The following is a 56,278-nucleotide window of genomic DNA, read 5'->3' as shown; positions in this document are numbered from 1 at the left end:
CCACAGGGGGAGCTGTGGCCACGGGGGGACGATTGGTGATGGTGGCGTTATGTTCAGCGGAATTTTCGTACAGGATCTGCCGGCTCTGGCTGACACTACGCATCATTTGTCCCAATTCCCCTTCCAAACGGCTCAACAGGCGATCGGCATAGGTGTCCACGTCCCTCTGCATCTCGGTGGCTTCCTGTTCTGTTTGTTTTTGCAGGGCTTCACATTCCTGCACCGTTTGCTGACGAAATTGTTGAATTTCCTGGTGGGTAACCTGTTTGATTTGATCTAGTTCCCCCATGGTCTGCCTTCGTAGGGTGTCGCACTCCTGTTGGGTTTGCCTTTGCAGAGCTTCACATTCCTGTTGCACCTGGCGCTGGAGGGCATCGCAATCCTGTTGTATTTGGGCTTTGTATTGGTCTGCTTCGTATTGGGCCTTTTGGATAATGCCTGATTCATCCTTAATGCGCTGGGCCTCCTGGTGGGCCACTTCGATCATCCGTTGGGCTTCTACCTCCGCCCCCTGTAAAATTTGCTGTTCCCTTTCCAAAATGGCGATCGCCCGATGCACTGCCCCCGGAATAAATTCAGCAATGACATCAATTTGGTCCAGAATTTTCTCCTCATCCACCACACTCCAGGCCGTTAGGGGGATATGGAAGCTGTCGTAGAGTAATTCCTGGAGCTCAGCTAGCTGTTGTTGAATATCGAAATCCACCGTCTGACCGGGCACAACGGCGCTATTCTCAGTTACTTCGGGATTGGCACTCTCTCGGCGGGTCATAGGGTTATCTAGGCGCTTGACGGGGCAAATAGAACGAAAGTTAAAACGGTTTTAACGCAATTGATCTAGGGGGATGGGTAGGAAGAACAAATATCGGCCAAAATCGAGGGGGGAACAAGATGATCCACACTACCACCGAACTTGGCAATTTCTTTGACAATACTACTACTTAAAAAGCTATATTCCTTGGCGGTGGCCAAAAATACAGTTTCCACTCCGTCCCAAAGGGTTTGATTAGTGTGGGCCATTTGTAACTCCTTCTCAAAGTCCGACAGGACCCTCAGACCCCGCAATAGGACCGTTGCTTGTTTTTGCTTGGCGTAGTCCACCGTCAGTCCATTGAAGCTATCCACGGTCACATTAGCGAGGTGTTGGGTGCAGTGGCGGATCTGCTCCAGTCGCTTTTCCACCGAAAATAGGGGTTGCTTGCTGGGATTACAGAGCACGGCGACAATGATTTGCTCAAACAAACCACTACCCCGCTCAATAATGTCCAAATGACCGAGGGTAATGGGGTCAAAACTACCAGGATAAATAGCGATCACAGCAAAGATTGTTGGAAAAAAAGTAAATTAAATCAAGAAAAATCGCCGATCAAGTAAGGGAAAAACCCTGGGCAAATTGGCTTCATTGTGGAGGGTGGCCGGCAAACATGCAACTCTTTCCCCGCAACAGCCACCAGAGCCACCATGGTTCCCTACCCAATTTTGTTAAGATATAGAGAAAATTCAATTTAGTTTTCCCTCCCTTTTATTGGCTTAAGTTTTGTTCTCCTTTCCTGGGTACTAAGGCTGGCAAGGATCTAATCGCCAAGGGCCGAGGGTAAACAGAAGCGGTTTAAACAATCAAGGTTTCTAGGGCGGATCTTTTTTTTTCGTGGGGGAAGACTACCTATGACTTTGGCTGGTTTTGCCGTTGATTGTTGCGACAATCTCCTTCCTCCGCCCAATCTTCGTTGTGTCAAAACATGGATTCTAATCACTCCCTGGAAAATTTTCTCCGCAATGTCATTAATAAATTTCATCGGGCTTTGACTTTGCGGGAAACCCTCCAAGTAATTGTGGAGGAAGCTCAGCTATTTTTGGGAGTGGACCGGGTAAAAGTTTATCGATTTGCGGCTGATGGTAGTGGAGAAGTACTGTCAGAGGCGGTGGACAGAGCCGTTTTGCCTTCCCTATTGGGGCTCCATTTCCCTGCGGACGACATTCCCCCCCACGCCAGGGAGGAGTTGGGTATGCAAAGAAAAATGATTGCAGTGGATGTGGCCCACCGCCGTAAAAGGTCCCATGATTTGTCTGGCCACATCAGCACCATGGACTACCTAAACAACCGTTATATGGAGGTGGATAGTTGCCATATTCAATATCTTTTGGCCATGGGGGTACTATCTTCCTTAACGGTGCCCATCATGCAGGATCAACAACTGTGGGGCATTATGGCCATACACCACAGCAAGCCCCGACGATTCACAGACCAGGAATGGGAAACCATGGCTCTCCTCAGTAAGGAAGTTTCCCTGGCCATTACCCAGTCCCAACTCAGTGAGCGGGTCCATCAGCAACAAATCCAAGAAGCCCTAGTCCAACGCCTGGAAAGCACCGTGGCCCAGTATGGCGATCGCCCAGAAACCTGGCAGTATGCGCTGCAGATGGTGGGGGAAGCAATGGAAGCGGACGGAGCAGTGCTCTACATTGCCCCGGATCTCACAGGGACTTCGGCCCGGTATTACCAATGGAATCTCAGTTTTAATTGGGGAGAATGGCTGGAAACTGACCTCTGGCAGGAGTTGATGCGGGGAAAACCAGCAGCGGCGGAGTCCTCCACTCCAGTGCAGTCCCTCTGGGAAAAACCAAAATTTTTGACCAGTGTGAAACCCTCCCATACCAACAATTGTGTCCCCCAGGGCTACACCCTCAGTGAATTGGGCAAAAAGGGCAATTGGACCGCTCCGGCGGAGGCATTGAATGCGGACAATTTTCAATCTTTTTTGGTGGTGCCCCTGACCGCGGATCAGCAATGGGTGGGGGGACTAATCTTTCTGCGCAAAGAACAATCTCTGGTGAAAAATTGGGCCGGGAAACGGATAGTCGATCGCCGCAATATGTTGCCCCGCCTTTCCTTTGAAGCCTGGCAGGAAACCCAAAAGCTAATGCCCATTTGGGAAGAAGCAGAGCAAAAATTGGCCCAGGTGGCCGGCACCCAGCTTTATATGGCCATAACCCAACAGTTTGTCACCAGATTAATTACCCAACAAACAGCCTACGATCCCCTTACCCAATTACCTAATTGGATCATTTTTAACCGGCAACTCACCCTGGCCCTGCTCGATGCTCTCTACGAAGGCAAAATGGTAGGGGTTTTGGTCATTGCCATGGACAGATTCAAACGCATTAATGAAAGCTTTGGCCATAAAATTGGCGACAGCCTGTTGCAGGAGGTGGCCGATCGCCTGAAGCAAAAATTGTCCCCCCTGGCCGCCTATGCCCCGTTATTATCCCGTTGGCATGGGGATGGTTTTACGGTTCTGCTGACCAAAATTAGTGATAAGCAAGAAATTATTCCCCTGTGCGAAACTCTGTTGGGTACTTTCCAGGAGCCGTTTTTTATTGAAGGACAACCCATTTACCTCACCGCTAGCACGGGCATCAGCATGGCTCCCTACGATGGTGAAACTGCTGAATCTTTGCTCAAGTTTGCTGAGATTGCCCTGACTAGAGCCAAATGCCAGGGGAAAAACACCTATCAGTTTTATCTGCCCCAGGATTCTTCGCCGACGCTTGATCGCCTGACTTTGGAATCAGACCTGCGACGGGCATTGGTGAACGGGGAATTTGTGCTCTATTTTCAGCCTCAGGTGGCCCTGGATACGGGCAAATTGATGGGCATGGAAGCGTTGGTGCGTTGGCAACATCCCCGTCTGGGCCAGGTGGCCCCCGATGTATTTATTCCGTTGGCGGAGGAGTTGGGCTTAATTCATAACCTTGGACAATGGGTGCTGGAAATGGCCTGTGCCACCCACCAGCATTTTTACCGAGAAACGGGAAGGCGGTTACGCATGGCGGTCAATATTTCGGCTCGCCAGTTCCAGGACGATAAATGGCTCAATTCAGTTTTGGATTGTTTGGAACGTACAGCCATGCCACCGGAGGATCTGGAGCTAGAAATTACCGAAAGTTTGATGATGGAGGACATTAAGGGTACAGTCAAACTACTCCATCGTCTGCGGGAAGAGGGAGTGCAAGTGGCGATCGATGATTTTGGCACCGGCTATTCTTCCTTGAGTATGCTCAAGCAACTGCCCATTCACCGTCTCAAAATCGATAAATCCTTTGTGGACGATTTACTTAATGAGGGGGCTGACACTGCCATTGTTCAATATGTAATCGATTTGGCTAAGGGTCTGAATTTAGAAATCGTTGCCGAAGGCATTGAATCGGAAGCCCAACTGCAACGTCTCCGCAAAATGGGCTGTCACCTGGGACAGGGTTATTTTCTCACCAGACCCCTACCGGCGGAAGCCATAATTACCTATTTGTTTTATCCGCAAATTCTTGATTTTGGCCCCACTCCCCCACTGCTCCACGATTCCTCATTGGAGGTAAAGCCGGAGCATCCTCCAGACGATGCTGGCGAAGCTTTTCCTCCCAATATCCTCAACCGAGAAAATCCTTGGACGGAAAAACTGCACGATTACGTTTCCCTCAAGGAACGCCTAGAACAGCGCAATACCAAGGAAAAATTGGTGCTGAAAATCTCTAATAAGATCCGTTCTTCCCTCAATATCAATGATATTTTGCATTCCACTGTCACTGAAGTGAGGCAATTTTTAAACACTGACCGAGTGCTGTTATTTAAATTTAATTCCCAGTGGTCGGGGCGGGTGGTGACGGAATCCCACAACGATTTTTGCCAATCGATCATTAATGAAGAAATTGACGACCCCTGTTTTAAGGGCCATTATCTGCGGCTTTACCGGGAAGGTAGGGTGCGGGCCGTGTCTGACATTGAAAAGGCTGACTTGGCAGAATGCCACAAGGAGTTACTGCGTCACTACCAGGTCAAGGCCAATTTGGTGGTGCCGGTGGTTTTTAATGAAAATCTTTGGGGTTTGCTCATTGCCCACGAATGTAAAGCCCCCCGTTATTGGCAAGAAGAGGATCTGCAACTGTTGATGGAGTTGGCCACCCAGGTGGCGATCGCCATTCATCAAGGGGAACTGTATGAACAACTGGAAACCGCCAACATTAGATTGCAACAAATTTCTTCCTTGGATGCCCTCACCCAGGTGGGGAACCGCTATCTATTTAATTCCACCCTGGAACGGGAATGGCAACGATTGCAACGGGTTACGGAGCCCCTAGCCCTGCTACTTTGTGACGTGGACTTTTTCAAAGGTTTTAATGATAATTACGGCCATCCCGCCGGCGATCGGTGCTTGAAAAAAATTGCTAGTGTTATGGCCAAAGTGGCCAAAAGACCAACGGATTTAGCGGCCCGTTACGGAGGGGAAGAATTTGCCATTATCCTGTCCCAAACCGAACTCCAGGGAGCTATTCATGTGGTGGAAGCCCTCCAGGCGGAAGTGGCTAACTTGGCCATTCCCCACACTGAATCCGACACCGGCTATGTCACCGTCAGCATTGGCATTGCTGTCTGTTTACCCGATCGCCATGGCAGTCCCCAGTCCCTAGTCAAAGCAGCGGATTTAGCCCTCTATGAAGCCAAGGCCCATGGTCGCAATCAATGGCGGACCTACGAGGAGGCCGAATTACCCCCGGTTGAAGCAGAAACGTAACCATAACTGAACCGTTCACTGACGCCATCAAACAATAAAATTAATCCCCTCCCCCTGGGCCGCTTGCCAACTGCGGGCATCGTAATAGAGGTCGGCCAAAGTGATCGAATAAAGAGCTTTGATAAATTTTTGGTGTAATTGTCGCCACACACTCAGGGTGACCCAATCCTCCGCCAAACTTTGGTCATCCCTATATTGGGGAAATGGTTCCAAACTTTCTTCCAGAGCTGCTAATATTTGCCCCAGGGAAATCTGGTCCGGAGCCTGGGCCAATTGATAACCTCCCCTCACCCCCCGATAGGCATTAACTATGCCTGCCCGTCGTAGGGTAATCAACAGTTTTTCCAAATAGGGCCCAGGAATATTTTGTCGCTCGGCGATCGCCTTCACCGAAGCAGGGCCGTAGTCTGGTTGTAGAGCTAAATCCAGCAGGGCTTTAACACTGTAATGGCTTTTTGTTGTCAACTTCATCTCTTTAGTATAGAAGCCATCCTTGCCCATCAACTATCCCATTAAATTAACTATTTATTTAAACAAATTAGATAATTATTGCTAGAAACGTGTAATATAAGCAGGGTAGCAAGGGGAAAAAGAGCCCATTATTCCCTCGACTAACCCCATCTTGCTTCCCAACCCTGATCAATCTCAATCACTGAAAACTTTAATGGCTAAATCAAACGCAACCAAGCCCTTAACCGGCGAAGCATTGCTCGAGAAAGTTAAAGAATTAGGAGACCTTCCCAAAGAAGAGAAAGCCAAAATCTGCGGTTATGTAACTTCCACCAAAAAAGGCCTGCCTCGGGTCAATATGATGAAGTTCTACAACGCCTTAATGGATGCCCAAGGCATTGATTTAGATAGTTCTTCCTCTGGCCAAGGTCGGGGAGGACGTTCCGCCAGTTACCGCATTAGCGTGCAATCCAATGGCAATCTTCTCATTGGCGCCGCCTACACAAAAAAAATGAGTCTCAACGTAGGAGATGAATTTGAAATTACCCTCGGCCGCAAACATATTCACCTCAAGCAGGTGGGGGCCGACGACGAGGAAGAGTAAGGCTAATTTCCTAGGGCTAATGGGGGGTAAAATTTAAGGAGGACATCTTCCTGTAATTCCCCATTAACTGGCGGGCATTTGCAGGGGCCAGGCAGAAAAATTATTGTCAGTGGCCCTTTGGTAATGGGAAGTTCATGCCCTTTTTGCTAAGTTAACCTCCCTTACCATGAAAATTACTTTTAAAGTGCAACGACAACAGGGCAACGGCGATCGCCATTGGCAAAATTATGCTTTGGAGGTTGATACCCAGGCCACCGTCCTAGACTGTTTGAATCAGATTAAATGGCAACAGGATGGCAGTCTCGCCTTCCGCAAAAACTGTCGCAATGCCATCTGTGGTAGCTGTGCTCTGCGGGTTAATGATCGCCCGGTATTGGCCTGTAAAGAAAGCATTAAAAATTTAGAACAGTGGCTCACCGATAGTAACCAGGAAAATACCGGCATTTTCACCATTAGTCCCCTGGGCAATTTACCCGTTATTAAGGATTTAGTGGTGGATATGGACAAATTTTTTGCCGGCTTGGATGCGGTTTATCCCTACCTAATGAATAAGCGCCAAAGGGAAAACGGATCGGAATTTCTCCAGTCACCGGCGCAACGGGCCGCCCTCAATGATGTGAGCAACTGTGTGCTTTGTGGAGTTTGCTATTCTGACTGCGATGCCAAAAAGAAAAATGACAATTTTGTCGGTCCCCATGCCCTCGCCAAGGCCCACCGTTTAATTTTGGATAATCGGGATATGGCCAGCAAGGCCCGCCTTGAAGCCCTAGGAAAAGATAAACAGGGGGTGTGGGGGTGTAACAACTGTCGGATGTGTAGTGATTCTTGCCCCACTGGAGTGGCCCCCCTCTCCCAAATTGAAGCTTTAAAAATTCGTTTATTCGACCTCATGGACCCTCTTTAAGGCCCGAAGGCCCGGTAATCTCTAGCCGCTATTCAGAAATTAGTTCGGGAGTTTCCGTTACAGGGGCATAGCCTTCACCATGGAGCACAAAGGGTAAACCCGCCCCAGCCAGGCCCTTTTGGATATGATTAGGAGTCTGCTCAAAAATAATGAATAGGGGACAGATTTCTTCCGCCGCTTCACTAAACATGTGTTTTTCCTGGGGGGGCATCAGCCATTCATAGTCCTGGTCTAGGTAAATTTGACTCCGACGCCAACGACCGAGCAGATCGGAAAAGTTTTCTTCTGGACGGTGGATGAAAACCAAGATTTCTGAGCCTAATTTCACCTGCCATTCTGGGTCACACATTAAAATCGCCAGGTCACAGGGAATTACCTTCGCTACGGGAGTGGTTTGTCGGCCCCCTTGGTCAGCATCGTTGAGGGGCAGATAACGTAAACGAACAATGGGCAGGGGAATGGTGATAATACTTTGTTCGGGTCGCCGTAAACTGGGCAATTTTTCCAGGTAGGGTCGGTATTGGCGCAACAGGGCGATCGCCCCTTCCCTATCAGTGAAATCTGCTAAGAGGGCATCGTAATCATTTTTTTTACCGGACACGGAATCAACACCTCCTGTTTAGAACCTCGGCTTACCCCATTTTAACGGTGGCTAGTTATTGCCTCAGGGGATGCCAAAGGAAGTCAACCTTTGGCCTAGCTTTGCAATGGTAGAAGTGGGAACGGCAACAAGGCAAAAGTTTCATTAAGCAAGGTTCTGTTTTTGGGTAGCTGGGTTACCATGGCGGAAACTGCATTGGAGCAACAAGACCGTGTCTGACCATACCGCCCAGATCAATGACCTCTGCCAAGCGTTGGAAACCCTAGACCAAGCGGAAACGGTACAAGGAGCAGAATACCGGGAGCAAGCCCAGGCTTTCTTGGCTAATTCCTCCGTCGCCCTACGGTTCAAAACGGCGATCGCCGACCTGTTGATGCAGGCCAATCAACGTTTAGTGCTCAAAACTGTCCAAGGGGAAGACAGCTACTAAAAACCCCGGGTTTTAGCCTAGGAACCCTAGGTTTACCCGCCAGAAAAAACCATCTGGTTATGGCAACCAAATGGCACAGAGGGGGCAGTGGTCAGGAAGACTTACCCCGTTTTCTGGGGGAGACAGTAAAAATATCTCTCCCCGGTGACAGCTTAGGTGAGGCTAAAGACAATCACAAAGCCCAACACCGCTCCGAACACAATGAGGGCGTAGAATTGGGCCCGGCCATTTTCCAGATACTTTAGGCCCTCCCCACTAACTAGGGTGACCAGACCAGTGAGGTTAACCGCTCCGTCAATCACTTTGTAATCCACCTCCATAATTTGGCGGGCTACCCGACGGGAACCTTGGACAAACAATTTGTCATAAAGGTCGTCAAAGTACCATTTGTTCAGGGATAGTTGGTACAAAGAGGGAAACTTTTCTGCCAACACTTTGGGGTCGAGTTTGTGTTGCCAATACATCAACGAAGCAATGGTAATGCCGATGAGGGCAATGCCAATGGAATTGCCGGCCATGATGTAAAATTCGCCCCATTCAAATTCAGCGGCGTGTTCCACCACTTCCCCCGGCGCATGGATGAACGCTTCAAATTGGTTGGCCCAGGGTCGTCCCAAGAGACCAATTAGCACCGAAGGAACCGCCAAGGCCATGAGGGGAAAAGTCATGGTCAAGGGGGATTCGTGGGGTTCACTGCTGTGGCCATGGTCGTCGTGCCCTGCTTCATGGTCCAATTCCTTCACGTTCATGGCTCCCGGACCAAAGTTAGGCATTAAGCCGTAGAACTTTAGAACGCCGTCTTTGGCTTCCTGGTCATTGCCCCGGAAACCCCCTTCAAAGGTCATGAAATACATGCGGAACATGTAAAAAGCGGTCATGCCGGCGGTGGCCCAACCCACAAACCAGAGTAGGGGATTGGCTTGGAAAGCGAGGCCGAGAATTTCGTCCTTAGACCAAAAGCCCGCAAAGGGAGGAATGCCACAAATAGCCAAAGTTCCGATCAAGAAACAGGTGGCCGTGATGGGCATATATTTACGTAACCCTCCCATAATGCGCATATCCTGGGCCAGAATTGGATCGTGGCCCACTACCCCTTCCATACCGTGGATCACGGAACCGGAACAGAGGAACAGCATTGCTTTGAAATAGGCGTGGGTCATCAGGTGAAATAACCCAGCGGAATAGGCTCCAATGCCCATGGCCATGACCATATAGCCCAACTGGGAAATGGTGGAGTAGGCTAAGCCTTTTTTAATGTCGTTCTGGGTTAGAGCAATGGTGGCCCCCAGAAAGGCAGTGAAACAACCGGTGAAAGCAATGGTATTCATCACCACTGGAATTGGTTCAAACACTGGATACATGCGGGCAACGAGAAATACCCCCGCCGCCACCATGGTGGCGGCATGGATCAAGGCAGAAATGGGAGTGGGACCTTCCATGGCATCCGGTAACCAGACATGGAGAGGAAATTGGGCCGATTTGGCCACAGGGCCGAGGAAAACCAAAATGGCCAGAATGGCGGCGATCGCCCCGCTGAGCACACCGGAGGAAACCAAACCTTCTAGGCGTTCCCCAATGGTGCCAAAGTCAAAACTGCCGGTGGCCCAATAGAGCCCGAGGATACCCAGCAATAGGCCAAAATCCCCCACCCGGTTGGTGACAAAAGCTTTTTGGCAAGCGTCAGCGGCGGCCTTGCGGTCATACCAAAAACCGATCAGCAGGTAGGAACACATCCCCACCAGCTCCCAAAAAATATAAACCTGCACCAAATTGGGACTAATTACCAACCCCAGCATGGAGGAAGCAAACAGACTGAGATAGGCATAGAAACGCACATAACCCGGATCGTGGGCCATGTAACCATCGGTGTAGATCATCACCAATAGGGCCACGGAGGTGACAATGACCAACATCAGGGCGCTGAGGTGATCGATCACATAACCCATTTCCAAATGGAAACTCCCCGCCGATGCCCATTCGATCATTTGGGAATAGCTGGCATGGCCTTGGATTTGATCCCAGAGCAAAGCCCCAGACATTACCAATGCAGCCCCTAAACAGGAAATGATGAAAACAGCGTTGATTTGCCGTAGTTTATTGGTTGCTTGATTGAAAGAAATGAGGCCAATGCCAACTACCGTTGCACCCAATAGGGGCAGGACGGGAATTAGCCAGGCTAATTGATAGAGTAGTTCCATCTTGAAACCTTGGTTAACGAAGTTGCCTATATGTTATTGATACCGCGTTCATTGTTGCACGGAGCGTTATTTTTGCCGCGTTTCACTGTCAGGGGAAGCTAGTTTTCGCTCAAAAAATTTAAGTGGGCACTAGTTCATTGGGGCGCAAACGGCTCCATTTACCCATTTCTTCCAAAAAACTATCGCAACCCACCACATCCCACTCCATTTCAATGCCATGGTCGGGGGTACGAATATTGACGTTGATAGAAGGGTTGACCGGATCAAAATCCGGGCGATCGCTCAAATGGGGTTGTTGATGTTGATGTTCCACTGCATGGTAGGTGACACAGCGGTCCACGTAATGGCAGTTCACACAAATACACATGGTAAACCTCAATTCTTGCCTATTTTTCGCTACTCTAGCTTAGACTGATGGATTGTGCCGCCATTGAAAACTGTCCTGGGGTAACGGTTATTGATTATGCTTTGTCCTGTGAGCCACCTGGCTGATTTACGTCAACAGGTTCCCTTTGATCTGGCTCTACTTCCTTCCCAGGCTTGTTTGGTCGGTGGTGCAGTGCGGGATGCCCTGTTGGGTAGACGGCGGGAATATTTGGATTGGGACTTCGTCGTGCCCAGTGGGGCCATTGAAACGGCCTCGGCGATCGCCAGTCAATATCGAGCTGGTTTTGTGGTGTTGGATAAGGCCCGACAAATTGCTCGGGTGGTGTTTGCCCATGGCACCGTGGATTTTGCCCAACAGGAAGGGAAAAGTTTAGAACAGGATTTGGCCCGGCGGGATTTCACCGTTAATGCGATCGCCTATAACTTCCAGCAAAATCGGCTCATTGATCCCATGGCGGGGGTGGGGGATTTACAACGGGGCGAACTAAAAATGGTGGCGGCGGTAAATTTGGCCGATGACCCTCTGCGGTTACTGCGGGCCTATCGTCAGGCGGCCCAGTTGCAATTTGCCCTTGAACCAGCGACTAGAATCGTTTTACAACAGTTAGCGCCCCGGATTAAAACAGTGGCGGCAGAGAGGGTACAGGCGGAATTTAACTATTTACTCGGCAGTCCCCGGGGTAGTCAGTGGTTGTTGGCTGCTTGGCAGGACGGCATGCTGAGCCATTGGTTTCCCCACGCTAACCTCAGTTCCCTCAACGCTGTGGGTTGCATTGATTTGGCGATCGCCGCCATCAAAAACCAGTTAACTTTGCTAGAACGTCAGCAGTTCTTCCAGGCGCTGGGTAAAAAAGGCATTGCCATTGCTAAGTTGGCCAGTTTGGTCTGCGCCGATGTGAAAACCGCTGAAGGGGAATTACAACGATTGAAATATTCCCGCCATGAACTGCGCTCCGTGCAGGCAATTTTGCAAGCCTATCCCCAGTTAAGTTGTTTAGAAACTAGCCCCACCGTGCGGCAACTCTACTTTTTCTTTGCGGAATTGGGCAAATATCTTCCCCATTTTGTCCTCTATGCCCTGGCCCACTGCCCCCACGATTACCACAGTTTTATCTTTGAACTTTTAGCCCACTACCTCGACCCCGGCGATCGCCTGGCCCATCCCCAACCGTTAATTACCGGCAAGGATTTAATCGACAAGTTACACATTAAACCCAGTCCTTTGATCGGCCAACTGCTGACGGAAATTCACATTGCCCACATTGAAGGGAAAATCAGTGACGAACAAGAGGCACTAATGTATGCTGAAAACCTGATTGATACCAACTGAAAACCAAGAGTAGAATTTAGTCTTGATCTGAACAGTGAGCAATGGGACATTAAACTCTATTCTTTGATCATCAAACTATTCACAGATATTTTTCCCTAACGAAAGGAATCCTTCGGCAGAGCCATGACCTGATCAAAAGGTAGGGGTCGGGAAAATAGATAACCTTGGCCATAGTCGCATCCTAGGGAGCGCAAAACTTCCAATTGTGCTTGGGTTTCAATACCTTCGGCCACCACCGTCATGCCCAGGGCATGGGAGAGTTGCAAAATTGCGGAGCATATACTTTCACTGTTTTGGTTGGTACCCAGGCCATCCACAAAGGATTTATCAATTTTGACTCGGTCAATTTTGTACTCGTTTAGGTATTGCAGGCTGGAATAGCCAGTACCAAAGTCATCCAGCACGAGGGCAAACCCTCGGGAGCGACAATTTTCAATCCAGGGAGCAGAACTATCGCCGCTAAAAAGGGTGCGTTCAATGATTTCTAGCTTCACTTTATTGGGGGTTAGACCATGGTGATCCACCCTGGCCAGTAACCAAGGGATGAAGTCTTCGTTATTAGTCTGTCGGCCGACAATGTTAAAACTCATCAACAGATCAGAGTTAAATTTTGTCTGTAGACTTTTCAAGTCCTTTAATCCTTGTTCGATGACCCATTGACCGATAGGAATAATCAAATCCGTTGCTTCGGCCACCTCAATGAAAACATCTGGGCGGACAAAACCCCGTTTTGGACTTTGCCAGCGGATCAAGGCTTCAAAACCCTCGATACGTAGATCGTTCATGAAGACAATGGGTTGGTACATCAGATGGAATTGTTCTTTGGCGATCGCCTCTTGCATTTCCCCTTCTAAACGGATCATGTCCACCGCATCGGTAATACGTTCTTTGAAGGAAAGTTTGGCTTTAGTGAGGGCGGCATCCAATTCTGGAGAGGGTTCATCAGTGCCCCGAAAATTGTTACTCTCGGAACGAAAATGACCGATCACCACCAGTAACAGTAGGCGCAAAATCGGGTCGGCGGTGTCGATACGTTGATTAACTTGGTCTGGGGTGACCAGGGAAAGAATGCAGTCCGTCAGGGCTGAAGCGGAAGCAGACCGGGGTTTGGCATCCACCAAGGCCAATTCTCCAAATAAACTGCCCGGTTGGAGTATATTCAACACAAGGCGATCGCCCTGGAGTTCTGTCCAAATTTCTACTTGCCCCTCTTCGACAATGTAGGCATAATTTCCCCGGTCTCCCTGGCTAAAAATCAGATCACCAGCCCGGTAATGACGGGTTGTAAGTAGGGCATTGGGGGGAGTCATGGTGGTTGGGGATTTGGCAATGAAATTGTGCGATTAGTCTGTAATCAAGCTAAATTAACGCTTTCCCATGGGGCAATTGTCAAAAATTGTGACCTTTCCCCTCCAAGGTAATGTTCCTGGACAAACAGAGGCTAAACTTGGAAGGCTTGTTGCTTTGCCCCCCTGGTAATGGTTAACGGATTTAAATGGCCCTGAAAGCCCTAAACCCTAACACCTCCTTGATTGTATGACGCTCATCGACACCAACAGTCTCCATAATGCCGCCTTTGTGGTGGGGACGGTTCTCTTTATTGGAATTCTTGTCTGGTCGGTGTGGTTCGCCTTCCACATGGACTGAGCATTTCCCCCCCGCCCCAGCGGTGGACTAGTGGATTTTCTCTCTGGCAAGTGCTTTGTGCCTAGTTTGTATGCACTATCCTTGGGTCTGTGGATCTGCCGTCAGGGGCAAGAAAACTAATTGTTCAGTTTTGTCTGCCGCTAGGTAGTCGATCACCAATTCACCGCTGGTGAGAATCTGGTATTTTTGGGCGTTGACTAGGGCTTGAATAAATTGCTGTTCCTGGTTCATGAGGGGTTCAGAGCAGGCCATCATGGTGGAAGCCATGCGCTCATCGATGGTTAAATTTTCCCCGTCAATGGTGAACTGTCCCATGAGGCGATTACAGCCCCCAGTCCCCGCCAGGCGATCGCCAAGGAATTGAATCTGGGGTGTTGCTTGGGAGTTTTCGTTGGTGATGGGTGCCACCCCGCCCATGGTCACCAGTTGCCATTGACTGTTGTGGAGGGCACTGTACTGACTAGCTGGAATAAAAGTGATGCTGCCCTGTTCCCCATCCTTCAGGTAGGTCAACGTCAGTTGTCCATCGTTGCCGATGCTATAGGTCTTTACCTGGGCAAGAAGTTGCAAAAATTTCTGTTCCTGGGCCATAACCTCGGCGGCACAGGCTTTGCGGGTTGTGGCTAGGGCTTGGCCAATGGTTAAGTTTCCGTTACTGCTGGTATAGGCGCCATTAAAACTATTGCAACCGGCGGTACCCATCAGGCGATTATCCTTGAATTGCAACGTAATCGGGGCACTGCCCGGCACTGGGGAGCCAGACCACCCACTAATATACCAAGTAGTACCCTGGAGAGATGGAGAGGTAGAAGCTTCCATGGCTTGAACGGCATTGGTAGGCAAAAAGGGTAGGGCCTCACCCATGGTCCCCAAGGCCAATCCGCCCATAATGGCAGCGAAAAAGAGAGTCTGGGAAAAGTTCAAACGCATGGTTACAGTGTTGCAATTAGCTAAAAAACAAGATATCTATACCCCCACGATTTTACCATTGGCAATTTCTTGCCTAGAATTGGGACGGAACAGTTTGCGAATTGTTTTTGCCTCTGCCATTAGAATCCGTGGCTGCAACCTTAATTTTTCCCCTCCAACGGTGGGGACTCAGAGTTAATCTCGCCACAACTTTGGCCAGGGAGGCGTTCCGTGCCTAATCTTAAAGTCTGGCGATCGGCCATCATCCAAGCATTTCGTCATTTCTAACTATGCCCCGTCCCTTCGACCGATCCAAAAAACGTCTAGCAGTACCCCTTTGGTATGAGCGCACACTAGCTCTAATTTTATTGGCTAATTACGGTTTAGTTCTGTTTGATTTGACCTATATTCCGTTGCGGGATTTTTGGTTACAGGGGACAGTACAGCTTTCAGTTAAAGTCGGTCCTTTCCATCGGGTATTTCCCAAACAGCCCGTGCGAATTTTTCCCTTCAATATCACCCCCTATTACGATTGGGTAAAAGGCATTGAACCTTACCGTTCCACCACCGCCTATTTAGAACTAGTAGATGAGTTAAATAGCAAATTAGATGAACAGGCTTTGGATGGAGCTGGCAACGTCCAACAGGCGCAAGAAATTGATAATATCCTGGCCGAATTACGTCAAGACAGCGCCCAGATGATTATAGAAAATCCCTTCCAAATTGCCAATAAAACTGGCACCTTTGAGCGGATTAAAAATCGTATGCGGCTCCATGTTTTTGGTTCCACCGATGCCTCCGCCACCGAATCCTTTGAAACTTTTTGGTCTAAGGAATATCTGTTAAAAAATGGACTAACCAGCCAGTTACTCTTTTTTGATCGGGAAATTAGACCCCTGATCGCCACCAACTATTTCCGTGAAATTGGCGAAAATGGCCAGCCAGTGGACAATTTTGGCTTAATTGATTTTCCCTTTTTCCTGATTTTCCTAGTGGATTTCCTAGGGCGCACCCGTTTAATCAGCCTGCGTTACCGGGGAATCAGTTGGGTTGATGCCATGCTGTGGCGTTGGTATGACCTCTTCTTGTTTTTGCCATTCTTCCGTTGGTTGCGAATTATCCCCCTCACCGTCAGGCTCGATAAGGCCAAATTGATGGATTTGAATAAGGTCAAGGGGCAAGCTACCCAGGGTTTCGTTGCCATCATTGCCGAAGATATGACAGAGGTAATTGTGGTGCGACTAGTGGAACAAATGCAGCAATTGGTGCGGGAAGGAGCGCTGCGAAAAATTTTAGACCGGGCGAAAACCACCCAATATATCGATCTTAATAACCGCAATGAATTGGTGGAAATTATTAGGATTGTTTCCCAGGTTTTATTGCAAAAAGTATTGCCAGAAGTTGAACCGGAAGTGCAGGATTTTATGCTATACAATATGCAATCTTCCTTAGGACAGATCCAGGGTTATACCCAGTTACAAAGTTTGCCTGGGGTAAAAAATATGCAACGGGAAATGATGGCCAATATGATCGCAATATTTTACCAACGTATACTGACCATTCTCCAAAGCTTTTTGGAACAGGATAAGGAATTTGAGCGACTGCTGGAAAATTTACTCACTAAGCTGACCACGGAACTTAATTTGGAGCTTAATCAACAACATCATCTAGAAGATATTGAAGAATTATTAATTGATTTCCTGGAAGAATTTAAAATTAATTATCTACAAAAACTTTCCGAAGCGGACATTGAACGAATTTTGGGTAATACAGCTATTTAACTGTCTGGGTGCAGACTAGGAAAGGAGCTAACTCTGTCAAATTACGTTAAGGTCTTACAGCCCTTGCCGGTTTATTTTTTTAACCACCAATTATTTGCCCCTCTGAATATGACCAATTTCTCCTTGCTCACCGCCCTGGACCTAGCCCAACTAGTCCGTACTCGCCAGGTTTCTCCTTTAGAAATCACCCAGTATTATCTCGATCGCCTGGGGAAATATGACCAAACAGTAGGTAGTTTTGCCCACGTGGCCCACGGGTTGGCGATCGCCGATGCTAAGGAAAAAACTGAGTATTTAGCGGGCATAGATAATTCTGAGCCCTTGCCACCATTTTTTGGCGTCCCCATTGCGGTTAAGGATTTAAACTGCGTCGCTGGTATGCCGGTGAGCTACGGGGTGGCGGCCCTGAAGGAAAATTTAGCCACCTATGATGATGGTGTGGTAGCAAAAATGAAGGCAGCGGGATTCACCATTGTGGGTAAAACCGTCACTTCCCAACTGGGATCATTTCCCTACACCGAACCCCCAGGGTTTTTGCCGGCGCGCAATCCGTGGCATTTGGACCACAATGCCGGGGGCTCCAGTGGCGGTAGTGCGGCAGCGGTGGCGGCGGGATTAGTGCCCATTGCCCAGGGCTCTGATGGGGGCGGCTCCGTCAGAACTCCAGCGGCTTGTTGCGGCTTAGTGGGCTTTAAACCCAGTCGTGGCCGGGTATCCCAGGCTCCGGTGGGGGATTACCAGAGTGGCATTGCCTGCCATGGTCCCCTCAGTCGCACAGTGTTGGAGGCGGCGGCCCTGTTGGATGTAATGGAAGGTTACACCACTGGAGATCCCTACTGGTTACCCTCCCCCGATCGCCCTTTTGGGGAGACCACTGGGGAAGCCCCCGGTAAGTTGCGCTTAGCCTATGCCTTTTCCCTACCTCCCTTTGCTAGTACTGCCGTCATTCAAGGGGCCGTGGCCAAGGCGATCGGCGCCGCTGGGGACTTGGGACACCAATTGGAGGAAACTTGTTTTGACGTCACCAGATTAATTGAACCGTTCGCTCAAATTTGGAAAGCTGGGGTGGGGGCCTCTGGCATTCCTTTGCCCCTATTGGAGACAGTCAATCAGTGGTTAGGGGAAACCAGCGGCACAGCGGGGGACTATTTGCGGGGAGTAAGAGATATGCAGGTGATTTCCCGTCACATTGTCGGCTTTATGGAAAAGTATGACGCTCTGATTTTGCCCGTTTTTAACCACCAGCCTCCCAAAGTAGGGGAATGGGCCCATTTGTCGCCCCCAGACGTGGTGCAAAAAATTATTGAATGGATTGCCCCCTGCCCCCCCGCCAATGCGGCCGGCCTGCCGGCGATCGCCATTCCGGTGGGATTTGACGACCAGGGTTTACCGCTGAGTGTGCAAATTATTGGTAGGCCCGCTGCTGATGCCACGGTGTTAGCGTTGGCTTATCAATTGGAGCAACAATTGCAGTTCAATGGTACTAAGCAACTACCGCCCCAGTTCCCTGGATAAAGCAGTCTGAAGACTAGTGTCGATAATTTAATTCCCCCAGAATTGGGGGTTGGGAGGCTTGCAAAAGTTTTCTAAAGCAGTCCCACAAAATGTAAGGGGCCTTGGCCACTGATCAACTCCGCCAACAGGGCAATGAACCCCAACATGGCTAGGCGACCATTCCACACCTCCGCCGCCGTCGTCAAACCCCATTCCCATCTTTCCTGGGGATACATTTTCATGTTCTTTTTGGGATGGGGCACCGTTTCAAAGGTACAGGGGGGATCGTTGAGGGAATCCATCACCATCTCGGCCAGGGCATCGATGAAAAGTGGATGGGTATTGAGGGCGGGCACCCGTTGAAAATTATCAATGCCTGCTTCTTCGGCGATTTCTCGGTACTCAATGTCAATTTCTTGCAGGGTCTCAATGTGTTCTGACACAAAGCTAATGGGCACCACCAAGAGGTCATCAATGCCCTCCGCCCCTAGTGCTTGCAATGCTTCTTCTGTGTAGGGCTTGAGCCATTCCACCGGTCCCACCCGACTTTGGTAGGCCAAGGTGTATTGATTCGGGCGATCGAGGGTCCGCATAATCAAACGGGTACAGGCTTCAATTTCGGCCTGGTAGGGGTCCCCAGCTTCATCCACATAGCTTTGGGGCACACCGTGGGCACTGAAGAAAATATGGGCTTGGTCTGGATTAGGAAATTTCTTTAACTCTTCTGCAATCAAATCCGCCATGGCCTGGAGATAGCCTGGATGGTCGTACCAAGAAGGGATCAAGCTATAGTCCAACTGCCGCAAACTAGGATCATTGCGCCACATTTCCTCCAACACCCGGAAACTGGAACCGCTGGTGCTAATGGAAAAGTGGGGATACAGGGGCAAAATTACCAACCGTTGCAGGCGATCGCCTTTAATTTTTTCCACGGCCTCTTCCGTGAAGGGGTGCCAGTAGCGCATGCCAATGTACACCTTGGCATCTTGACCAAGGCGTCCGAGGCGGGTCGTGAGGGCGGCAGCTTGGGCTTCGGTAATCTGCAAGAGGGGGGAACCGCCACCTATTTCAGCGTAGTTAGCCTGGGACTTTTTCGCCCGTAGGGTGGAAATCAGCCATGCCAGGGGTTTTTGCAACCAAGGAAAAGGCAGACGAATGATTTCCGGATCCGCAAACAGGTTAAAAAGGAAGGGGCGTACATCCTCTAACTTCTCCGGTCCGCCAAGATTTAGCAGTAAGACCCCAACACGACCCATAATTGTTAAGCTTAGTAGAATAATTTTCAGTTTCTTTACCAAGTGTAACAATAGATGGCGAAAAGGAAAGAATCCCACCCTACAAACGTCGTTCGAATTTCTTTCTAGGTCATGGCAACTATTTTCCGCACTTGGAGTTATCAATATCCCTGGGTTTACGCCCTGGTTTCCCGCCTGGCGACCTTGAATGTGGGGGGAGAAAAGCGCTTCCACCAATTGCCGTTGGAAAATTTAGCCATCTCCCCGGGACAGAAGGTGTTGGATTTATGTTGTGGGGGTGGCCAAGCTACTGCTTATTTGATTCAAACCGGAGCCACAGTGGTGGGGCTCGATGCTTCTCCCAAGGCCCTGGCCAGGGCAAAAACTAACGTGCCCCAAGCGACCTACGTCCAGGGTTTAGCCGAAGATTTACCCTTCGGAAATAGGGAATTCGACCTAGTCCACACCAGCGTCGCCCTGCACGAAATGACTCCAACACAACTGCAAAGCATTATCAGCGGTGTACATCGTGTGCTTAAACCAGGGGGAATTTTTACCTTGGTGGATTTACACCGTCCCAGTAATTGGCTTTTCTGGCCGCCCTTGGCAATTTTTATGGGCCTGTTTGAAACGGAAACCGCCTGGCAGTTAATTAACACCGATTTAGGGGCGTTACTGGACCAAGCTGGTTTCTCCGTTATCGATCAGCGTCTTTATGCCGGGGGTAGTTTACAGGTCATCCAAGCCAGGGCCAATTAGGGAAGGTGAGAAAACATCCACCAATGGCGATCGGTCCCTCCTCCACCGGGAAAAGAGTCTTGACTATGGTCTCTTTACTTATATGAACATTGAAAAAGATGTTTGGCTAAAAATACTCTTTTGAGAAGCTTTTCTAGCCCAGATTTAATCTAGCCAGACGAAGGAACCGTTTCCTTCTATCACCTGCCCAATTTGATTGGCCACCAGACCTTGCCCCGAGAAAAAGTCTAGGGTCGCCTGGCCCTGCTCTGGAGATACCAGCACCACAAAACCCACCCCCAAATTAAAGGTTTCCAACATGGCGGTGGAGTTGACCTGGCCTTTGTCCGCTAACCAGTTAAATACGGGTAAGGGTTGCCAACTTCCAGCTTTGACTTGAATTGATTGTCCCGGGCCCAAACAGCGGGGAAGATTTTCCGGTAGCCCGCCGCCGGTAATGTGGGCCATGCCGTGGATGTCAATACCCGACTTTAATAACACTTGAATGGGTTTGACGTAGATCCTAGTGGGTTCTAAAAAGATTTCCCCCAAGGACTTGCCCTCCCACTCCGGCAAACAATCAGACCATTGCCAACCATTGCTCTCAATAATTTTTCGCACCAAACTAAAGCCATTACTATGGACCCCGGAACTCTCCACGGCGATCGCCACATCGCCAATGTTTACCTGGGAGCCGTTCAGCAACTCGGACTTTTCCACAATGCCCACCGCGAAACCCGCCGCATCATATTCTCCTGCCCCATAAAAACCAGGCATTTCCGCCGTTTCCCCCCCCAATAGGGCACAGCCACTTTGTTTACAGCCCGTCACAATGCCTGTCACCACGTCCGCCAACTGGGCCGGCTCCAATTTTCCCGTCGCTAAATAATCGAGGAAATATAGCGGCTCTGCTCCCGTGGTCAAAATATCATTCACACACATGGCCACCAAATCAATGCCAATGGTGTGGTGGTAGTCCATGGCCTGGGCAATTTTTAGCTTGGTGCCCACTCCATCCGTCCCTGACACTAACACAGGGGCTTTATAGCCAGGGGGAATTTCAAACAGCCCGGCGAAACCACCGATGCCCCCCATCACTTCCGGGCGAAAGGTACTTTCCACCTGTTGCCGAATGCGGCTGACAAATTCCCTTCCTGCTTCCACATCCACGCCCGCTTGCCGATAATCCATGTCGTTTTTTACTCACTGAAACTTAACCAGAGTTAACAATCTCCTGCCCGAATTTTACAAGAGATTGCGGAGAGGTTTGAGGCCGGGAATTCTGGGTTAGGCTCAGCAATAAGAGCCTTTCAGGTATTTTTTTATGAACAACCCCACCAATGAATCCCTCCGCAACGTGGCCATTGTTGGCCCCTATGGCAGTGGTAAAACCACCTTGCTCGAAAGTGTTTTGTGGGTCAGTGGCAGTATCAGCCGTAAGGGGAATATCAAAGATGGCAACACGGTGAGTGATAGTAGCCCCGAAGCCAAGGCCCGCAAAATGAGCGTAGAAGTGAGCGTGGCGGGGATTGACTATGAAAATTTGCACTTAAATTTCCTCGATTGCCCAGGCTCCATCGAATTTGCCCAGGAAACCTACGACGCCTTGATGGGGGCCGGTACTGCTGTCATCGTTTGTGAGGCAGATGTAAGCCGGGTTTTGACCCTCGCCCCTTTATTTAAATTTTTGGACGATGGGGCCATTCCCCATTTGGTGTTTATCAACAAAATGGACAGAGCTAAACAGCCCTTTGGGGAGGTGCTACAAGCCCTAAAAAGTGTTTCTTCCCGCCCCCTGATTCCCCAGCAGTACCCCATTTACAACGGGGAGGAGTTGCAGGGCTACATTGATCTAATTACGGAGCAGGCCTATCAGTACCACAGTGGCAGTGCGGCCGATCCCATTGCCTTGCCAGCGGCATTGGCCGGAGCGGAACACCAGGCCCGACAGGAGATGTTGGAAGCATTGGCGGACTTTGACGATCGCCTGTTGGAAGAATTATTGGAGGAAGTGGAACCGCCCCAGGCAGAGATTGAAGCGGATTTCAAACAGGAGTTGGGGGCAGATTTAATTGTGCCAGTGGTGCTGGGGGTAGCGGAGCAGGATTTTGGCGTCCGACCATTGCTAGATGTATTGATCAAAGAAGCACCGGATCCCAGTGTGACGGCGGCCCGCCGGGGTTTGAGTACCGATGGCTCCGGGCCGGTCATTGCCCAAGTATTAAAAACCTATTTCACTCCCCAGGGTCGGTTATCCTTGGCCCGCATTTGGCAGGGCACTTTACAGGAGGCCGATGCCCTCAATGGTCAACGGTTGGGGGGAATTTACCGTCTTTTTGGCAGTCAGCAAACGTCGATGCAAAGCGCCACTGTGGGGGAAATTGTCGGCCTAGCTCGGTTGGAAAACATCAACACTGGGGCCACCCTCTCCACCGCCGCAGTTAAACCCCTCCCCTTCGTTGACCCCCTGCCCCCGGTCTATGGTCTGGCGATCGCCCCGGAACAGAGGAAAGATGAGGTTAAACTCAGCACCGCCCTAGGAAAATTGGTGGAGGAAGACCCTTCCCTCACCTGGGAGCAAAATCCTGAAACCCAGGAAGTAATCCTTTGGGGCCAAGGGGAAATCCATCTCAAAGTGGCATTGGAAAGGTTGGAAAGGCAATATAAACTGCCCATGGTGTCCAGCCAACCTGAAGTGCCCTACAAGGAAACTATCCGCAAGGACACCCAAGTTCACGGTCGCTATAAACATCAAACTGGTGGCCATGGAGCTTTTGGGGATGTGTACCTTACCATCAAACCCCTGGAACGGGGCAGTGGCTTTAGCTTTAATGAAACCATTGTGGGGGGAGTGGTGCCCAAACAGTATGTCCCCGGGGTGGAAATGGGAGTGCGGGAGTATCTGGCTAAGGGTCCCCTTGGCTATCCGGTGGTGGATATAGCCGTTACTCTAACCGATGGTTCCTACCACAACGTTGACAGTTCTGAACAGGCTTTCAAACAGGCGGCTCGCCTTGCCATGACGGAAGGAATGCCCCAATGTCAACCAGTGTTGTTAGAGCCAATTTTGCAAGTAGAAGTGATGGCCCCTGGGGAGTTCACTGCTAGGGTGTTGCAGTTGGTCAGTGGGCACCGGGGCCAAATTTTAGGTTACGAAGCCCGCTCCGATTGGAAAAATTGGGACCAGGTAGCAGCCCATTTACCCCAAGCGGAAATACAAAATTTCATCATCGAACTGCGTTCCCTGACTGTTGGGGTGGGAACTTTCACTTGGCAATTTGACCATCTTCAGGAGGTGCCGGATAAATTTGCACCTAAATTATCAGAGTAATCTGCCGAGGGATCCCAATTTAATCCTTTCCAATTTTAGGATTTGAGCAGGATGAGGGAAGTTTGGCCTTTGCCAGGGCAGAAAATCGAGATAATCTTAAGGGGCTATTTTGACGATCGCCCTAAAATTTTATGGTTTTCCCTTCCCCCAACGGTGGCTCCAACGACGGTAATTCCAATCTGGATGAATATGATGACATCACTGGGGCCCGACGGGAGGAAGCCCTACGTAAAGCCCGCAACTGGTTTGTGATCCTAGTGGTGGGAGGGCTAATGCTGGGGGTCTTAGTGGCCTTTGGCGTGGTGCAAGTGCTAAATAGCCTCGGTCTAACGGAAAAACCCGATGCCCCCCTCCGCATTCAGATAGAACAAAACAATCAAAATCAGCCCCAGCAATAAATATTGCCCAATCCGTCGGGAAACATTTACGGGGCAGCAATCATCCTGCCAAAGACCCGTTACCCCAACAGGGGTCTCCACCAAGCTTCATTGTCCAAATACCATTGCACGGTCTGTCTTAATCCCTGTTCCACTGTCACTTCTGGCTCCCAGCCCAATTCCCGTTTAATTTTGCTGGCATCAATGGCGTAACGGCGATCGTGCCCAGGGCGATCGGTGACATAGCTAATCAGTTTTCGGGCCGGCTTAACTGGCAAATTAGGAGCCAATTCGTCCATGAGGTCGCATAAAAGTTCCACCAATTCAATATTTTTAACCTCATTGTTGCCGCCAATGTTATAGGTTTGTCCCGGTAAGGCTTTAGTTAAAACTAAGTCCAAAGCCCGGCAATGATCCTGGACATAAAGCCAATCCCGCACATTTTGTCCATCCCCATATACTGGTAACTTTTCTCCGCGCAAAATGTTAAGGACCATGAGGGGAATAAGCTTTTCGGGAAACTGATAGGGGCCGTAGTTATTAGAACAATTAGTAATTAAGGTGGGCAAGCCGTAGGTGTGAAAATAGGCCCGCACTAAATGGTCACTGCCGGCTTTGGAGGCGGAATAGGGACTATTGGGGGCATAGGGAGTGGTTTCTGAAAAACCCGGTTCATCGGGGGCTAAACTGCCATAAACTTCATCGGTGGAAACATGGAGGAAACGAAACTGGGCCGGTTGGCCTCGGCTTTGCCAATGTTGCCGAAAGGATTCCAACAAGGTGAAAGTGCCCACCACATTGGTTTGCACAAAGGCTCCAGGGCCAAGAATGGAACGGTCCACATGGGATTCCGCTGCAAAATGGGCTATGGTTTCAATCTGTTCTTCCTTTAATAGTTGATCCACCAAAGGGCGATCGCCAATGTCTCCTTCGACAAAGCGAAAATTAGGCAGTTTTTCCAAAGGAGCTAGGGTGGCTCGGTGCCCCGCATAGGTGAGAGCATCCAAAACCACCATGGGGCGATCGCCGTAGGTTTGAACGCAATGGTAAACAAAGTTAGCACCAATGAAGCCTGCTCCACCGGTAATCAAAATGGGGGTGTTGGCCATGGAAAAGCACCGTTGGACAATGAGAAATTAACGAAAGTAGACATGGATATTAGCCCCCTGGAGTCACTGGCCATGGGGGGCACAACGATCCCAATTAATCACCAATGGGCACCCGGTCTAAAATTCTTTGCAAAATTGCCTTGGGATCTTTGCCACTGGCGGGAATTAACCGATGGGCCAACACATGGGGGGCGACAAACTTGACATCGTCGTCAATGGCATAGTCCCGTTCCTCCAAAAAGGCAAAGGCTTGGGTGGCCCGTTGCAGAGCTGTTGTCCCCCGGGGACTGACCCCCAAGGTCACATCTTCATCCGTTCGGGAAGCCCGCACTAAACGCAGGAGATATTGTTGCAAATCCTCTGTCAATTTCACCTGCCGCACTGCCTGTTGCAATGCCTCCACTTCCTCCAAGGAGATACAGGATTGTAAATCCCCCACGGCGATCGCCTCTGGATTTTGTTGACGCTGGAGCATTTTCAGTTCCTCTGCTTCCGAGGGATAACCCAAACTAAGGGAAAGGGCAAAACGATCCAACTGCGCCTCCGGCAATGGAAAAGTCCCCTGATACTCAATGGGATTTTGGGTAGCAATGACAAAAAAGGGATGGGGCACTAACCGGGTTTCACCGTCCACTGTGACTTGTTTTTCTTCCATCACCTCCAACAAAGCCGCCTGGGTGCGGGGGGTAGCTCGGTTAATTTCATCGGCCAGGAGAATATTGGCAAAGGCCGGGCCAGGCAAAAATTCAAACTCACGACTACTAGGATTCCAAATGTTAGTGCCGGTAATATCGGTGGGCAATAAATCGGGGGTACACTGCACCCGCTGAAATTTACCGTTAATGGAACGAGCCAGGGACTTAGCCAAGAGGGTTTTGCCCACACCGGGCACATCTTCCAACAGAGCATGGCCTCCACTCAACAGGGCCACCAACACTAAACGAATGGCCTCATCCTTGCCCACAATGGTTTGACTAAGATTTTGGGTAAGGACAGAAATCTGTTCTCGCATAGGGGAAGCATAGCAGCGAAGGCTAGGGTAGTTTGGATAACAAATTAACAGCTTTTACTGTACCGCACCCGATGTGCTCAAGATAACTGTGTATTTGCAAAGCCTGCTGATGAACAAATTTCGCAAATCTAGTAATCCCGACTCTGTTGCAAATTTAAAAATTGGGTAAATTCTGGTTTAAATAATAATTTAATTACACCAGTGGGCCCATTTCTATGTTTAACAATTAGTAGTTCTGCTACCCCTGGATCTGGGGTGTCAGGATTATAATATTCATCTCGATAAATCATCATAATTAAATCGGCGTCCTGTTCGATCGATCCGCTTTCTCTCAAATCTGACATCATTGGTCGCTTATTAGTTCTCGATTCTACTGCCCGACTGAGCTGAGATAACGCAATTACCGGCGCATTAATTTCCCTAGCTAAACCTTTGAGAGAACGGGTGATTTTTGATAGTTCCTGCACTCGATTATCACTACCACCCTCCATCAGTTGTAAATAATCAATTAAAACCATGCCCAGGGGGCCTTTTTGTTCACTTTGGAGGCGACGCACTTGGGACCGCATTTGGGTCACTGAAATACTTGCAGTATCATCAATGTATATGGGGAGGCTAGAAAGGGTGCCCATGGCCGCCGTTAAAGGCTCAAATTCCGCCTGGCTAAAATGTCCCGTCCGCAAACGGTTGCTATCAATTAAAGATTCACTAGCTAGCAGTCTTAATGCTAACTGTTCTTTGGACATTTCTAGGCTAAAAATAGCCACTGGCAAATTTTGATTTTTAGCAATGTTAGCGGCAATTCCTAAACCGAATGCTGTCTTGCCCATCGATGGTCTTCCAGCCAAAATAATTAAATCTGCCCGTTGTAATCCCCCCGTCATTGCATCAAGATCATAGAATTGGGTTTCTACCCCTGGACTGGATAATTTTTCGTGTAATTTATCTAGCTCAATAAAGGTATTAACTAAGGTTTCCGATAGCGGTACTAACCCTGCTTGGGGTCGGGATTGGGTAAGGCGAAATATTTTTTGTTCCGATTCATCGAAAATTGTTTCTAATTCTTTGCTGGTTTCATAGCCTAAATCAACAATGTCATGCCCTGCGGCAATGAGTTGGCGTCGTAAATATTTGTCCATCACCAGAACGGCGAAACGGTCAATGTTCACCGCAGAAATGGTACGGTCCAACAACTGAGTTAATTTCACCATGCCCCCGATCGCCTCTAGGTGATGGTGGTCTTGGAGCCAACTGCTGACGGACATTAAATCCGTGGGTTGACTTTGACCATGGAGGCTGAGCATGGACTCGTAGATTAAACGGTGGGCTTTGACGTAGAAAGCATCCACCACTAGGAGGTCAATAATGCGACCAATCGCCTCTGGATCAAGCAGAATACCCCCGAGGATATATTCTTCAGCTTCAATGTTTTGGGGGGGCAGGGCAGGGTTAGCAACCATCAAATTGAGGGCAGTGGGGGCAATGGAATCTAGGCGGTGTAGGAAGAAACCATGGCGGGTCGTCGCTCCGGAGTTCCATATCGACCGGCATAGAAGGCCAAAATTTCCTCAATAACTTGGCGATCGCCAGGGGAAAGATCATCCTGTAGAGTCAGCTCTAGGCCGCCCACCTGACTGTTGTAATAGTCAAACTGGGTAAAAGTGGGAGTTAGAAGGGTAGCGGTCACACCAGCAAGCTGTTGCACATGGGCCGCGATTTCCCGATAAACAGCGAGGGGCAGTTGAGGAAAACAAATAACTTCGCTATGCAAGGCAGTGGCAACCAACAAAAACGTCTTATATGCCCATGATATACTCAACGGTCTTTTCTCTCTATCAGACCCGGAACCGACTGCAGAAGGAAAACCTACCTTCAATTCCCATCAAGGAGTTTGCCAACAATTTTCCGTTACAGGGAGGATCTAGAGGGTACTTTTCAATGGTATGAGGCCTTGGCAACGCCTTTTGAGGACTAGTTTTGTGATAACGGCCTAGCCATTACCATGGGACGTTAGCCCGGTGAAAAATTTGGCAAATTGTATGAATTATTTAGGATTTGACCCCGGTCGGGATAAATGCGGGGTGGCGGTAATGACTGGCGATCGCCAGATTTTGTACCACGAAACCATTCCGGCTCAGGAGGTACCCCAGCGATTACCGTCCCTGTGTGAGCAATATCAAGTGGGACAAGTGGTAATGGGTAATCAAACCACTGCTAAACAATGGCAAAAAGAACTGCAAAGTTATTTGCCCCCAGCCATGGCCCTAGCATTGGTAAACGAAAAAAATAGTACCGTGGAAGCCAGGCAAAGATATTGGCAAATGTATCCCCCTCAAGGATTGGGGCGTTTGGTACCCCTCGGTTTAAGGACTCCCCCCCGCCCGGTGGATGATATTGTTGCTATTTTGTTGATTGAGCGTTATCTGGATTTGGATAGCGGCCGTTGCTAGGGGACAAATCTTTATGGATTGGTGGAAAAAACTGCGACGCAATAGCCTGTCCCGTTGGGGTGCCATCCTGCTGTTGTTATTTTACGTCGTTGTCATTGGCGCAGATATTTTTGCCCCCTACAATCCCTACAATGCCCAAGTAGATGGTTCCCTGTTGCCCCCTACCCAAATCTATTGGCAATCACCGGAGGGGCAATGGATCGGGCCCACTGTTTATCCCACCCGCCAGTTACCCACGAATTTAGAAACGGGATTAAGACCCCTAGAAGTGGATTTCAGCCAACCTTCCCCAGTCCGCCTTTGGGTTAAAGGAGATAGTTACGTCTGGGGACAAATTAAATTGCCCTTGCCCCCCAGTTTTACCCCGGTGGAAATTTTTCCAGGCATCCCAGGCGATCGCCATTTAATTGGCACCCTAGGGCCCGGTAAATTGAACCTTTTGGGGACAGACGAACAGGGACGAGATCAATTTAGTCGTCTGTTATTCGGCGGCCGCATTAGTTTATTTATTGGCTTAATTGGGATTACCATTTCCTTTCCCCTAGGCATGATAGTGGGCGGCATTGCCGGCTACTTTGGGGGATGGCTGGATGTTATTTTAATGCGCTTGGTGGAAGTGCTGATGACCATCCCCGGCATTTATCTGTTGGTGGCCCTAGCGGCGGTACTGCCTCCCGGTTTGAGCAGTGCCCAACGGTTTTTGCTCATTGTGGTAATTACTTCTTTTATTAGTTGGTCTGGGCTAGCTAGGGTAATTCGAGGCCAAGTGCTTTCCCTCAAACAACAGGAATACGTCCAAGCCGCCAAAGCCATGGGAGCCGGAGCCGGAAGGATTATTGTGCGCCACATTTTGCCCCAAACCGCCAGTTACATCATTATTTCCGCCACCCTAGCAGTGCCCGGATTCATTGTGGCCGAATCAGTACTGAGCTTGATCGGCCTGGGCATTCAACAACCGGACCCCAGTTGGGGCAATTTACTTTCCATTGCCACCAATGCTTCTATTTTGGTGTTACAACCCTGGTTGGTGTGGCCCCCGGCAGTACTAATTATTTTGACTGTGTTGGCTTTTAATCTATTGGGGGACGGCCTACGGGATGCCCTGGATCCCCGCAGTTTAGGGGAATAACCAGGCAAAAACTTGCCCAACCAGAGCTGAGGGGGATTGACCATTGCCAAGCTTGGCAGTGGGACATCGATGAAGCTCACCATCAAAGGGTTAAGGCCAGGATGTCATATAGATTTCATCTATCTGTATCATTGTCTGAAACAAAAATCAGCCCTAGAATATTCTCTATGAAAATCTGTTTTGAATAGATTAAAGACTATGACTAACCCATTTTTGGGGAATTGAATAATGCAAATAACTAACAAAATTAATTTTAGGAACCTGCAGGGGGATATTTTTGGCGGGGTAACAGCGGCGGTGATTGCCCTCCCCATGGCCCTAGCTTTCGGGATTGCTTCTGGAGCAGGGGCCACGGCCGGACTCTGGGGGGCGGTGATTGTGGGTTTCTTTGCGGCCTTGTTTGGCGGCACCCCCACCTTGATTTCGGAACCCACCGGGCCCATGACTGTGGTACAGACGGCAGTTATTGCCAGTTTAGTAGCGGCGGATCCCGAGAATGGCTTAGCCATGGCCTTCACCGTGGTGATGATGGCGGGGCTGTTCCAGATTGCTTTTGGTTTGCTCAAATTGGGCAAATACGTCACCATGATGCCCTATACCGTCATTTCCGGCTTTATGTCTGGCATTGGCATTATTTTGGTGATTTTGCAGTTGGCCCCCTTCCTTGGCCAAGCTAATCCCAAGGGGGGAGTGATTGGCACCCTCCAGGCCCTACCGAATCTGGTTAGCAATGTCAGACCAGTGGAGACCCTATTGGCCCTGATGACGGTGGGCATTATTTGGTTTATGCCTTCCCGTTGGAAAAAGTTTGCTCCACCCCAATTGGTGGCTTTGGTGTTAGGGACAATTATTTCTATAAGTCTGTTTGGCGATCTGGATATCCGTCGCATTGGCGAAATTCAGGCCGGCTTGCCCGCTCTACAACTACCAATGTTCCAGGCTGATCAGTTACAGAGGATGCTGATCGATGCGGCCGTTTTGGGGATGCTGGGCTGTATTGATGCCCTCCTGACTTCGGTAGTGGCTGATAGCTTGACCCGCACAGAACATAACTCCAACAAAGAATTAGTCGGCCAGGGCATCGGCAACGTGATGTCTGGTTTATTTGGTGGTTTGGGGGGAGCTGGGGCCACCATGGGGACGGTGGTAAATATCCAGTCCGGGGGACGCACAGCCCTGTCTGGCTTGATCCGAGCGATGGTGTTATTGGTGGTGATTCTTGGGGCGGCTAAATTGGCGGCTACCATTCCCCTGGCCGTATTGGCGGGTATTGCTTTCAAGGTTGGGGTGGACATTATCGATTGGGGTTTCCTCAAGCGGGCTCACCATGTCTCCATCAAAGGGGCATTGATTATGTATGCAGTCATCGCCCTGACGGTGCTGGTGGATCTAATTGCAGCAGTCGGTATAGGTGTATTTATTGCCAATATTCTCACCATTGACCGTATGAGTGCGTTGCAGTCCGAAGCGGTGAAAAGTATTAGCGACGCTGACGACGAAATTCTCCTTTCCGCCAATGAAAAACGTTGGTTAGATGAGGGCAATGGCCGGGTGTTGCTCTTCCAACTAAGTGGGCCGATGATTTTTGGGGTGGCTAAGGCGATCGCCAGGGAACATAATGCCATTCAAGAATGTGACGCGATTGTTTTCGATGTTAGTGATGTACCCCATTTGGGAGTAACCGCTTCCCTGGCCCTAGAAAATGCCATTGAAGAGGCAGCGGAAAAAGGTCGAGCAGTGTACATTGTGGGAGCAACGGGCCAAACCAAACGGCGCCTGGAAAAATTGGAAGTGTTTCGCTTTGTACCCGAAAGTAATTGCTATATCGACCGCTCTGAAGCTCTCAAGGATGCTGTCCTAGCTTTGGGACCTCATGAAAGTGAGGACTCCCCTTCCAGTTCCTCCGTCCAGACCACATATTGATTTCTCCCCCGGCGTTTTGCTTCATACAGGGCCCGGTCTGCTTGCTCGATGAGGGTCCTGGGGGAATTTTCCTTAGAAGGAAACTGGGTGCTGATGCCTAAGCTAATGGTGATTTGCCCACCGATGGGGGAAGCTTCATGGGCGATCGCCAACTGGGCGATGGCATTAACAACTTTTTGCATTACCAGTAGAGCCCCTTCTCCGTCAGTTTCCGGCAGGATAATGGCAAATTCTTCTCCCCCAAAACGAGCTAGCAAATCCGCCGGGCGACTCACGGACCTTCTTACCCCCCGAGCTACCCTAATCAAACAATTATCTCCCTGGGGATGACCGTAATAGTCATTGTAATTTTTGAAATAATCGATATCAAATAAAATCAGCGATAACGGTTGTTGAGACCGGGATAATCTGCCCCATTCCTGCTTAATACGCACATTAAAACAGCGGCGATTAGAGATTTTTGTTAGTCCATCAATATCCACTAGATAACTCAATTTTTTATTAAATCGTTCGAGGCGAGTTTGAGCTTTTTTTAGAATTTTTTCGGCATTTTCTGCTCTCTCTTTTTCCGTAATTAGTAGATATTCTTTAGCTTTTTGTTCAGTAATATCTTTAATGTAACCGTGCCAAATAGTTCCCCCATCACTTTCCCGTTGGGGAGTGGCGTAACCCAATACCCAGATAACCCTTCCTTCGGGAAAATAAACCCGGTATTCATAATACCAAGGGGTTAAATTTGCCGCTGAAGTGTAAATTGATTGAAAAAGTCCATCTAATTCGTCGGGATGGAGCACTGCTAAAATTGCATCGGAATTGTCCCGCACTTCCTCAGGGGTAACGCCATAAATATCACGGATACCTTCGCTGGCATAGGGAAAGTGAAATGTGCCATCGGGACGCATCCTAAACTGATAAATTACCCCAGGAATATGACGAGCTAATTCCTGTAAACGTTGTTCTGATTCGAGTAGCTCGGTAATATCGTCTGAAATCCCTAATAGGTATTTTGCCCTACCCACTTCGTCCGCAATGGGAATTTTCTTAGTGTGTAGAACACGTACTCCCCCGTGACTAGTTTGAATAAATTCCCGAGGAATATCTTTAACTTTCCCTGATAATAAAACTTTTTGGTCTTCTTGGATAAACCATTCAGCCTGCTCTTGCGGAAATAGATCGTGGTCACTTTTTCCTAATACCTCTTCCTTGGTATAACCAATTAAATTTTCGCCAGCCTTATTTAATTCTAAAAATCTCAAATTTTCTGCATCTTTAACAAAGACCATGTCAGGAATATTTTCCACAATGGAAGCGAGGAAAGTTTTGATTTTTTGTAACTCTATTTCTGCTTCTTTTCGTTGGGTAATATCCTGGGCTGTGCCTAAGGTTTGCCAAAGTTCTCCTGTTTCTGTGCGGGTAAAAACTAAGTCTCGACTCAGGAGCCAGCGCCATCGCTGTCTAGCATCCCTGACGCGATACTCAATTTCAAGTATTTCACCGTCCCTTAATTTTTGACAATTTTCGATGGCGGCTAAAATTCGTGGCAAGTCTTCTGGGTGGCAAATATTTGCAAACAAGCTGGCCCCCATTGCTCTAATTTCTTCAGGGGAATAACCCAAAAACTCACCTACAGAACGATTACTATAGGCATTACTTTGTTTAACATGGTCATATATGTATAGAAGACTGGGGGTTGCTTCAGCGATGCTTTCAATAAATTTCTGACTTTGTTTTAACGCTAGTTGGGTTTCTTTAAGGGTCGAGATATCCCGACCAACGGACTGAATTTCAATTAGTTGACCATTGTCATTGAAAATCCCCCGGTTAATCCATTGGGTGTAGCCCACTACGCCTCCCGCCCTTTGGTCCTGATTTTCATTGATAAATTGTGGCTCTTCTGGAGTTAAGCAGGCTATTTTTTCTAGTACTATGTTTAAATCGTCTTCGCTAATGAAATCCAGCCATTGCAAACCGATTACCTCCGCTAAAGAAAGCCCTAAAGCTTGACAAAGGGCGTCATTGGCAAAGGTGATGGTGGTATCTGGTTGGGAGCGCAAAATAAAATCTGTTTGATTTTGTACTACTCGCTGATACAATTCCTTTGAGCCTTGAAAGTCTTCCCTGTCCTGCTCTAGGGTTTGCTGCAACCGCAGGGCCATAGCATTGATGGCCTTGGCTAGCTGTTGAATTTCTGCAATGGCCATTGGTTCAGACAGTGGCCTTTGCCAACGGCCTCCGGCCAGACTCTGACTTGCAGTGACTAGTTGCCGTAGCGGTTTGATAACCGACCAAGCAATATAAAGGCTAGCTAGGGTGGGAATTAGGAAAATGACAATGCCCAAAACCAAAAAAAGAGGAACATTGTTATTAAGTTGGTCAAAAAAATCCAATTGTGGTGCCAACAAAAGCAAGACCACCCCAGTTAGCAAAACCTGGAGTACTGAGGGAAAAATCAGTACCCAACGCAAATAAATTGGTCTTTTTGATAAAAAATTACCCAATGCTAGTCAAAAAATTTTTATATCAATGGAAAGGTAAACATACTGAGAATTTAACAGTAGCTACCCACCACCATGGTAATTTGTTTTTTGGGTGATCGTCTGTTCGTGAGGGATCAAATGGTTGAGGTAATGGGCTTTAGGCCTTAGGAGCTTAGGAACTGGGCAATTTTTCCGGTCAAAAATGATAGCTGAAAGAGATTAACTACGCCTAATCAAACAAGAATGCGGGGTAGGCGGTGTTTGAAGCCACAGAGAATTTCCCAGGAGATGGTACCCAAAGTGGAGGCCCAATGGTCTGCGGTGATTTGGCGATCGCCGTCTTGGCCAATGAGAGTAACCACTTCCCCCACTTGGGGGTTATCAATGCCCCGTAAATCCACCATCATTTGATCCATGGTGATAGCCCCGATTTGTTGCACCGGTTGGCCCCGCACCAGCACTTTCAATTGATTGGAAAGATTACGGGGGACACCATCCGCATAGCCAATGCCCACCACCCCCATGGGCATGGTTTCTTCACTGACGAATTGGTGGCCGTAACTAACCCCAGTGCCGGGGGGAATGGTTCTGATCTGGGTAATTTTGGCCCGTACCGTTAATACGGGTTTTAAATCCAGGCGATCGCCTAAATGGGGAGCGGGATAAAGGCCATACAAACCTAAACCTACCCGGACCATGTCGTAGTGCCAAGCGGGGCCATGGAGGGTGGCCGCAGAGTTGGCTAAATGTAATTGGGGTATCGGCAATTGGGCTTGGCGCAAACTGGAGATCGCCGTGGTAAAACGCTGCTGTTGCTGGAGCATGGTGGCGGTGTTGGGGTCGTCCGCTGTGGCCAGATGGGAATATAAACTGGCTAGCTGTAGTTGGGGTAAAGATTGCACCAAACCAACAAAGTTGACCGCCTGGGGCCAGGGGGTACCGAGCCGAGTCATGCCCGTATCTAACTTGAGATGTACTGGTAAAACCTTGCCCAACTTAGCCAAGATATCGTTAAACAATTGGGCTTGTTCTGGGGAGCAGAGGGTTGGTTGTAGCCGCCAATGGGCAATGGCTTCAATTTCTTCTGGGCTATTAATACCCCCCAGGATCAAAATGGGGGCGGTGATGCCCGCTTCCCTTAGTTCGATGCCCTCCCCCAAAGTGGCGATCGCCAACCAATCGGCCCCAGCCTGTAACGCAGTTTGGGCCACTCGAATCGCTCCATGGCCATAGGCATCAGCTTTGACCACCGCCATCAAATTGGTTTTCGGCCCCACATACTGCCGGAACTGCTGGACGTTATGCACCAAGGCCGCTTGGTCAATTTCCACCCAAGCCCGCTGACGAATCAATTCCGCCAAACGGTAGCCGGATAACGTTGACGAAACCCTAGAACTTTGTTCCGGGGAAGATTTAACGTCTCGACTCAAGACCATAAAGTTTACTCCTCTGCACCCAAATTCCCCAAGGGGATACGCCTAGGATAGGGGCAAAGTTGGAAAAGTTCCAGTTCCCCAGGATAGAAATTGGTTTACCCCAACCACAATTTCTGTGGCGAATGAATTTCACGGGTAAAGAAAAATGCAGCAACCACAAAAGCTACTGCATTTCCCTGTATTTTCTACCCGGAGGTAGAACGACGAATAACCGCCGTTTGAATAACCGGTCTAGAATTCACAGAATTATTCTTACCCTTGGATCAATAACAGCTATACTGACAGAGGATTAACCATGGGACTCAACTCTATTCTAACGAAACGGTGGATTTTCGGCAAATTCGACAACAGGAACTAAGGAAAGCCCTGTCATATCGAAGACTGGTTTCCTACCGTATTTCCAACAAAGAGAGTCACGCTGATATATTTGGGAATTACCTCTGGAATATTGCGTTGAGTGAGTGCTTTTATCCATTACTACAAAGCTATGAAATAACTTTAAGAAACCACTTTGACCATGCAATTTATTGTCTTTATGGTGAAGATTGGCTTCTTCCAACTACAAAAGCCCATTCATTTCTTTGTGATAAAGATAGGGAAAAAATTCAAAAGATCATTCAACGCCAAGGTAGAGAACTAAGGCATAATCAAATTCTTAGCTCTTTGACTCTGGGATTCTGGACAGCATTGTCCTACAGGGAATATGAACATAAGCAAAAACTTTATCCTGTCCTGTTTAAAAACAAAGACTTCATGCCCCAATTGCCCAGATCTTGGAGATATAGAGAAAAATTGTCCAAGGAATTGGGAAATATCAATCAATTTAGGAACAAAATATTCCACCACGAACCAATCTGTAATAACCCCAAAATTAAGCAACAACACGACAAAATTCTTGAAGTAATTGGCTGGATGAGTCCAATAGTAGCGGAAATTACAAGAAACCTATCTCGGTTTGATGAAGTTCAAAAAAGCAAAGACAAATACTTGCAAATGGCGAGGGAGCTGCTAAAAGAAGAAAATTAGGGCCTAAAACGAAAAGACTTTCTCGACCCTAATTCACAGACATTGGAGTTTATTTAATTTTCTACGGAAAAAACTAAATTTCTTTGTTGACGAAAGGTAACAAAGCTACCAAACGGGAGCGCTTCACCGCAGTGGTTAAATCCCGTTGTTGTTTAGCGGTCAAACCAGTGATGCGCCGGGGGAGAATCTTGCCTCGTTCAGTGATGAATTTACGCAATAATTCCGTGTCTTTATAATCAATCGGTTGATTGGGGGGTAAGGGAGAAAGGCGTTTACGGTAGTAGTTCATGGAGATTAGCGAAAATAACTTGATAGGGTGCTAGTTTGGGCATCTCGGTTACAAAGCGGATACCGAACTAAGGAAAATAATCACAGACCAGGGAAATTATTTGGTTTCCTTGTGGATGGTGTGTTTGTTGCAATGGGTGCAGAATTTTTTCAGTTCCAACCGGGCGGTGGTGTTACGACGATTTTTCATCGTGGTGTAACGATTAACGCCATTAGAACGTTTGTCGGGGTTACTGCGGCACTCGGTGCATTCTAGGGTGATGACGAGGCGTGCCCCCTTACCTTTTTTAGCCATAACTGTTGCGGGAAGGAATACGGTAATTTATACGCAAACTCTGATTATTGCACAAATTAGCCTTGGGACAAAATTCGCTCCTTGGTAATGGGCCGTCAATCTGCGGCGGTGGTAAAGCCGAACACTTCGCCGTAGAAAGCGAGTTCCGACTCCAGGGCTTTTTTAATGTTGGCGGCGATGCGGAAGCCATGTTGTTCCTCGGGAAAAGCCACATATTCCACCTTAATGCCCTTGGCTTTGAGGGCTGCCACCATCATTTCCGTTTGGTTGGGGGGCACCACTTTATCCTCTAAACCTTGGAAAAAAATCACTGGGCAAGTAAGTTGCTCCGCATGGTTCACTGGCGATCGCCGTTCGTATAAGTCCTTTCTTTCTGGATAGGGACCAATTAGACCATCTAGATAACGGGCCTCAAATTTGTGAGTATCGGTGGCTAGGGCAGTCAGATCACTGACCCCGTAATAGCTAGCCCCAGCTTTAAACGTATTGTGGAAAGTTAGGGCCGCCAGGGTGGTATAACCCCCCGCACTACCGCCAGAAATAGCCAGTTGCGCCCCATCAACTAGACCTTGGTCTGCCAGGTAACGGGCCGCACTGACACAATCCGTCACATCGACAATGCCCCACTGCCCATTTAACCGTTGACGATAATCCCGGCCATAGCCCGTACTGCCTCCGTAATTGACATCCACATAGGCAAAGCCCCGACTAGTCCAATACTGAATTTTTAAACTCAGGGAATTGCCGGCCGCGGCGGTGGGGCCACCATGGCTTTTGACCAAGAGGGGAGGAAGGGCATCGGGGGGGCCTTGAAAATCGCCGTTGGTGGGGGGATAGTACCAGGCATGGGCAGTTTGCCCATCATCACTGGCAAAACTGATTGCTTGGGGCCGGGCAAGGTAGGCCGGATCGAGGTCAAAATCGCTGGCCACTTTGAGAATTTCCGTTTCCTGGGCTTCCACCGCCAGGGCAACTACCGCCGAAGATGTGGTGGGGCCACTGCCGATGAACCAGAGGGTTTTGCCGTCACTGCACAGGGAAGAGTAATTGCTGTAGGGCAGTCCCAAAATGCTTAACTGTTTACGGGAAGGTTTAAGTTTGCCCAACTGCCAAGCACCATCCTGGGTGAAGGTACAAATAATAGTGTCAACATCAACAAAGGTATAACTCCGCAGGCCGAATACCCAATGGGGATAGGCAAATTCTGCGTCGAGGGGAAAAACGTTATCCACTTCCCCTTTGTGATAGCGGTACAAATTCCACCAATCGGATCGATCGCCGACAAAATATAGACTACCGTCGGGGCACCATTGGGGTTCATGGATGGATTCGTTGCCTGCCTGTCCAGCAATGATTTTAAGATTACTGAGGTTTCCTGCTTGGTCAATGTCGGCCAACCATAGTTGAGTTGCATCCCAGGGCATATTCGGGTGGTCCCAGGTAATCCAAGCCAATTTCTGCCCATCGGGACTAAGACGGGGGGAAGAATAAAAATCATGCCCCGTGGCGATCGCCGTGACTTCTCCGTTTTCTAGGCTAATGGCGGCGAGAAAATTTTCCGGTTCTTTTTCCTCTGCATTGTGACGTTCACCAACGGCAATTAACCTTTGTCTGGGTTGATCCAAGACAAAATCAGCAAAACGGCAGTCCGGTGTGTGGGTCAACTGTTGCGGTTCCTGCCCAACACTTTGGAAGTAAACCTGTTGGTCGCTGAAATTACTGAAATAAACAACCCCATCTACCGTGACCAAAAAGGCTCCACCACCATATTCGTGCACCCTGGTGCGGACATTAAAGGGGGCCGGGGTGACATCCCGCACAGTGCCATCGGGTCGACTTTGCACCAAGACGTTGCGTCCTTTTTCTGCCGGTCTTGCTTCTAACCAAAAGACATCTTCGCCGCTGTTTTGCACCGCTCCCAAACCGATACTCCCCGCCAACAGAGCATCGGCCGTAATTGGCGATCGCCAGGAACCATAGTCAGAAGTCTTTGGGGTTTTCATAAATCGCAAGGAGAAGAGATGCGTATCTTAATACAAAAAAGTGAAGCTATTAAGATTTGGATGTGGCAATAAGAATAATACCACTCAAAAATACAAAACCACCTATGGTGTTTTGATTGTTTATTTTGTTGAAATTAGATGAACGACCAAATGTCGAACCAGCAGAGGTATTCATATTGACTCCAATTAAGGATATAGCTAAACCTGCTAACAATAAAATAGCCCCAAATGATTGTTGTTTTAATGAGTAGTCTGATTTGTCAGTGCTACCTTGGCTTTTTTTAATGAAATCTTCATACTCTTCAAAATTTATTCTAACAATTTTGTCAGAGTCCCATAGGTGAATAATAATTTCATTATTTACTTTTTTTGTCTTCCTAATATTGCTAGGTTTTGTTCCAATTATTTTAGACAAATGAACTCTATTAATAAACATTTTTTACGAAGGTTATAAATTACTTTGTTTTTCGAGTACGGTCAATAGTAATTTTGACTTAGTGTAGAGATGTTTGCTAAGTTGATTTTCATTTCCCTTTCAGTATACAGAAATAGGCAACTGGGCGATCGTTTTAATTGACTTCATCGTGAGCTCCGATATCAATTAGAACTATTTCTTCCTGTAGCCTACCTTTCGCACATAGTACACTTTTGTTTGAAATCGAGTACGACAGCAAGCCTATTTCAGGGTTTGCCTCTTCACTCCCAGGTAAGTCGTACAAGAAGACTGCGCTATATTTAGTGTTTTCATCTAAATTTTGTAACTATCGGTAGAGCCTGCGGAATGTAGGCTGTAGGGTTTCATGATTTTTCTCAAAGTTAAAAACGGTACGACAATCGTATTCAATTTAAGCAACAGTTTCAGGCACTAACTTTTCCTGTTCTGTCCAGAACCATTTGATCGTTTTTGCCAAGCCTTGATCCAAGCTGGTTAGCTGCAAATCCGGCATGAGACCCTGGAGTTTTTTCACCCCTAAGCATTTAGACTTAGCCCCCACATAACGGCTGGTGTCAAATTCAATCAAATTGAAGTCGTAGCCCACTTCCTGGCAAATTAACTCCGCAAAACGACGAATGGTAAACTCTTCCCCGGCACCAATATTAACCAAATCATTATCCACAGTGGCCGCCAGTTCCAGGGCAATACGGGCAAAATCCTCCACAAAGACCAGTTCCCGCCGCTGATAACCATCTCCCCAGAGAGTAACCGTTTCACCGTAGAGCTTACCCCGAATGATTTTGCGAATCAGGTCAAAAATAAAGTGCATTTGCCGTCCGTCGGTGTGGTAACCGGGGCCATATAACGTTGAAGGCACTAGGCAGAGGTATTTCAGCCCATATTGTTTTTGTAATGCCAAAGCCCCCGCATAGAGTATCCTTTTGGTCATGGCGTAGGTGAACAAACTGTCAATGGGTAAACCAGTGAGGTAATATTTCTCCTCCAAGGGCAAATTAGGGTCATAGGCGCAACTGGTGCCCATAAAAATCAACTTCGCCTGGGGTTGTTGACCGTGCCACCAATCTAGGACGTTAGTGTTTAATTTTTGGTTGATCAACCACTGTTCCCCCGGATGGGATAAGCAAAAATCCCCGGCCTGGGTCCAAGCAGCTAGGTGATAAATTTGGTCAAAACTGCCGGGAGCAAACTGGTGTAGGGAATCCGGTTGGGTCAGGTCACAGTTGCGGGAATTGATTTTGGTTAGCTCATGGCCCTGGACCTCGAGTTGATTGCAGAGGGTTGTGCCCAAAAAGCCTGTGCCGCCGGTGACCAAAATTTTCATTCGCTTACCTTGCTCGAATCTCAAAATTATTCTGTTTCACCATCATACAAGGGCAGGTGGAGATAGCTCTATTTTGATTTTTGTCAAGTAGTTGAAACAGAAGTAAGAGACGACCTAGAAGAAAGAAGCATCACTAAAATTATGAATAAAGGCTTTAGGATTGGCGACAAGACTTTGAGAACCATTGAAGTAATCACGCCAAAAAAATCATTTCAATAGTTGATAAATCTCAACCTGTAAATTAGGGGAAAAATGAAAAAGATAGTGATTAAACCGGAAAAATTCTCTTAAGAGACAGGGTAAATCCCGGTAAAATTTCTTCCCCCGATAATGTATCTGGATTTTGTAAAACTTCGACAGCTTGCCCGGGGCGATAAATTTCTACCCGTTTATTTTGGGGGTCGATCAGCCAACCTAATTTTGCACCGTTCTCCACATATTCCTCCATCTTTTCCTGGAGTTTTTTGAGACTGTCGGTTTTAGACCGCAACTCCACAACAAAATCAGGACAGAGGGGAATAAATCCTTCCCTTTCTTCTTGGGTAAGGGACTCCCAGCGTTCCCTAGCAACCCAAGAAGCATCCGGCGATCGGTTGGCACCATTGGGCAACTCAAAACCCGTGGAGGAATCAAATGCTTCCCCTAAATTGTCGTTAGCTTCAAACCAATAACTAAGCTGACCGGCAAGGTTAAGATTACGCTTACCAGTTTCGCCGCCGGTGGGAGGATTCACAATCAAAACTCCTGTTGCAGTGCGTTCTAGTCTTAAGTCTCGATTGGCGATCGCCAACTGGGCAAATTGCTCTGGGGTGACCTGGAGTGAGATCTGGTCGGGAAGATTGAGGGAAACTAATTTTCGGCGATCAAGGGTTGACACCATAACGATTAACCCGACAGGGGAAGTGTGTTTTGATATTAAAGTTTATTGGGGGAGCTAGACGGAATTACACCAAGATTAAGTAAAGGTTAACCGAAGCTAAATAGGCTATGATTTTTCCACTTCAATGGCATAGAGTTGGGAGCAATGACCCATGGGGCAAAAAAATGAAGCAGTTATCTTAATCGGAGCTTTAGCCATTACCGGAGTGGTGGTGGCGGGAGGCGGTTGGTGGCTATGGCAACGGTTCCACGCTGGCGATGAAAACCCAGGGGCGATGGTTGGTGAACCGAGCAAATTACCTCCTCCTCCAGAATTACAAGCTGCCGATGCGTTCCTCGCCCCAGCCCAAGTTCCAGCAGGCACCAAGGTGATCATTGATGGTTCCACCACCATGGTCAATATCAATGAGGCATTAAAAAATCAATTCCAGCAAACTTTTCCCGGCACAGTGGTGCAAACCGATGCCCAGGGCACCGATAAGGGAGTTGTTAGCCTAATTCTGGGCAAAGTGGATGTGGCGGCCAGTTCTCGTCCCCTCACTCCCCAGGAGCAAAGCCAGGGCTTAGCAGCGGTGCCGGTGGCTAGTGATACGATCGCCGTGATGGTAGGCAGAGAAAATCCTTTCAACCGGGGTCTAACGTTGGCCCAATTGCGGGATATTTTTACCGGAAAAATCACTAATTGGTCTGAGGTGGGGGGACCAAACAGTGCCATTCAGGTGATCAATCGACCTTCTGAAAGCGGCACCCAACAAACCTTCGCCGCCCAGGTTTTACAGGGGCAAGCTTTTGGCCAGGGAGCAAACTTCCAAACCATGCCCAGGGATGCCACCACCCCGATTATTCGGGCTTTGGGTAGCAACGGCATCAGCTACGCTACCTATGGACAGGTAGAAAACCAGCAAACCGCCAAAATTTTGCCCATTGACAGCCTCAGTCCCAACCAGGAGAATTATCCCCTGCGACGGCAATTGTTTTATTTTTACAAAACGCCCCCCTCTCCCCAGGTGGAAGCATTTTTGGGCTTTGCCACCAGTCCCCAGGGTCAACAGGCGATCGCCAATGCCTTTGAATAGGCCTATGGCTCCTATCAGTTCATATCACGGTAATTGAAATCATCTTGATCTTTGTATTCATACTGGTTGTCATTCTCATACTCATTGTCTTGTTCGTAGTCTAGGCTATTGTCATTGACGGATTTTTCCTCGGTTAAATCCTGATAATTTTCCTGGTCCATGTCTTTGTAATCCACTTGGTCCGCATCTTCGTAACCAAAGGGGTTGTTCGGGCTTTCCACTTCTCCAGCCTGGGCAGGGACAAACACCAACGCCCCAGCCCAAAAACTTAGTAGGGCCGCCAATAAGACAATGGGCGATCGCCGGGGGAGAGTAGGGGAGTTATTGACCATGACATTGATCTCCTATGAAGGGATGAAAGTGACTAGATTTTGACGCAATCCTGCCATTTAACGGTGCCGCCTTCCTCCACTAGGGCAGTATTACCCTTAGACCAAACCGTCAGGGAACCATTACTGTACTTAGTGCCAGAGGCTGATTCTGCTTGGGGGAGCACCATTGTCCGCCCATCCGGTAGGGTAACTTCAATGGCAGATCCTGCCACCATTTTAATCAACAGCGTTTCGGTCGGGGAGCAGTAGTAGGTTTGGGTCTCCTGTGCGTAGCTGGGCATCGCTAGGCCCAAGCCACCAAGAATTAGGGCAACTAGGGCAACTTTAGCCGGGCGACCCAAAAGGGCGGAATAATAATTTTTCATAACCAATCGTGTCAATCACGCCTCCAAATACTGTGGCTGTTTTGACCAGCTAACCCAATTGTAGGCTTGGCAATGGAGTTCCTGAGTTTGCCACAGACCACTTCCCCAAACGGCTGATGTCCTGATAATTCAAGGTTTTTCGTCTTTCTCCAGCGCTTCAAAGGCGGCCAGGATTTCCTCCAAGGCGATCGCCATGTGGGTCCAGTGGGTGCCTCCCTGGCAAAAAACAGTGTAGGGTTCCCGCAATGGACCATCAGCGGACAACTCAGAGGTACTGCCGTCAATAAAGGTGCCCCCGGCCATCACCACCTCACTAGCGTAACCAGGCATGGCGGCCGGTACGGGCTGGAGATAGGAACTGATGGGGGAAGCCCCCTGGAGCGATCGGCAAAAGGTAATTAATTTTTCTGGACTGCCCAACTGAATCGCTTGGATTACGTCCCGGCGGGGGGCCAAAGGGGCCGGATTAACCAGGTAGCCCAATTGGTCAAATACGTAGGCCAGTAAATGGTTACATTTCATCGCTTCCCCCACCATCTGCGGAGCCAGGAATAAGCCTTGGTAGAGGAGGCGATTTTGGTCAAAGGTGGCTCCCCCTTCCAGGCCAATGCCTGGAGCGGTCAATCTATAGGCCCCTGCTTCTACCCACTTTGCCTTCCCTGCTAAATACCCTCCGGCAGTGACAATGGTGCCCCCGGGATTTTTGATTAAGGAGCCCGCCATCAAATCTGCCCCGATCGCCGTAGGTTCCACTGTCTCGATGAATTCCCCATAGCAGTTGTCCACAAAACAAAGGGTATGGGGATTTTGGGCTTTAACAATTTCGATAATTCTGGCAATGTCGGCGATCGCCAAACTGGGGCGCCAACTGTAACCACAGGAGCGTTGAATTAAAACTAACCTGGTTTCCGGACGCACCGCCGTTTCCAGCCCCTGCCAGTCCACCGTACCGGCCGCCGCGAGGGGCAATTGACGATAAGAAATGTTAAAGTCAGCGAGGGAGCCTTGACAACTTCCCCTAAGACCAATGACTTCTTCGAGGGTGTCGTAAGGAGCACCCACCGCCGACAGTAGTTCATCCCCCGGTCGCAAAATGCCGTACAACGCACAGGCGATCGCATGGGTTCCAGAAACAAACTGTACCCGCACAGCGGCCGACTCCGCCCCCATCACCTCTGCAAAAACCCTATCCAGGGTATCTCTACCTAGGTCGTCGTGGCCATAACCACTCACCCCTGCAAAGTGTTGTACCCCAACCCGATGGTGACGAAAAGCCTCTATGACTTTGTATAGATTTTGCTTGACCTTTGCGTCGATTTCCGAAAAGATTGGGACTAGGTTTTCTTCTGCTTGTTTAAGTAGTCCTGAATATTTCATTAAGATATTATTTAACTTTTGATGATGTTTGGGAATTCCCCTTAAACTATCTTCCAATCCCCGAGATCATCAACGATTCGATTTTCTTTGCTGATTGGTAAATTCCGGCGATGTTAAACCCATTAAACATTGAATACCTATATTTAAGCAAACTTTCCGACAATAGTTTAATCGTTTTTAGCAAGCGCCAATTATTCCGTTTTTTCGTTAGGTTTTTTTCATGACTGCTGCTCTTCCCAACGATTCCAAGCCCAAGCTAACTCCTGCTTGGACTGTGATCTTCTTTTTCACCTCCATTCATTTGGTGGCCCTGTTGGCTTTCCTCCCCCAGTTTTTTAGTTGGAAAGCAGTGGGGGTGGCTTTCTTACTCTATGTGATTACCGGCGGTGTCGGCATTACCCTGGGTTTTCACCGTTGCATTTCCCACCGTAGTTTTAACGTTCCTAAGTGGTTGGAATATGTTTTCGTAGTCTGTGGCACCCTAGCCTGTCAGGGGGGCGTATTCGAGTGGGTTGGTTTACACCGCATGCACCACAAATTTTCCGATACTAATCCCGATCCCCACGACTCCAATAAAGGGTTTTGGTGGAGCCACATGGGCTGGATGATGTTTGAAATTCCTGCAAAGCAAGATATTCCCCGCTACACCAAAGATATTCAAGACGATAAATTTTATCAATTTTGCCAGAATAATTTAGTTCCTATTCAAGTGGTCCTGGGCTTGATTCTTTATGCCTTCGGTGGCTGGCCCTTTGTTATTTGGGGCATTTTTGTCCGCCTCGTGTTTGTTTTCCACTTCACTTGGTTTGTTAATAGTGCCACCCATAAATTTGGTTACGTTAGCCATGAATCCGATGATTATTCCCGTAATTGTTGGTGGGTGGCTTTGTTAACTTTTGGGGAAGGCTGGCACAATAATCACCACGCTTACCAATATTCCGCTCGCCATGGTTTGCGGTGGTGGGAAGTGGATTTAACTTGGATGACCATCAAAGCCCTATCTTTCCTTGGCTTAGCTAAGGATATTAAGCTGCCCCCAGAAACGGCGTTGGCCAATAAAACCTAGGCAATAATTTGACGGCATTCAGATAGTTCTCAACCAGCGTTAAATTTTTCCAAAAATCCAAAAACAACTATCTCCCTGTTGACTTAATTAAAGTTAGACAGGGTTTTTTTATTGTCGTTAACCTAAGGGAAATATTAGTAGTAAAAATACTCCTGACGATGGCGTTGATGGTGCCAATTATTATTATCCCGACGCTCCCAACCATTCACCCGGCAGTTAACACAATTATTACCGCCATTGATAATAGTTAATTCGTCCTTGCCCCGATAATTGCGATTGTAGTTGTGGCCTCTGTAGTAACCGTTGGGATAGGTATTGCTGCGATTAGGCATAAAAATTGGCTGGCTAAAGCCTGGGGTGCCAATCCGATCGCCGGAATTGCTGTAGCCGGAATTGTTGTAATTGTTGTAGCGGTTATAGTTACGGAATTGGGCGTTGGCACTGGGGGCAAAACTGGCCACAAGGCCAAGGGTGGCGATCGCCGTAAGTAGATGGTTGAGTTTCATGGTGTAAATCTCCGGGTAAGGGGGTTATGGCTAGCAATCCCGTTAAGGGTGTGATTTCTCTTGCTCCCCACTGCCAAGCGAACTGTATCAATACTGGCTTCCTTCTTCTATCCTAGGCCGCCCCCAGGGTAAACAGCAGAGGCAAAGAAATACAAAAAGTTACAGATCCGGAGAAAGGGCAAAAAATTTTGCGACAATCGTCAACGTTGGGCCCAGGGCCATTGACGACCAAGACGGAGAACCATGTCAGATACCATTGAATCTATCCTCCAGGAAGAACGACTCTTTAATCCCCCCACCGAGTTTAGTGAACGGGCCTATGTGCGCAGTGGGCGGGAGTATGAGCAACTTTACAGCCGGGCGGCGAGCAATCCAGAGAAGTTTTGGGGGGAACTGGCGGAGCAGGAATTGCACTGGTTTAAAAAATGGGACCGGGTGCTGGACTGGCAACCCCCCTTTGCCCAGTGGTTTGTCGGTGGCCAGTTGAATATTTCCCATAACTGTTTAGACCGACATTTGCATAGTTGGCGGCGCAATAAGGCGGCCATTATCTGGGAGGGGGAACCGGGGGATTCCCGGGTAATTACCTATGGGGAACTGCATCGAGAAGTTTGTCAGTTTGCCAATGCCCTGAAAAGTTTGGGGGTTCAAAAAGGCGATCGGGTGGCCATCTATCTACCCATGATCCCCGAAGCGGCGATCGCCATGTTGGCCTGTGCCCGTATCGGTGCGCCCCATAGTGTTGTGTTTGGTGGGTTTAGTGCGGAAGCCCTCAGGGATCGGTTAGTGGATGCGGAAGCGAAATTGGTCATCACTGCCGACGGCGGTTTTCGCAAAGATAAGGCGATCGCCCTCAAACAGGAAGTGGACAAGGCCCTGGAACACGGTGCCCCCAGCGTGGAAAACGTCATCGTGGTGCAAAGAACCAAAGCTGATGTGACCATGACGGCGGGGCGGGACTACTGGTGGCATGAACTTAAACCGCAACAATCGGCCCATTGCCCAGCGGAACCCATGGACAGTGAGGATATGCTGTTCATTCTCTACACTTCCGGCAGTACCGGTAAACCGAAGGGCGTAGTCCACACCACCGGGGGCTATAACCTTTATACCCACATGACCACCAAATGGATTTTTGACCTCAAGGACACGGACGTTTATTGGTGTACCGCCGATGTGGGCTGGATCACCGGCCATAGTTACATCGTCTATGGCCCCCTCTCCAACGGAGCCACCACGGTCATGTATGAAGGGGTACCTCGTCCCTCCAATCCCGGTTGTTTTTGGGACGTGATTGAAAAGTATGGGGTGAATATTTTCTACACCGCCCCCACCGCCATCCGTGCCTTTATTCGCATGGGGGAAGCCATACCCAATGCCAGGGATTTATCTTCCCTGCGCTTACTGGGCACCGTGGGGGAACCCATTAATCCCGAAGCCTGGATGTGGTATCACCGGGTCATTGGCGGCGGCAAATGTCCCATTGTGGATACTTGGTGGCAAACGGAAACCGGTGGCATTATGCTCACTCCCTTACCTGGAGCCATTCCCACCAAACCGGGCTCCTGCACTCGACCTTTCCCAGGCATTGTGGCAGACATAGTTGATTTAGATGGCAACCCCGTAGAGTCTGGTCAGGGGGGCTTTTTAGTGATTAAGCAACCCTGGCCCAGCATGATTCGGGACGTGTACGGCGACACCGATCGTTTCCGCTTTACCTATTGGGAACATATCCAACCTAAGGAAGGGCAATATCTCTACTTTGCCGGAGATGGGGCTCGCCGGGATGCCGATGGTTATTTTTGGGTCATGGGTCGGGTGGACGACGTTATTAATGTTTCTGGCCACCGTTTGGGCACCATGGAAATCGAATCCGCGTTGGTTTCCCATCCCCTCGTGGCGGAAGCGGCGGTGGTGGGTCGCCCCGATGAATTGACTGGGGAAGCCATTTTTGCCTTTGTTTCCCTGGAAGGCAACACAGAGGCCAATGAGGATTTGAAAAAAGAGTTGGTCAAGCATGTCACCGCCGAAATTGGGGCGATCGCCAGGCCAGCGGAAATTCGTTTCACCGATGTTTTGCCCAAAACCCGTTCCGGTAAAATTATGCGCCGTCTGTTGCGGAGTTTGGCCTCCGGGCAGGAAATCTCTGGGGATACTTCTACCCTGGAGGATCGGACAGTGCTGGATAAATTACGGGAGGGTTAATTGGGAAATTAGGTTCACCGTCACCACCTTTTCTTCCGGTTCGGCGACGGTAACCTCCAGGTCGGGGCCGAAGAATTTGGCAATTTTTTCCTGCTTTTCTTGCCAAGTTTCCAGACTAATAAAGGGGGAGGTAAAGGTTAGGGTGAGCACGTATTTTCCTTCCCAGTCCTGTTCCAAAAGGCTAGTTAGTACTGGTCTTTCCTCATCGGTGGGGCTCAACCCTAGGCGCTCCAGGGATTCGTCCAGGTGGGCTTCCTGGCCATAACGATAACGGGTCACATCCTTACGAATTTGGTTTTGGGTGGGCGTAGCCAGTTGATTCCGTAGGGCGACAATTTTTTCCGGGGTCGGCTGACTAAAGGGAATGGGTTTCAACTCCGCTGCTTTCAGGGCCAATCCTCCCAATACCAGGGGAATGCCATAGAAAAAACCAGCCAGGTTGAGGGTGGCATAGTCCAGGGCGTAGGCCACAAATCCTGTGATGGTGAGGATTCCCCCTACCGTTAAGCCCACTGCGGCCAAAGAAATTTTAGGAAGCATTTAAGTCGATACCCTTACCAAGGAAAAACAGCGGGCAAATTGTCCCACGGCAATAGTATCCAACAAAACTGAGGTCCCTAGCCACTGGGATTGGCGATCGGCAGTGGGCCAGTTTTGAGTCATTGTGCGAAACGGTTAAGATTTCCAATCCTCCACTGGTAACTCAACTATGCTGCGATTCCTTTGATTGAACTCTTGTGGTGCTGGTGTTGGTCGGGCAAGCTGATTCTGACTTCGTTACGGGCATGAGCTGTAACGGCTGAACTCCACTCTCCAACTATGAGCTAGCTCATGAAGAAGCTGGGATCTGTCTGTTAGACTGGCGCAAAATAGCGACATCAAGCCACATTAGGCTCGAACTGACCTTGAATAGGTAGATCTATCCAAAATAAATCTCCATATCTGAATATCTGAATTGCGTCAACGGAAAAATTTCAAACATCCTTTGTAACCATGGCTAATCCATCCCTTGAGGTTATGACCCTGGATCGTAACCGGTCTAGAAGCTTTAATTTACCGGTATGGCTGATACTTGTCTGTGTTATCACCTTCAGTGTTTTACTGGGGGCCGGGGCGGCTATTTCTAAATATGCTCCCCCCCATCCCGGCCTAGTCCAATCACCTCAACAGGAGACTATTTTCACCGCTGCCGATGTGGAAAATGGCCAGGTTACCTACCTGGGTAGGGGCGGCCAGCACGTGGGCAGTGTTTGGGGCCACGGCAGTTATCTAGCTCCCGACTGGACATCGGATGTTTTGCACCGTTGGGGACTAGCCACAGCAGGGGTCCTCTACGCCAATGATCCCGGTTTCTCCCAAGCTGACCTTGAAGCTCTCAGTGCCTCAGATCGGGCATTGCTAGAAGCTCAGGTGCAGGAGCAGTTTAAGCCCAACCGCTATGATGGGGAGACCGATACTCTAGCACTTACCGCCGCTCAAGCCGAGGGTCTCAAGCAGGTATTTGCCGACTATCAAGAGCTATTAGCCCATGGGTCACGAATTCATTCCATCCCCGATGGCTGGTTTAAGAGCGAGCAGGATATTCATGATGTCACTACGTTTTTTGTCTGGACGGCTTGGGCGGCGGCAACCAATCGACCCCATGCCCCTTTCTCCTATACAGCAAACTGGCCCCACGATGACCTGATTGGTAATCAACCCCCAGGGCAATTTTTAGTGTGGTCAATTGTGTCGGTGATGGTGCTGATTTTTGCGATCGCCGCTTTTCTTTTCATCTACCTCACCCAGGAAGAAGCCGATGAAGTGCAGATTGTAGCCGATCGCCCCGCCATTCGTATTGCTACCCCTAGCCAAAAAGCCACCAGTCTTTTCTTTGGGGTGGCCATGGCTTTGTTTGGAGTGCAGATTGCCATGGGTATGGTCACTGCCCACTATGCAGTGGAAGGGGACGGCTTTTACGGCTTACCCCTCCAGCAATATTTGCCCTACGCCGCATCCCGCACTTGGCACCTACAGCTAGCCGTGTTTTGGATTGCCACCTGCTGGCTGGCAGCAGGACTATATTTTGCTCCTCGTTTTGGTAAACAAGAACCCAAGGGTCAAGTCTGGGGCAACGGTGCCTTGCTCATTGCCCTAACGGTGGTAGTCGTAGGTTCCTTAATTGGCTCTTGGGCTAGTGTTCAGGGCTTTCTCACCGGCGACAACAGCTTTATGTTTGGGCACCAGGGCTATGAGTATGTGGAACTGGGTCGTCTTTGGCAGTTGTTGCTGATCGGTGGCATGGTCTTTTGGCTGTGGTTAATGTTTCGGGCCCTACGCCCTGCCATCAAGGCCGAAGGCAATAAAACTGGGCTAAACCATTTCTTTTTCTACAGTGCCATTACCATTCCCCTCTTCTATGCTTCAGGGTTGATGTATAACAACCATACTTCCCTCAGCATGGCGGAATACTGGCGTTGGTGGGTGGTGCATCTGTGGGTAGAAGGCTTCTTTGAAGTGTTTGCCACGGTGACCATTGCCTACCTCTGTAGCGAACTCGGATTTCTGAAAAAGTCTTCAGCGTTGCGCGCTACTTACCTAACTACAATTTTGTACTTGGGCAGTGGTGTGATCGGCACCCTACACCACCTGTACTTTGCTGGCACACCGTCATTTATTGCGGCCATGGGGGCAGTGGCTTCTGCCTTAGAGGTGGTTCCCCTTACCTTAATTGGCTTTGAGGTGGTGAAGACCCTGCGTATGTCTCAGCAAGCCGAGCGTTTCTACCGCTGGCCTTTGCGATTCTTTTTGGCTACTTGTTTCTGGAACCTCGTCGGTGCAGGGGTCTTTGGTTTTTTGATTAACCCGCCCATCGTCCTCTACTATTCCCAGGGACTTAACACCACCCCCATCCATGCCCACAGTGCTCTGTTTGGAGTCTATGGCTGTTTGGCGATCGCCTTAATGCTTTTCTCTCTGCGGGAAATTGTGCCGGACCGGGCCTGGAATGAGAAAATTTTGCGGTTCTCCTTTTGGAGCCTCAATGGTGGTCTAGGGATGATGATGGTCTTGGGCTTGATTCCCAATGGCTTTTACCAGCTTATGCAATCGATTAACCAGGGTACCTGGTATGCCCGCAGTGCGGAGGTAATTGGTTCACCCTGGATGCAGTGGACGGTATGGTTGCGTATCCCAGGCGATATTGTGTTTACCTTAGGGGCGATCGCCATAGTGGTGTTTACTGAGCGAGCGGTATACTCCGTTTTCCATCAGCCTACTCAACTAGGCCCATCTGAAGCAATTAGCCCCGCTGTAGAGGGTCAATAGGTTCTAATTCCTATCTATGGCTTCTTCAAGAAACCAGAAATCTTTCAATAATTCTTTATTCTCAAGAAAAACCCATGACGACCTTATTTGATCAACTAGGCGGTGCGGCGGCGGTAGATCTAGCCGTTGATAAATTTTATGAGCGGGTGCTCCAGGATGACCGGATCAAGCATTTCTTTGCCAATGTGGATATGGCCAAGCAGAGGGCACACCAAAAGGATTTTTTGACCTATGCCTTTGGCGGCACAGACAAATATGATGGGCGCTATATGCGGGAAGCCCATCAAGCACTGGTGCAAAACCATGGTCTCAAAAGTGAACACTTCGATGCCGTAGCCGAAGACTTAATGATCACCCTGGAGGAACTGGGGGTCTCAGAAGAATTGAGGGCCCAGGTTGCCGCCATCGCCGCTGCTCCCCAACATAAGCGTGATGTCTTGAATCAGTAATGGAATTACACTATCTCCCTTACCTAAGTGTCAAAAGAAGGCTCCCACTCGAATCTTGGATTGGGTGCCGAGATGAATTTCGAATAGCAACAAAAGCTGTAGTAGTTTATCTTCATAAGACTTATCTTCTTCCCATGTTTGTACTCGAAGCTCAACTCAAAGGTTCAACAAAACACTTTGTCGTCACTGATGATTAGTTATGTGCTTCGAGGTGAAAATGGAATATTCGGAAGTAAAGCCTACAGAAATCCCTATTCAGCTTTTGCTTGAGGCTGATCCTTCTGAACAAAGTATCCACTCATATTTAAGCGATTCGTGGTGTTACGTAGCCAAGCGTAATGGGCGGATTGTTGGTGCCTGTATTGCTAAGCCAATTCACGATAGCATTGTTGAAATATTCAATATCTCCGTTTATCCAAGCTTTCAACAACAAGGTATCGGATCCGGATTGCTGAAGTTTACCTTAAATGAATTAGCTAAAAAAAACGTGTATCGCGTAGAGTTGGGCACTGGTACATTCGGCTATCAGCTTACCTATTATCAGCGTATTGGCTTTAGGGTGGATTCTGTCGTGAAAGATCATTTTCTAGTAAATTATTCGGAGCCAATCTTCGAAAATGGTGTACAGCATAAAGATAGATTAAGATTATATATTGAACTTAAGTAATGCGCATAAAGCTTGGAGGAAGAAAACTCTATGTATACCGTTTTTGGAGATATGTTGTCCGGCAATTGCTACAAAATCAAATTGTTAATGGAGTTTCTTGGTATTGATCACGAATGGGTTCATGTTGATATCCTTGCCAGTGAAACTCACACCGAAGAATTCAGGAAAATGAATCCAAATGCAAGAATACCAGTCATTGACTTGGGTGATGGTAGGTACCTCTGGGAATCCAATGCGATATTGAACTACTTAGCAGAGAACACTGAGTTTTTACCACAAGATAGGTATGAAAAAGCTAAAGTCTTACAATGGCAATTTTTTGAGCAGTATAGTCATGAGCCGTACATCGCAACAGCAAGGTACATCAACAAGTACTTAGGATTGCCGAAAGAGCGGGAAGCAGAATATCATGCCAAACAAATTGGTGGCCATAAAGCGCTTTCAGTAATGGAGAAACACCTCGTTGAGAATAAATTTTTTCTTGGTGCTAACGCAACAATCGCTGACATCAGTCTGTATGCATACACCCATGTCGCCGATGAAGGTGGTTTCGATCTGTCTAAATATCTGAATATTCAGAGGTGGTTCAAAGATTTTGAAAATATTCCTGGATATATAAAAATGACAAGAAATAATGCCTAATAATCCGCTGGCATACTAACCCCATGGAGTGTCTTGGTTAAGTTTGAGAGGTTACTAGCGGCGGCTAGGGACTGAACGGAATATTGGCCCGCAGGCCTTGACCAAGTCCTGTCAATCAATGATCCTGGAGTGAAATTTTATTGTTTCCCGCGAACTTTCTACCCCAATCAACTGAAAGACTGATTCTGCGTCGGTTTATTGATGTAGATCTGGAGCGGTTTCTAGCTTACCGCCAAGACCCTCAAGTAGCGCAATTTCAAGGTTGGTCGATGCTCTCCGAAGCTGAAGGGAAAACTTTTATCAAGGAAATGCAGACAGCAGCAATCGGGATACCTGGTGAGTGGTTTCAAATGGCGATCGCCTATAAACAATCTAACTTACTGATCGGCGACATAGGCATGCAAATTTACGCAAAAGATCCAACCAATGTGGAAGTTGGTTTTACTTTGAATCAGCAAGAGCAGGGTAAAGGATATGCTCGAGAAGCGGTATCTGCCTTAATCCATTTGCTGTTTAAACTTGGAAGTATCAATAAAATTGTTGCTATCACCGACTCCCGGAATGAATCTTCTATTCGTCTTCTCAAAAGGCTAGGGATGAGGTTATCGAACTCCCTTGAAGTAGAATTCAGAGGTGAGTGGTGTGTTGAGGAAACCTTTGAATTAAATCATCAAGATTGGTTACTCTCTTCAATAAAATCCGATGAGAAATGAGCAGTTAGAGCGGTATTGGCAGACATATATGGCAGGACTTTCGAATACTGCATCGAGTGACGAGGGCTATGAGGCACACCAATTTGGTGACTCTTCTGCTTTGGCAGATGAACTGAGTAATTTGGTTCTGGAGGGGACTAAAACTGCAACTTGTTCAGCTTTGTGGGAATGGGAAGCAGAGGGAATTCAACTGCCTGAAATAGGGGCAAAAACAATCGTATTAAATGGAAGCGGTGAGCCCACTTGCATTATTGAGACGACGGAAATTATGATCTGCCCATTTAGTGGAGTGGATGCACGATTTGCCTATGAAGAAGGCGAGAATGACCGTTCCCTGGAGTCTTGGCGGAAAGAGCATTGGCAGTACTTTTTGCGAGTATTGCTTGAAATTGGGAAGGAACCCACTCCAGAAATGCTTTTGGTTTGTGAACGATTTCGTGTTGTTTATATATAGGTAGAGTTGTTCAAACCACACTGGCGACCTATGATCCCAAAAGTCTCTGTTTTCATTGCAACAAGCCTCGACGGCTATATTGCGCGCAGTAACGGTGACATTGATTGGCTGGATGCCGCCAATGCCAAAGTCCCAAAGGGCGAGGATTGTGGCTACGGTGCGTTGATGCGGTCCGTCGATGTATTGGTGATGGGACGCAACTCATACGAAAAGGTGCGATCGTTTAGTTTTTGGCCCTATGGTGATGTTCCCGTCGTGGTTATGAGCAGCAAGCCGATCACATTCTCGGATGAACTGCCGAAGACACTCCAGCAATCGTCAGAAAGCCCTCGGGAATTATGCGAACGACTCTCTGGTGAAGGTGTTGCTCACATTTATGTGGATGGAGGCAACACCATTCAGCGATTTCTGGCCGCTAGGCTGGTTCATGAGCTTACAATTACGGTCATCCCGGTGATTCTTGGCGAGGGAATTCCCCTCTTTGGTCCGACGGGATCAGACGTGTTGCTAACATTTGTCGGAGCCAAGGCTTACGAGTTTGGCTTTGTCCAACTAAAGTACACCGTCCAAAATAATGCATAACAAAACCGCGAAAAGGAGATGCAATGACTGATCCCAGCTTAGAGGCAAAACTTGATGCAATCTTCAATGCCCACATGAGTGCAGAGTTGGCGGGCGACCTTGATCAAACGTTAGCGACCATGGCTCCACAACCGCATTTGGTGAACGTGCCAACTATGGTCGGTGGTCAAGGTCCAAGCGGCGTCCGAACCTTTTACGCAAAGCGCCTAATTGGTCAGTTTTTTCCTCCAGACGTTGTGTTTGAAACAGTCTCTCGAACCTGTAGTGAAGAACGGTTGGTTGATGAACTGATTATCTCGTTTACGCACACGCACAAGATTGACTGGATGCTTCCTGGAGTTGAGCCGACCGGAAAACGGGTTGAAGTCGTGTTTGTTGTGATCGTTGGCATCGAAAACGACAAGGTTGCCTACGAGCACATTATGTGGGACCAAGCCAATGTGCTTGTACAGATCGGACTCCTCGATCCAACGGGTCTCCCAGTTACCGGCGCCGGTGCCGCCGCAAAGTTGAGGAATCCGAGCATTCCAGATCCATTTTTTCATGAAGGCTAATCCCAGAGAAATACTTCAGTCATATAATTTACTGCCTTTGGCATTAAAACTTGTGATACCCCTTGCATGTATAGCAAAGGACGAGATAGTTAGGACAGTTCTCTCAACGCTATATCCAATGCAGAAATCAGCGATTCTCCATTACTAACAAGTTGGGAAACATAACGTTTTAGTCTCGCCCAGAACTTCTCAATTT

The 56,278-nt window shown here is 48.6% G+C and carries 53 protein-coding genes; 25 read left to right on the top strand and 28 right to left on the bottom strand.

Translation table 11 applies throughout. The features are described from left to right. Nucleotides 1-772: DivIVA domain-containing protein (locus IQ217_RS09990; RefSeq protein ID WP_194019825.1), on the bottom strand; the 772-nt coding region annotated here is incomplete at its 3' end. Nucleotides 773-837: 65 nt separating this feature from the next. Next, nucleotides 838-1,317: a pantetheine-phosphate adenylyltransferase gene (gene coaD, locus IQ217_RS09985; protein ID WP_028948957.1), complete on the bottom strand. Its 480-nt coding sequence runs from the start codon at nt 1,315-1,317 to the stop codon at nt 838-840. Between the two features lie 422 nt (nt 1,318-1,739). On the opposite strand from coaD, the gene IQ217_RS09980 reads away from it, so the two are divergent. Next, a complete protein-coding gene (locus IQ217_RS09980; RefSeq protein WP_194019824.1) occupies nt 1,740-5,567 on the top strand; it encodes a diguanylate cyclase domain-containing protein in 3,828 nt (1,275 codons plus the stop codon). Between the two features lie 27 nt (nt 5,568-5,594). On the opposite strand, the gene IQ217_RS09975 is transcribed toward IQ217_RS09980, so the two are convergent. After that, nucleotides 5,595-6,068 carry an Rrf2 family transcriptional regulator gene (locus IQ217_RS09975; protein WP_194019823.1) on the bottom strand — a complete coding sequence of 158 codons (474 nt, stop codon included), beginning with the start codon at nt 6,066-6,068 and terminating at the stop codon, nt 5,595-5,597. Between the two features lie 163 nt (nt 6,069-6,231). Between IQ217_RS09975 and IQ217_RS09970 the strand changes: the two genes are divergently transcribed. Then, nucleotides 6,232-6,621 (top strand): AbrB family transcriptional regulator, encoded by a 390-nt coding sequence (locus IQ217_RS09970; RefSeq protein ID WP_190597822.1) that lies wholly within the window; start codon nt 6,232-6,234, stop codon nt 6,619-6,621. A 166-nt stretch (nt 6,622-6,787) separates the two neighbouring features. Next, the gene (sdhB, locus tag IQ217_RS09965) at nt 6,788-7,525 is read left to right on the top strand and encodes a succinate dehydrogenase iron-sulfur subunit (RefSeq protein ID WP_194019822.1); all 738 of its coding nucleotides are present in this window, start codon (nt 6,788-6,790) and stop codon (nt 7,523-7,525) included. A gap of 28 nt (nt 7,526-7,553) precedes the next feature. On the opposite strand, the gene IQ217_RS09960 is transcribed toward sdhB, so the two are convergent. After that, complete coding sequence (locus IQ217_RS09960) at nt 7,554-8,126, bottom strand: hypothetical protein (protein ID WP_190597824.1); 573 nt, start codon at nt 8,124-8,126, stop codon at nt 7,554-7,556. Between the two features lie 211 nt (nt 8,127-8,337). On the opposite strand from IQ217_RS09960, the gene IQ217_RS09955 reads away from it, so the two are divergent. Further along, nucleotides 8,338-8,556, top strand: a complete 219-nt coding sequence (locus IQ217_RS09955) for a hypothetical protein (protein ID WP_162329026.1) — start codon at nt 8,338-8,340, stop codon at nt 8,554-8,556. Nucleotides 8,557-8,708: 152 nt separating this feature from the next. Here the strand turns inward: IQ217_RS09955 and IQ217_RS09950 are convergent, their stop codons facing one another. Both IQ217_RS09950 and IQ217_RS09945 read right to left on the bottom strand, forming a co-directional pair. Next, entirely contained in the window at nt 8,709-10,754 is a 2,046-nt protein-coding gene (locus IQ217_RS09950) for an NAD(P)H-quinone oxidoreductase subunit 5 (protein WP_194019821.1), read from the bottom strand. A 118-nt stretch (nt 10,755-10,872) separates the two neighbouring features. After that, a complete protein-coding gene (locus IQ217_RS09945) occupies nt 10,873-11,121 on the bottom strand; it encodes a Ycf34 family protein (protein ID WP_194019820.1) in 249 nt (82 codons plus the stop codon). A 108-nt stretch (nt 11,122-11,229) separates the two neighbouring features. Between IQ217_RS09945 and IQ217_RS09940 the strand changes: the two genes are divergently transcribed. Beyond that, nucleotides 11,230-12,471, top strand: a complete 1,242-nt coding sequence (locus tag IQ217_RS09940) for a tRNA nucleotidyltransferase/poly(A) polymerase-related protein (protein WP_338117495.1) — start codon at nt 11,230-11,232, stop codon at nt 12,469-12,471. Between the two features lie 95 nt (nt 12,472-12,566). On the opposite strand, the gene IQ217_RS09935 is transcribed toward IQ217_RS09940, so the two are convergent. Next, nucleotides 12,567-13,781 (bottom strand): EAL domain-containing protein, encoded by a 1,215-nt coding sequence (locus IQ217_RS09935; protein WP_194019818.1) that lies wholly within the window; start codon nt 13,779-13,781, stop codon nt 12,567-12,569. A 412-nt stretch (nt 13,782-14,193) separates the two neighbouring features. Then, nucleotides 14,194-15,048, bottom strand: coding sequence for an META domain-containing protein (locus IQ217_RS09930; RefSeq protein ID WP_194019817.1), 855 nt, complete (start codon nt 15,046-15,048; stop codon nt 14,194-14,196). A gap of 269 nt (nt 15,049-15,317) precedes the next feature. Between IQ217_RS09930 and IQ217_RS09925 the strand changes: the two genes are divergently transcribed. After that, nucleotides 15,318-16,808, top strand: a complete 1,491-nt coding sequence (locus tag IQ217_RS09925) for a hypothetical protein (RefSeq protein ID WP_194019816.1) — start codon at nt 15,318-15,320, stop codon at nt 16,806-16,808. Between the two features lie 108 nt (nt 16,809-16,916). Continuing rightward, nucleotides 16,917-18,323: an amidase gene (locus IQ217_RS09920; RefSeq protein WP_228024222.1), complete on the top strand. Its 1,407-nt coding sequence runs from the start codon at nt 16,917-16,919 to the stop codon at nt 18,321-18,323. Nucleotides 18,324-18,394: 71 nt separating this feature from the next. On the opposite strand, the gene hemH is transcribed toward IQ217_RS09920, so the two are convergent. After that, entirely contained in the window at nt 18,395-19,558 is a 1,164-nt protein-coding gene (gene hemH, locus IQ217_RS09915; RefSeq protein WP_190597831.1) for a ferrochelatase, read from the bottom strand. A gap of 111 nt (nt 19,559-19,669) precedes the next feature. Here hemH and IQ217_RS09910 point away from each other — a divergent pair, with 111 nt between their 5' ends. Continuing rightward, on the top strand, nt 19,670-20,296 hold the full coding sequence (locus IQ217_RS09910; protein ID WP_194019815.1) for a class I SAM-dependent methyltransferase: 627 nt from the start codon (nt 19,670-19,672) through the stop codon (nt 20,294-20,296). 144 nt (nt 20,297-20,440) lie between these two features. Here the strand turns inward: IQ217_RS09910 and purM are convergent, their stop codons facing one another. Beyond that, nucleotides 20,441-21,466, bottom strand: a complete 1,026-nt coding sequence (gene purM / locus IQ217_RS09905; RefSeq protein WP_194019814.1) for a phosphoribosylformylglycinamidine cyclo-ligase — start codon at nt 21,464-21,466, stop codon at nt 20,441-20,443. A gap of 133 nt (nt 21,467-21,599) precedes the next feature. On the opposite strand from purM, the gene IQ217_RS09900 reads away from it, so the two are divergent. After that, the gene (locus tag IQ217_RS09900; protein WP_194019813.1) at nt 21,600-23,606 is read left to right on the top strand and encodes an elongation factor G; all 2,007 of its coding nucleotides are present in this window, start codon (nt 21,600-21,602) and stop codon (nt 23,604-23,606) included. A 131-nt stretch (nt 23,607-23,737) separates the two neighbouring features. Next, the gene (locus tag IQ217_RS09895; RefSeq protein WP_190597835.1) at nt 23,738-24,004 is read left to right on the top strand and encodes a hypothetical protein; all 267 of its coding nucleotides are present in this window, start codon (nt 23,738-23,740) and stop codon (nt 24,002-24,004) included. A gap of 59 nt (nt 24,005-24,063) precedes the next feature. Here IQ217_RS09895 and rfbB read toward each other — a convergent pair whose 3' ends face one another. From rfbB to IQ217_RS09875, 4 genes are all read right to left on the bottom strand, one after another. Beyond that, nucleotides 24,064-25,092, bottom strand: coding sequence for a dTDP-glucose 4,6-dehydratase (gene rfbB, locus IQ217_RS09890; protein WP_194019812.1), 1,029 nt, complete (start codon nt 25,090-25,092; stop codon nt 24,064-24,066). Between the two features lie 94 nt (nt 25,093-25,186). After that, entirely contained in the window at nt 25,187-26,104 is a 918-nt protein-coding gene (locus IQ217_RS09885; protein WP_194019811.1) for an AAA family ATPase, read from the bottom strand. 128 nt (nt 26,105-26,232) lie between these two features. Continuing rightward, complete coding sequence (dnaB, locus tag IQ217_RS09880; protein ID WP_194019810.1) at nt 26,233-27,564, bottom strand: replicative DNA helicase; 1,332 nt, start codon at nt 27,562-27,564, stop codon at nt 26,233-26,235. A 29-nt stretch (nt 27,565-27,593) separates the two neighbouring features. Next, a complete protein-coding gene (locus IQ217_RS09875) occupies nt 27,594-27,890 on the bottom strand; it encodes a hypothetical protein (protein ID WP_228025747.1) in 297 nt (98 codons plus the stop codon). Nucleotides 27,891-28,143: 253 nt separating this feature from the next. Here IQ217_RS09875 and IQ217_RS09870 point away from each other — a divergent pair, with 253 nt between their 5' ends. The 3 genes from IQ217_RS09870 to bicA all read left to right on the top strand — a co-directional run bounded on the left by IQ217_RS09870 (nt 28,144) and on the right by bicA (nt 31,606). Next, nucleotides 28,144-28,554 carry a pre-16S rRNA-processing nuclease YqgF gene (locus IQ217_RS09870; protein ID WP_190597839.1) on the top strand — a complete coding sequence of 137 codons (411 nt, stop codon included), beginning with the start codon at nt 28,144-28,146 and terminating at the stop codon, nt 28,552-28,554. A gap of 13 nt (nt 28,555-28,567) precedes the next feature. Continuing rightward, nucleotides 28,568-29,683 (top strand): ABC transporter permease, encoded by a 1,116-nt coding sequence (locus tag IQ217_RS09865; protein WP_194019809.1) that lies wholly within the window; start codon nt 28,568-28,570, stop codon nt 29,681-29,683. A 228-nt stretch (nt 29,684-29,911) separates the two neighbouring features. Then, nucleotides 29,912-31,606: a bicarbonate transporter BicA gene (bicA, locus tag IQ217_RS09860; protein ID WP_194019808.1), complete on the top strand. Its 1,695-nt coding sequence runs from the start codon at nt 29,912-29,914 to the stop codon at nt 31,604-31,606. On the opposite strand, the gene IQ217_RS09855 is transcribed toward bicA, so the two are convergent. After that, on the bottom strand, nt 31,555-34,071 hold the full coding sequence (locus IQ217_RS09855) for a PAS domain S-box protein (protein WP_228024130.1): 2,517 nt from the start codon (nt 34,069-34,071) through the stop codon (nt 31,555-31,557). The genes bicA and IQ217_RS09855 overlap by 52 nt on opposite strands. Nucleotides 34,072-34,316: 245 nt before the next feature. Then, a complete protein-coding gene (gene alr, locus IQ217_RS09850; protein WP_194019807.1) occupies nt 34,317-35,519 on the bottom strand; it encodes an alanine racemase in 1,203 nt (400 codons plus the stop codon). A 324-nt stretch (nt 35,520-35,843) separates the two neighbouring features. On the opposite strand from alr, the gene IQ217_RS09845 reads away from it, so the two are divergent. Then, complete coding sequence (locus IQ217_RS09845; protein WP_194019806.1) at nt 35,844-36,545, top strand: Abi family protein; 702 nt, start codon at nt 35,844-35,846, stop codon at nt 36,543-36,545. Nucleotides 36,546-36,618: 73 nt separating this feature from the next. Here the strand turns inward: IQ217_RS09845 and rpsR are convergent, their stop codons facing one another. The 6 genes from rpsR to IQ217_RS09815 all read right to left on the bottom strand — a co-directional run bounded on the left by rpsR (nt 36,619) and on the right by IQ217_RS09815 (nt 41,789). Further along, a complete protein-coding gene (gene rpsR / locus IQ217_RS09840; RefSeq protein ID WP_010873737.1) occupies nt 36,619-36,834 on the bottom strand; it encodes a 30S ribosomal protein S18 in 216 nt (71 codons plus the stop codon). A 96-nt stretch (nt 36,835-36,930) separates the two neighbouring features. Continuing rightward, the gene (rpmG, locus tag IQ217_RS09835) at nt 36,931-37,128 is read right to left on the bottom strand and encodes a 50S ribosomal protein L33 (RefSeq protein ID WP_010873736.1); all 198 of its coding nucleotides are present in this window, start codon (nt 37,126-37,128) and stop codon (nt 36,931-36,933) included. Between the two features lie 95 nt (nt 37,129-37,223). Beyond that, nucleotides 37,224-39,131 (bottom strand): S9 family peptidase, encoded by a 1,908-nt coding sequence (locus IQ217_RS09830; protein ID WP_194019805.1) that lies wholly within the window; start codon nt 39,129-39,131, stop codon nt 37,224-37,226. A gap of 49 nt (nt 39,132-39,180) precedes the next feature. Next, complete coding sequence (locus IQ217_RS09825; protein ID WP_194019804.1) at nt 39,181-39,567, bottom strand: hypothetical protein; 387 nt, start codon at nt 39,565-39,567, stop codon at nt 39,181-39,183. Nucleotides 39,568-39,976: 409 nt separating this feature from the next. Continuing rightward, a complete protein-coding gene (locus IQ217_RS09820; protein ID WP_194019803.1) occupies nt 39,977-40,909 on the bottom strand; it encodes an NAD-dependent epimerase/dehydratase family protein in 933 nt (310 codons plus the stop codon). 268 nt (nt 40,910-41,177) lie between these two features. After that, entirely contained in the window at nt 41,178-41,789 is a 612-nt protein-coding gene (locus IQ217_RS09815) for a Uma2 family endonuclease (protein WP_194019802.1), read from the bottom strand. 151 nt (nt 41,790-41,940) lie between these two features. Here IQ217_RS09815 and IQ217_RS09810 point away from each other — a divergent pair, with 151 nt between their 5' ends. Continuing rightward, complete coding sequence (locus IQ217_RS09810) at nt 41,941-42,864, top strand: phosphate ABC transporter substrate-binding protein (RefSeq protein ID WP_194019801.1); 924 nt, start codon at nt 41,941-41,943, stop codon at nt 42,862-42,864. 14 nt (nt 42,865-42,878) lie between these two features. On the opposite strand, the gene IQ217_RS09805 is transcribed toward IQ217_RS09810, so the two are convergent. The 3 genes from IQ217_RS09805 to IQ217_RS09795 all read right to left on the bottom strand — a co-directional run bounded on the left by IQ217_RS09805 (nt 42,879) and on the right by IQ217_RS09795 (nt 44,938). Then, nucleotides 42,879-43,196 (bottom strand): hypothetical protein, encoded by a 318-nt coding sequence (locus IQ217_RS09805; protein WP_228024131.1) that lies wholly within the window; start codon nt 43,194-43,196, stop codon nt 42,879-42,881. A 32-nt stretch (nt 43,197-43,228) separates the two neighbouring features. Next, entirely contained in the window at nt 43,229-43,561 is a 333-nt protein-coding gene (locus IQ217_RS09800; protein WP_194019800.1) for an MliC family protein, read from the bottom strand. Between the two features lie 129 nt (nt 43,562-43,690). Next, nucleotides 43,691-44,938 carry a methionine gamma-lyase family protein gene (locus tag IQ217_RS09795; protein WP_194019799.1) on the bottom strand — a complete coding sequence of 416 codons (1,248 nt, stop codon included), beginning with the start codon at nt 44,936-44,938 and terminating at the stop codon, nt 43,691-43,693. Between the two features lie 220 nt (nt 44,939-45,158). Between IQ217_RS09795 and IQ217_RS09790 the strand changes: the two genes are divergently transcribed. Further along, entirely contained in the window at nt 45,159-46,004 is an 846-nt protein-coding gene (locus tag IQ217_RS09790; RefSeq protein ID WP_190597852.1) for an acyl-CoA desaturase, read from the top strand. A gap of 134 nt (nt 46,005-46,138) precedes the next feature. Here the strand turns inward: IQ217_RS09790 and IQ217_RS09785 are convergent, their stop codons facing one another. Further along, nucleotides 46,139-46,510, bottom strand: coding sequence for a hypothetical protein (locus tag IQ217_RS09785; RefSeq protein WP_194019798.1), 372 nt, complete (start codon nt 46,508-46,510; stop codon nt 46,139-46,141). A gap of 243 nt (nt 46,511-46,753) precedes the next feature. Between IQ217_RS09785 and acs the strand changes: the two genes are divergently transcribed. Beyond that, entirely contained in the window at nt 46,754-48,715 is a 1,962-nt protein-coding gene (gene acs / locus IQ217_RS09780; RefSeq protein ID WP_194019797.1) for an acetate--CoA ligase, read from the top strand. On the opposite strand, the gene IQ217_RS09775 is transcribed toward acs, so the two are convergent. After that, on the bottom strand, nt 48,701-49,255 hold the full coding sequence (locus tag IQ217_RS09775; RefSeq protein WP_190597855.1) for a DUF2854 domain-containing protein: 555 nt from the start codon (nt 49,253-49,255) through the stop codon (nt 48,701-48,703). The genes acs and IQ217_RS09775 overlap by 15 nt on opposite strands. After that, a complete protein-coding gene (locus IQ217_RS19240; protein ID WP_265583632.1) occupies nt 49,256-49,378 on the bottom strand; it encodes a hypothetical protein in 123 nt (40 codons plus the stop codon). A gap of 330 nt (nt 49,379-49,708) precedes the next feature. On the opposite strand from IQ217_RS19240, the gene IQ217_RS09770 reads away from it, so the two are divergent. The 8 genes from IQ217_RS09770 (at nt 49,709) to IQ217_RS09735 (ending at nt 56,082) form a co-directional block, all read left to right on the top strand. After that, nucleotides 49,709-52,021 carry a nitric-oxide reductase large subunit gene (locus IQ217_RS09770; RefSeq protein ID WP_194019796.1) on the top strand — a complete coding sequence of 771 codons (2,313 nt, stop codon included), beginning with the start codon at nt 49,709-49,711 and terminating at the stop codon, nt 52,019-52,021. 74 nt (nt 52,022-52,095) lie between these two features. Then, nucleotides 52,096-52,470 carry a group I truncated hemoglobin gene (locus IQ217_RS09765; protein WP_194019795.1) on the top strand — a complete coding sequence of 125 codons (375 nt, stop codon included), beginning with the start codon at nt 52,096-52,098 and terminating at the stop codon, nt 52,468-52,470. 217 nt (nt 52,471-52,687) lie between these two features. Next, nucleotides 52,688-53,137, top strand: a complete 450-nt coding sequence (locus tag IQ217_RS09760; RefSeq protein ID WP_194019794.1) for a GNAT family N-acetyltransferase — start codon at nt 52,688-52,690, stop codon at nt 53,135-53,137. A 30-nt stretch (nt 53,138-53,167) separates the two neighbouring features. Next, on the top strand, nt 53,168-53,779 hold the full coding sequence (locus IQ217_RS09755) for a glutathione S-transferase family protein (protein WP_194019793.1): 612 nt from the start codon (nt 53,168-53,170) through the stop codon (nt 53,777-53,779). Between the two features lie 140 nt (nt 53,780-53,919). Continuing rightward, nucleotides 53,920-54,492: a GNAT family N-acetyltransferase gene (locus IQ217_RS09750; RefSeq protein ID WP_228024132.1), complete on the top strand. Its 573-nt coding sequence runs from the start codon at nt 53,920-53,922 to the stop codon at nt 54,490-54,492. A gap of 28 nt (nt 54,493-54,520) precedes the next feature. After that, nucleotides 54,521-54,946, top strand: coding sequence for an ASCH domain-containing protein (locus IQ217_RS09745; protein WP_228024133.1), 426 nt, complete (start codon nt 54,521-54,523; stop codon nt 54,944-54,946). Nucleotides 54,947-54,976: 30 nt separating this feature from the next. Then, the gene (locus tag IQ217_RS09740; RefSeq protein ID WP_194019791.1) at nt 54,977-55,528 is read left to right on the top strand and encodes a dihydrofolate reductase family protein; all 552 of its coding nucleotides are present in this window, start codon (nt 54,977-54,979) and stop codon (nt 55,526-55,528) included. A gap of 23 nt (nt 55,529-55,551) precedes the next feature. Continuing rightward, complete coding sequence (locus IQ217_RS09735) at nt 55,552-56,082, top strand: ester cyclase (RefSeq protein WP_190597862.1); 531 nt, start codon at nt 55,552-55,554, stop codon at nt 56,080-56,082. The last annotated feature ends 196 nt before the right edge of the window (nt 56,083-56,278 follow it).

It is taken from the genome of Synechocystis salina LEGE 00031, assembly GCF_015207985.1.
Taxonomy (GTDB): domain Bacteria; phylum Cyanobacteriota; class Cyanobacteriia; order Cyanobacteriales; family Microcystaceae; genus Synechocystis; species Synechocystis salina.
This window is presented reverse-complemented; position numbering and strand designations above follow the sequence as displayed.

Coding starts and splice junctions, on each gene's coding strand:
- IQ217_RS09980 (WP_194019824.1), top strand. CDS start 1,740: ATGGATTCTAATCACTCCCTGGAAAATTTTCTCCGCAATGTCATTAAT.
- IQ217_RS09975 (WP_194019823.1), bottom strand. CDS start 6,068: ATGGGCAAGGATGGCTTCTATACTAAAGAGATGAAGTTGACAACAAAA.
- IQ217_RS09970 (WP_190597822.1), top strand. CDS start 6,232: ATGGCTAAATCAAACGCAACCAAGCCCTTAACCGGCGAAGCATTGCTC.
- sdhB (WP_194019822.1), top strand. CDS start 6,788: ATGAAAATTACTTTTAAAGTGCAACGACAACAGGGCAACGGCGATCGC.
- IQ217_RS09950 (WP_194019821.1), bottom strand. CDS start 10,754: ATGGAACTACTCTATCAATTAGCCTGGCTAATTCCCGTCCTGCCCCTA.
- IQ217_RS09945 (WP_194019820.1), bottom strand. CDS start 11,121: ATGTGTATTTGTGTGAACTGCCATTACGTGGACCGCTGTGTCACCTAC.
- IQ217_RS09935 (WP_194019818.1), bottom strand. CDS start 13,781: ATGACTCCCCCCAATGCCCTACTTACAACCCGTCATTACCGGGCTGGT.
- IQ217_RS09930 (WP_194019817.1), bottom strand. CDS start 15,048: ATGCGTTTGAACTTTTCCCAGACTCTCTTTTTCGCTGCCATTATGGGC.
- IQ217_RS09925 (WP_194019816.1), top strand. CDS start 15,318: ATGCCCCGTCCCTTCGACCGATCCAAAAAACGTCTAGCAGTACCCCTT.
- IQ217_RS09920 (WP_228024222.1), top strand. CDS start 16,917: ATGACCAATTTCTCCTTGCTCACCGCCCTGGACCTAGCCCAACTAGTC.
- hemH (WP_190597831.1), bottom strand. CDS start 19,558: ATGGGTCGTGTTGGGGTCTTACTGCTAAATCTTGGCGGACCGGAGAAG.
- IQ217_RS09910 (WP_194019815.1), top strand. CDS start 19,670: ATGGCAACTATTTTCCGCACTTGGAGTTATCAATATCCCTGGGTTTAC.
- purM (WP_194019814.1), bottom strand. CDS start 21,466: ATGGATTATCGGCAAGCGGGCGTGGATGTGGAAGCAGGAAGGGAATTT.
- IQ217_RS09900 (WP_194019813.1), top strand. CDS start 21,600: ATGAACAACCCCACCAATGAATCCCTCCGCAACGTGGCCATTGTTGGC.
- IQ217_RS09895 (WP_190597835.1), top strand. CDS start 23,738: ATGGTTTTCCCTTCCCCCAACGGTGGCTCCAACGACGGTAATTCCAAT.
- rfbB (WP_194019812.1), bottom strand. CDS start 25,092: ATGGCCAACACCCCCATTTTGATTACCGGTGGAGCAGGCTTCATTGGT.
- IQ217_RS09885 (WP_194019811.1), bottom strand. CDS start 26,104: ATGCGAGAACAGATTTCTGTCCTTACCCAAAATCTTAGTCAAACCATT.
- dnaB (WP_194019810.1), bottom strand. CDS start 27,564: ATGGTTGCTAACCCTGCCCTGCCCCCCCAAAACATTGAAGCTGAAGAA.
- IQ217_RS09870 (WP_190597839.1), top strand. CDS start 28,144: ATGAATTATTTAGGATTTGACCCCGGTCGGGATAAATGCGGGGTGGCG.
- IQ217_RS09865 (WP_194019809.1), top strand. CDS start 28,568: ATGGATTGGTGGAAAAAACTGCGACGCAATAGCCTGTCCCGTTGGGGT.
- bicA (WP_194019808.1), top strand. CDS start 29,912: ATGCAAATAACTAACAAAATTAATTTTAGGAACCTGCAGGGGGATATT.
- alr (WP_194019807.1), bottom strand. CDS start 35,519: ATGGTCTTGAGTCGAGACGTTAAATCTTCCCCGGAACAAAGTTCTAGG.
- rpsR (WP_010873737.1), bottom strand. CDS start 36,834: ATGAACTACTACCGTAAACGCCTTTCTCCCTTACCCCCCAATCAACCG.
- rpmG (WP_010873736.1), bottom strand. CDS start 37,128: ATGGCTAAAAAAGGTAAGGGGGCACGCCTCGTCATCACCCTAGAATGC.
- IQ217_RS09830 (WP_194019805.1), bottom strand. CDS start 39,131: ATGAAAACCCCAAAGACTTCTGACTATGGTTCCTGGCGATCGCCAATT.
- IQ217_RS09825 (WP_194019804.1), bottom strand. CDS start 39,567: ATGTTTATTAATAGAGTTCATTTGTCTAAAATAATTGGAACAAAACCT.
- IQ217_RS09820 (WP_194019803.1), bottom strand. CDS start 40,909: ATGAAAATTTTGGTCACCGGCGGCACAGGCTTTTTGGGCACAACCCTC.
- IQ217_RS09815 (WP_194019802.1), bottom strand. CDS start 41,789: ATGGTGTCAACCCTTGATCGCCGAAAATTAGTTTCCCTCAATCTTCCC.
- IQ217_RS09810 (WP_194019801.1), top strand. CDS start 41,941: ATGGGGCAAAAAAATGAAGCAGTTATCTTAATCGGAGCTTTAGCCATT.
- IQ217_RS09805 (WP_228024131.1), bottom strand. CDS start 43,196: ATGGTCAATAACTCCCCTACTCTCCCCCGGCGATCGCCCATTGTCTTA.
- IQ217_RS09800 (WP_194019800.1), bottom strand. CDS start 43,561: ATGAAAAATTATTATTCCGCCCTTTTGGGTCGCCCGGCTAAAGTTGCC.
- IQ217_RS09795 (WP_194019799.1), bottom strand. CDS start 44,938: ATGAAATATTCAGGACTACTTAAACAAGCAGAAGAAAACCTAGTCCCA.
- IQ217_RS09790 (WP_190597852.1), top strand. CDS start 45,159: ATGACTGCTGCTCTTCCCAACGATTCCAAGCCCAAGCTAACTCCTGCT.
- IQ217_RS09785 (WP_194019798.1), bottom strand. CDS start 46,510: ATGAAACTCAACCATCTACTTACGGCGATCGCCACCCTTGGCCTTGTG.
- acs (WP_194019797.1), top strand. CDS start 46,754: ATGTCAGATACCATTGAATCTATCCTCCAGGAAGAACGACTCTTTAAT.
- IQ217_RS09775 (WP_190597855.1), bottom strand. CDS start 49,255: ATGCTTCCTAAAATTTCTTTGGCCGCAGTGGGCTTAACGGTAGGGGGA.
- IQ217_RS19240 (WP_265583632.1), bottom strand. CDS start 49,378: ATGACTCAAAACTGGCCCACTGCCGATCGCCAATCCCAGTGGCTAGGG.
- IQ217_RS09770 (WP_194019796.1), top strand. CDS start 49,709: ATGGCTAATCCATCCCTTGAGGTTATGACCCTGGATCGTAACCGGTCT.
- IQ217_RS09765 (WP_194019795.1), top strand. CDS start 52,096: ATGACGACCTTATTTGATCAACTAGGCGGTGCGGCGGCGGTAGATCTA.
- IQ217_RS09760 (WP_194019794.1), top strand. CDS start 52,688: ATGGAATATTCGGAAGTAAAGCCTACAGAAATCCCTATTCAGCTTTTG.
- IQ217_RS09755 (WP_194019793.1), top strand. CDS start 53,168: ATGTATACCGTTTTTGGAGATATGTTGTCCGGCAATTGCTACAAAATC.
- IQ217_RS09745 (WP_228024133.1), top strand. CDS start 54,521: ATGGCAGGACTTTCGAATACTGCATCGAGTGACGAGGGCTATGAGGCA.
- IQ217_RS09740 (WP_194019791.1), top strand. CDS start 54,977: ATGATCCCAAAAGTCTCTGTTTTCATTGCAACAAGCCTCGACGGCTAT.
- IQ217_RS09735 (WP_190597862.1), top strand. CDS start 55,552: ATGACTGATCCCAGCTTAGAGGCAAAACTTGATGCAATCTTCAATGCC.